General features: G+C 46.9%; 41 protein-coding genes. 31 read left to right on the top strand and 10 right to left on the bottom strand.

The annotated features are described in order from the left end of the window. The first annotated feature begins 266 nt into the window (after nucleotides 1-266). Nucleotides 267-1,820 (top strand): NAD(P)/FAD-dependent oxidoreductase, encoded by a 1,554-nt coding sequence (locus QT992_RS22410; protein WP_333338383.1) that lies wholly within the window; start codon nucleotides 267-269, stop codon nucleotides 1,818-1,820. 620 nt (nucleotides 1,821-2,440) lie between these two features. After that, on the top strand, nucleotides 2,441-4,204 hold the full coding sequence (locus QT992_RS22405) for an NFACT RNA binding domain-containing protein (protein WP_333338374.1): 1,764 nt from the start codon (nucleotides 2,441-2,443) through the stop codon (nucleotides 4,202-4,204). Between the two features lie 750 nt (nucleotides 4,205-4,954). Here the strand turns inward: QT992_RS22405 and QT992_RS22400 are convergent. Beyond that, nucleotides 4,955-7,048, bottom strand: a complete 2,094-nt coding sequence (locus tag QT992_RS22400; protein ID WP_333338380.1) for an iron uptake porin — start codon at nucleotides 7,046-7,048, stop codon at nucleotides 4,955-4,957. A 219-nt stretch (nucleotides 7,049-7,267) separates the two neighbouring features. Between QT992_RS22400 and QT992_RS22395 the strand changes: the two genes are divergently transcribed. The 7 genes from QT992_RS22395 (at nucleotide 7,268) to QT992_RS22365 (ending at nucleotide 13,751) form a co-directional block, all read left to right on the top strand. Further along, on the top strand, nucleotides 7,268-7,480 hold the full coding sequence (locus QT992_RS22395; protein WP_333315326.1) for a hypothetical protein: 213 nt from the start codon (nucleotides 7,268-7,270) through the stop codon (nucleotides 7,478-7,480). Continuing rightward, entirely contained in the window at nucleotides 7,477-8,643 is a 1,167-nt protein-coding gene (locus QT992_RS22390; RefSeq protein ID WP_333315324.1) for a glycosyltransferase, read from the top strand. The genes QT992_RS22395 and QT992_RS22390 overlap by 4 nt, the downstream gene beginning before the upstream one ends. A 243-nt stretch (nucleotides 8,644-8,886) precedes the next feature. Next, nucleotides 8,887-9,618 (top strand): sugar transferase, encoded by a 732-nt coding sequence (locus tag QT992_RS22385; RefSeq protein ID WP_333315322.1) that lies wholly within the window; start codon nucleotides 8,887-8,889, stop codon nucleotides 9,616-9,618. Between the two features lie 445 nt (nucleotides 9,619-10,063). Next, on the top strand, nucleotides 10,064-11,095 hold the full coding sequence (gmd, locus tag QT992_RS22380; protein ID WP_333315320.1) for a GDP-mannose 4,6-dehydratase: 1,032 nt from the start codon (nucleotides 10,064-10,066) through the stop codon (nucleotides 11,093-11,095). Between the two features lie 405 nt (nucleotides 11,096-11,500). Continuing rightward, a complete protein-coding gene (locus QT992_RS22375; protein WP_333315318.1) occupies nucleotides 11,501-12,445 on the top strand; it encodes a GDP-L-fucose synthase in 945 nt (314 codons plus the stop codon). A 402-nt stretch (nucleotides 12,446-12,847) separates the two neighbouring features. Next, entirely contained in the window at nucleotides 12,848-13,459 is a 612-nt protein-coding gene (locus QT992_RS22370; RefSeq protein WP_333338377.1) for a Uma2 family endonuclease, read from the top strand. 34 nt (nucleotides 13,460-13,493) lie between these two features. Beyond that, a complete protein-coding gene (locus tag QT992_RS22365) occupies nucleotides 13,494-13,751 on the top strand; it encodes a hypothetical protein (RefSeq protein ID WP_333315317.1) in 258 nt (85 codons plus the stop codon). A gap of 135 nt (nucleotides 13,752-13,886) precedes the next feature. Here the strand turns inward: QT992_RS22365 and QT992_RS22360 are convergent, their stop codons facing one another. Continuing rightward, nucleotides 13,887-14,339 carry a hypothetical protein gene (locus tag QT992_RS22360; RefSeq protein ID WP_333338369.1) on the bottom strand — a complete coding sequence of 151 codons (453 nt, stop codon included), beginning with the start codon at nucleotides 14,337-14,339 and terminating at the stop codon, nucleotides 13,887-13,889. Nucleotides 14,340-14,490: 151 nt separating this feature from the next. Next, on the bottom strand, nucleotides 14,491-14,976 hold the full coding sequence (locus QT992_RS22355; protein WP_333338366.1) for a hypothetical protein: 486 nt from the start codon (nucleotides 14,974-14,976) through the stop codon (nucleotides 14,491-14,493). Between the two features lie 244 nt (nucleotides 14,977-15,220). Between QT992_RS22355 and QT992_RS22350 the strand changes: the two genes are divergently transcribed. From QT992_RS22350 to QT992_RS22340, 3 genes are all read left to right on the top strand, one after another. Next, nucleotides 15,221-16,648 (top strand): NB-ARC domain-containing protein, encoded by a 1,428-nt coding sequence (locus QT992_RS22350; protein WP_333377760.1) that lies wholly within the window; start codon nucleotides 15,221-15,223, stop codon nucleotides 16,646-16,648. Between the two features lie 1,148 nt (nucleotides 16,649-17,796). Continuing rightward, nucleotides 17,797-18,453, top strand: coding sequence for a 5-formyltetrahydrofolate cyclo-ligase (locus QT992_RS22345; protein WP_333377756.1), 657 nt, complete (start codon nucleotides 17,797-17,799; stop codon nucleotides 18,451-18,453). A 95-nt stretch (nucleotides 18,454-18,548) separates the two neighbouring features. Beyond that, complete coding sequence (locus QT992_RS22340; protein WP_333377753.1) at nucleotides 18,549-19,325, top strand: fumarylacetoacetate hydrolase family protein; 777 nt, start codon at nucleotides 18,549-18,551, stop codon at nucleotides 19,323-19,325. A gap of 178 nt (nucleotides 19,326-19,503) precedes the next feature. Here QT992_RS22340 and QT992_RS22335 read toward each other — a convergent pair whose 3' ends face one another. Then, complete coding sequence (locus tag QT992_RS22335) at nucleotides 19,504-19,977, bottom strand: Tic20 family protein (RefSeq protein ID WP_333315311.1); 474 nt, start codon at nucleotides 19,975-19,977, stop codon at nucleotides 19,504-19,506. A 142-nt stretch (nucleotides 19,978-20,119) separates the two neighbouring features. Then, entirely contained in the window at nucleotides 20,120-20,317 is a 198-nt protein-coding gene (locus QT992_RS22330) for a hypothetical protein (RefSeq protein ID WP_190739976.1), read from the bottom strand. Nucleotides 20,318-20,485: 168 nt separating this feature from the next. On the opposite strand from QT992_RS22330, the gene glyA reads away from it, so the two are divergent. The 8 genes from glyA to QT992_RS22290 all read left to right on the top strand — a co-directional run bounded on the left by glyA (nucleotide 20,486) and on the right by QT992_RS22290 (nucleotide 30,500). Next, a complete protein-coding gene (glyA, locus tag QT992_RS22325) occupies nucleotides 20,486-21,769 on the top strand; it encodes a serine hydroxymethyltransferase (RefSeq protein ID WP_333377750.1) in 1,284 nt (427 codons plus the stop codon). Between the two features lie 454 nt (nucleotides 21,770-22,223). Continuing rightward, nucleotides 22,224-23,279 carry an MraY family glycosyltransferase gene (locus QT992_RS22320; protein WP_333308465.1) on the top strand — a complete coding sequence of 352 codons (1,056 nt, stop codon included), beginning with the start codon at nucleotides 22,224-22,226 and terminating at the stop codon, nucleotides 23,277-23,279. 236 nt (nucleotides 23,280-23,515) lie between these two features. Next, a complete protein-coding gene (locus QT992_RS22315; protein WP_333377747.1) occupies nucleotides 23,516-24,772 on the top strand; it encodes a competence/damage-inducible protein A in 1,257 nt (418 codons plus the stop codon). A gap of 299 nt (nucleotides 24,773-25,071) precedes the next feature. Next, nucleotides 25,072-25,209: a hypothetical protein gene (locus tag QT992_RS22310; protein WP_006631912.1), complete on the top strand. Its 138-nt coding sequence runs from the start codon at nucleotides 25,072-25,074 to the stop codon at nucleotides 25,207-25,209. 112 nt (nucleotides 25,210-25,321) lie between these two features. After that, nucleotides 25,322-25,762 (top strand): type II 3-dehydroquinate dehydratase, encoded by a 441-nt coding sequence (aroQ, locus tag QT992_RS22305; protein ID WP_333208377.1) that lies wholly within the window; start codon nucleotides 25,322-25,324, stop codon nucleotides 25,760-25,762. A gap of 309 nt (nucleotides 25,763-26,071) precedes the next feature. Continuing rightward, entirely contained in the window at nucleotides 26,072-27,220 is a 1,149-nt protein-coding gene (locus tag QT992_RS22300) for an ADP-ribosylglycohydrolase family protein (RefSeq protein ID WP_333315307.1), read from the top strand. Between the two features lie 417 nt (nucleotides 27,221-27,637). After that, nucleotides 27,638-30,193 (top strand): HDIG domain-containing metalloprotein, encoded by a 2,556-nt coding sequence (locus QT992_RS22295; RefSeq protein WP_333315305.1) that lies wholly within the window; start codon nucleotides 27,638-27,640, stop codon nucleotides 30,191-30,193. 46 nt (nucleotides 30,194-30,239) lie between these two features. Further along, on the top strand, nucleotides 30,240-30,500 hold the full coding sequence (locus QT992_RS22290) for a hypothetical protein (RefSeq protein WP_333315303.1): 261 nt from the start codon (nucleotides 30,240-30,242) through the stop codon (nucleotides 30,498-30,500). 65 nt (nucleotides 30,501-30,565) lie between these two features. On the opposite strand, the gene QT992_RS22285 is transcribed toward QT992_RS22290, so the two are convergent. After that, nucleotides 30,566-31,483, bottom strand: a complete 918-nt coding sequence (locus QT992_RS22285) for a carbohydrate ABC transporter permease (RefSeq protein WP_333315302.1) — start codon at nucleotides 31,481-31,483, stop codon at nucleotides 30,566-30,568. A 15-nt stretch (nucleotides 31,484-31,498) separates the two neighbouring features. Between QT992_RS22285 and rpsF the strand changes: the two genes are divergently transcribed. Beyond that, nucleotides 31,499-31,834, top strand: a complete 336-nt coding sequence (rpsF, locus tag QT992_RS22280) for a 30S ribosomal protein S6 (protein WP_015176119.1) — start codon at nucleotides 31,499-31,501, stop codon at nucleotides 31,832-31,834. Nucleotides 31,835-32,435: 601 nt separating this feature from the next. Here the strand turns inward: rpsF and QT992_RS22275 are convergent. The 3 genes from QT992_RS22275 to QT992_RS22265 all read right to left on the bottom strand — a co-directional run bounded on the left by QT992_RS22275 (nucleotide 32,436) and on the right by QT992_RS22265 (nucleotide 36,739). Continuing rightward, entirely contained in the window at nucleotides 32,436-35,447 is a 3,012-nt protein-coding gene (locus tag QT992_RS22275; RefSeq protein ID WP_333315300.1) for an EAL domain-containing protein, read from the bottom strand. 109 nt (nucleotides 35,448-35,556) lie between these two features. Beyond that, nucleotides 35,557-35,697 carry a hypothetical protein gene (locus QT992_RS22270; protein ID WP_333315298.1) on the bottom strand — a complete coding sequence of 47 codons (141 nt, stop codon included), beginning with the start codon at nucleotides 35,695-35,697 and terminating at the stop codon, nucleotides 35,557-35,559. Between the two features lie 208 nt (nucleotides 35,698-35,905). Beyond that, a complete protein-coding gene (locus tag QT992_RS22265; protein WP_333315296.1) occupies nucleotides 35,906-36,739 on the bottom strand; it encodes a prohibitin family protein in 834 nt (277 codons plus the stop codon). A gap of 630 nt (nucleotides 36,740-37,369) precedes the next feature. Here QT992_RS22265 and nfi point away from each other — a divergent pair. The 6 genes from nfi (at nucleotide 37,370) to QT992_RS22235 (ending at nucleotide 43,943) form a co-directional block, all read left to right on the top strand. Next, nucleotides 37,370-38,023: a deoxyribonuclease V gene (gene nfi / locus QT992_RS22260; RefSeq protein ID WP_333315294.1), complete on the top strand. Its 654-nt coding sequence runs from the start codon at nucleotides 37,370-37,372 to the stop codon at nucleotides 38,021-38,023. A 475-nt stretch (nucleotides 38,024-38,498) separates the two neighbouring features. Beyond that, the gene (locus QT992_RS22255; protein WP_006631632.1) at nucleotides 38,499-38,729 is read left to right on the top strand and encodes a KGG domain-containing protein; all 231 of its coding nucleotides are present in this window, start codon (nucleotides 38,499-38,501) and stop codon (nucleotides 38,727-38,729) included. 474 nt (nucleotides 38,730-39,203) lie between these two features. Further along, nucleotides 39,204-39,734 (top strand): FHA domain-containing protein, encoded by a 531-nt coding sequence (locus QT992_RS22250; protein ID WP_333315293.1) that lies wholly within the window; start codon nucleotides 39,204-39,206, stop codon nucleotides 39,732-39,734. A gap of 233 nt (nucleotides 39,735-39,967) precedes the next feature. Next, on the top strand, nucleotides 39,968-41,968 hold the full coding sequence (locus QT992_RS22245; protein WP_333377743.1) for an FHA domain-containing protein: 2,001 nt from the start codon (nucleotides 39,968-39,970) through the stop codon (nucleotides 41,966-41,968). A 149-nt stretch (nucleotides 41,969-42,117) separates the two neighbouring features. Next, nucleotides 42,118-42,546: a hypothetical protein gene (locus tag QT992_RS22240; protein ID WP_333377739.1), complete on the top strand. Its 429-nt coding sequence runs from the start codon at nucleotides 42,118-42,120 to the stop codon at nucleotides 42,544-42,546. A gap of 167 nt (nucleotides 42,547-42,713) precedes the next feature. Next, a complete protein-coding gene (locus tag QT992_RS22235; RefSeq protein ID WP_333377736.1) occupies nucleotides 42,714-43,943 on the top strand; it encodes a DNA cytosine methyltransferase in 1,230 nt (409 codons plus the stop codon). Here QT992_RS22235 and QT992_RS22230 read toward each other — a convergent pair whose 3' ends face one another. Then, a complete protein-coding gene (locus QT992_RS22230) occupies nucleotides 43,944-44,816 on the bottom strand; it encodes a Cfr10I/Bse634I family restriction endonuclease (protein ID WP_333377733.1) in 873 nt (290 codons plus the stop codon). Nucleotides 44,817-45,018: 202 nt separating this feature from the next. On the opposite strand from QT992_RS22230, the gene miaB reads away from it, so the two are divergent. The 4 genes from miaB to QT992_RS22210 all read left to right on the top strand — a co-directional run bounded on the left by miaB (nucleotide 45,019) and on the right by QT992_RS22210 (nucleotide 51,154). Continuing rightward, nucleotides 45,019-46,359, top strand: coding sequence for a tRNA (N6-isopentenyl adenosine(37)-C2)-methylthiotransferase MiaB (gene miaB, locus QT992_RS22225; RefSeq protein WP_333057608.1), 1,341 nt, complete (start codon nucleotides 45,019-45,021; stop codon nucleotides 46,357-46,359). Between the two features lie 197 nt (nucleotides 46,360-46,556). Beyond that, nucleotides 46,557-47,630 (top strand): D-alanine--D-alanine ligase family protein, encoded by a 1,074-nt coding sequence (locus QT992_RS22220; protein ID WP_333312532.1) that lies wholly within the window; start codon nucleotides 46,557-46,559, stop codon nucleotides 47,628-47,630. A gap of 260 nt (nucleotides 47,631-47,890) precedes the next feature. Then, nucleotides 47,891-48,973, top strand: coding sequence for an AI-2E family transporter (locus QT992_RS22215; protein ID WP_333057606.1), 1,083 nt, complete (start codon nucleotides 47,891-47,893; stop codon nucleotides 48,971-48,973). Nucleotides 48,974-49,915: 942 nt separating this feature from the next. Further along, complete coding sequence (locus tag QT992_RS22210; RefSeq protein ID WP_445305342.1) at nucleotides 49,916-51,154, top strand: HhoA/HhoB/HtrA family serine endopeptidase; 1,239 nt, start codon at nucleotides 49,916-49,918, stop codon at nucleotides 51,152-51,154. The last annotated feature ends 161 nt before the right edge of the window (nucleotides 51,155-51,315 follow it).

Here is a 51,315-nt window from a genome sequence, read left to right as displayed (position 1 = left end):
AACATATTTAATTATGGACTAATGAGGGACATAGTATTGGTGAGTATTTCTACTCATCGCATAAGTGTTATGCTCCCGACTTTGACTGCTTCTTGTCCCCCCCTTATTAAGGGGGGCTAGGGGGGATCGAGCCTACAGTCAACTGCTTGCTTCTTGTCCCCCCCCTTGTGTTTTGGGGGGCTAGGGGCGATCGAGCCTACAGTTAAATGCCTAAGTCCTAAAGCTGCAAGACATTGATAATATTAGCTGAAGTAGCGGAGAAAAACATGGTTGCGATCGCCCCCACAGACACAGAAATCATCGTCATCGGCAGCGGAATAGGCGGCTTGACTTGCGCTGCAATGCTTGCCCGCTATGGCTTTGAGGTTGTGGTTTGCGAAAGCCATTCGATCGCGGGCGGCGCCGCACACGGTTTTGAACGCGACGGATTTAGCTTCGACTCCGGGCCCTCCCTGTACTCAGGATTATCCTACAGCCCGTCTGCCAATCCGCTGCGGCAAGTTTTGGATGCGATCGGCGAAAAACTCCCCTGCATCACCTACGATACCTGGGGTTGCTGTTTGCCAGAAGGCGATTTCGACACCTCCGTTGGTGCGAGTCAATTTGGCGAAGTGCTCGCACGACTGCGCGGCGCGGCAGCAGTCGCCGAATGGCAGCAACTCCAGCGCATCATGGAACCCTACGCCAAAGCTGCCATAGCCTTGCCCTCCCTGGCTTTGCGCTTCGATTTAGGCGCTGTTTTTACCCTCGGCAAATTTGCGCCGGCTTTCCTGCAAAGTGCTGGCGACGCGATCGCACTTGCAGGCCCTTTCAGCAAAATTATGGACAAAAACGTCAAAGATCCGTTTGTCCGAAATTGGCTGAATTTGTTGTGTTTCCTGCTGTCTGGACTTCCCGCCGACGGAACGATCGCAGCCGAAGTCGCTTTCATGTTCGCCGACTGGTATCGCCCCAATGCAGTTTTGGACTATCCGATCGGCGGTAGTGCAGCTTTAGTAAATGCCCTGGTACGCGGTTTAGAGCGCCACGGAGGGCAGTTGCTGCTAAATTCCCACGTTGCAGAAGTTTTGGTGGAAAACAACCGGGCTGCGGGCGTGCGGCTGCGATCGGGCAAAATAATTCGATCGCACAAAGCCGTCGTCTCCAACGCATCCGTTTGGGATACCCTGAAACTGTTGCCTGAAACCTCTGTCCCGCAAAGATTTCGGCAAGAACGGCAGGCGACGCCAGAGTGCGACAGCTTCATGCACCTGCATTTGGGAATTGATGCTGCCGGAGTGCGATCGGACTTGGCTTGTCACTACATCTTCGTCAAAGATTGGGAAATGGGCGTTTCCGCCCCTCAGAACGTCGTTCTCGTCTCGATTCCCTCCCTCCTCGACCCCGACCTTGCGCCTCCGGGAAAGCACGTCATTCACGCATATACCCCCGGAAACGAGCCTTACGATTTGTGGCAAAAGCTCGATCGCACCAGCGAAGAGTACAAGCTGCAAAAACAAGCGCGCGCCGAGGTAATGTGGGAAGCCTTAGAGAGAATTATCCCCAATATTCGATCGCGCTGCGAAGTCACCTTAGTTGGGACACCCCTAACCCACGAACGGTTTTTGCGCCGCCATCGCGGTTCCTACGGGCCCGGAATTCGGGCGGGTAGCGACTTGTTTCCCGGGCCGACAACACCTTTAGCGGGGCTGTTTTGCTGCGGAGATTCGACGTTTCCGGGAATTGGTTTGCCCGCTGTTGCTGCTAGCGGGGCGATCGCCGCCAATACGATCGCACCTTTGTACAAACATTTGGAATTGATTCGGGAAGTTATTAGTTAGTTGTTATATCGATTCCGGTTGCACCGTCCGTGCTTGTTGACTGTTGACTAATGACTGAGGACTAATGACTAATGACTAATGACTGAGGACTAATGACTAATGACTAATGACTAATGACTAATGACTGATGACTAATGACTAATGACTAATGACTAATGATATCATTTCGCCGCAGCCGGAATTGATATTATTAGACATCTCCCATAATTATTGTCGAACAGGCATCGTGCCTATTCAAAACCTGCTTTTTAGGAGATATTTATTAGTTATTTGTTATATCAAATCCGCCCTTCATCGTCCTGTATTCATCTCTCTGTTCTCTGACTCTGCGTTCTCTGCGTTCTCTGCGGTTTAATCATTCCAATGCAACCGGAATTGAGATTATTTGTTAACGGGATTATGGAAGCGCTTTCCTAGCGTAGGACGCGAACCAAGAGCAAACAATAATTGTAAATACAGCAGTTCTAAATAAAGTGAGGTATGCCCTATGCCCTATGCCCTATGCCCTATGCCCGCTTATCAAGCCTGCACCTCATGTTACTGAGAAAGGCTATAGTTAGTAAAATGCGACCTAAATCTGTCAGCATAGAAATAGATAGTTCGATCGCAAAGAGGCCACCGTGCAACCCGTAGACTTTACAACTTTAACCGCAGCTTGCAGCGAACTGCGAGCCCAATGGCTGCCAGCGCGCTTAGAACAAGTCTACCAGCGCGATCGATTCACCGTGTCCCTAGCCCTCCGCACCATGAAAGGACGTGGCTGGATTGACCTTTCCTGGCATCCTGTCGCCGCCCGCATCTGCGTCGGCGACCCCCCGCCCCGCATTCCCGACACGTTCACCTTCAGCGAACAACTGCGGCACCAACTCAGCGGTTTAGCCTTAGTTTCCATCGCCCCTGTTTCATCCTGGGAAAGAGTCATCGACTTGCAATTCGCCAAACGCCCCGGAGAACCCGCCCTCTGGCACTTGTACGCCGAAATCATGGGGAAGTACAGCAACGTCATCCTCACCGCCCAAGACAACCTCGTTGTCACCTGCGCCCACCAAGTCAGCGCCAAACAGTCCACCGTCCGTCCCATCCAAACCGGGCAACCCTACGAAATGCCCCCGTCTTTGACCGATGCAGTGCCTAGTCTGAGCGAATCTCAAAACCGCTGGCAATCACGAATTAGCCTGGTTCCTGGGCAATTAAAGGGCAATCTGTTGAAGAATTACCGAGGGATGAGTAAAGCCTTAGTTTTGTCAATGATTCGATCGGCTTCTTTAGACCCCGAACAATCCACCGACAGCCTCAATCCCGACCAATGGCAGCAACTATTCCAGCGCTGGCTATACTGGCTGCAATGCCTAGAAAACTCCAAATTTCATCCGAGTTTTACCCCCGAAGGTTACACCGTCATCGATTGGCCGACACCAGAAAATCACAATGTAGGGGCGGTGTCCCCGTGCCCGCCCTCTGATTCTTCCATCTCTTCGGTTCAAGAAATACTTAACAGCTACTACACAGGCGAAATCAATCAAGAAGTATTCGCCCAACTGCGGCACCAGCTTACCCAAAAACTCAACAACGTCCTCGCAAAACTGCGCCTCAAAGCCAACACATTTAAAGAACGCTTGCAGCAATCCGCAGACGCCGACACCCACAAATCCCAAGCCGACTTGCTGATGGCAAATTTGCAGCATTGGGAACCGGGAATGAAATCAATTTCTCTCCCCGACTTTGAAACCGAAAAACCAGTTATCATTTCCCTAAACCCGGAAAAAAACGCAGTTCAAAACGCTCAAGCAATCTACAAAAAACACCAAAAACTTAAAAGAGCTCGCATTGCAGTAGAACCTTTGTTAGCCGCGGTACAGGAAGAAATCGACTATTTAGAACAAGTTGAAGTCGCACTTTCGGTATTGGAAACCTACCGCAACACGCAAGATTTGCAAACCCTCGCCGAAATCCGCGAAGAACTGATCCAGCAAAAATATCTAGACGTACCAGATTACCGCAGTACCGACAAAAATGCTGCGATCGAATTTCACCGCTACCAAACCCCCAGCGGCTTTGAATTATTAATCGGGCGCAACAATCGCCAAAACGACCAACTCACTTTTCGCACCGCCAACGACTACGACTTGTGGTTCCACACCCTAGAGATTCCCGGAAGCCACGCTTTGCTGCGTGTCACACCCGGTACTGTGGCTGAAGAAACCGATTTGCAATTTGCCGCCGACATGACTGCTTACTACAGTCGCGCCCGCCACAGCGAACAAGTCCCCGTGGTTTATACAGAACCGAAATATGTATACAAGCCGAAAGGTGCTAAACCTGGTATGGTTGTATACAAGCAGGAGCGAATTGTCTGGGGTAGACCGCAGCAAGCTCCGGCATGAGTTATACAAAGTGAGTAATAGGGTCGATCGGCAATCTCAACGTGGTTTTTACCCAAAATAAACGGTTTGGTAGCGATAAATCTACGCAGGAACCGGGTTTTTCAACCAAGGCTTGATTATACAAAGTGACGGAAAGTGCGATCGTCCTAAAAATAAAAATCCGTCTGTAATGTAAAGTTTTATTACAGAAAATTAAATTTTGTTGTTATAATACCCCTTAACTACCAGCCGGGAAGTCCCTCGGTATATTTAGAGGGGATTAATCTGAGCGCGGCGCGAAGTACCCCGTTGGGAATTACGCCCGCGTGATGGAAAGAAGCGTCGGGTGTAGGTATCCAAAGCGACAATTATTCTTTTATACCCCTTGATGATCGGGAAATACTCTGATACTGTATTAGCAAGTGGGGGTGGAACTACCTCACTATAAAAAGCCTTTGAAAAAAAGGAAAAAGAAGCCTGCGGTCTAACTGTACTCAGTTGACCGTCAGGTTTGTTCACGAGAGATGATATTTCTTTTAGAACCCTTTGCAAAGAAACGTGCAACTTGGGTTTCCTCACTGTGAGAAAAACACTGTGGGAACACAACGGATTTAACTATTTGTGCAGACCAGCTTTTGCTAAAGCTGGTCGTTTCTGTTTAAACATTAAACCCAAGCCCCCACCGATTTTAGATTAGCGATTTTAGATTTTAGATTAAAACTGCCAATCTAAAATCTAAAATCTAAAATCTAAAATCGGTGTGGGCTGCTCCTAGAAAGTAAACGTCGTTCTGACAACCCCAATCACCAAATCAGAATTATTCTTATTGTGGTCAGGAGCAGTCAGCCAAATCAGACCAGGAGTGATAGAAATATTATCGCTCAACTTAAACTGATAGAAACCTTCAACGTGCAGCGAAGTATCCTTATCTTCCGGCAAAGTCCGATTAGTAGAACTCGTCACCCGCGGCTCCATACCTACCACAATCCCCGCCACATTTCCTTCTTTCAACAAATCGGGAAAAGCCAAAGTAACTGCCCAGTTCCAGATTTTTTGATCCCCCCGCTGCACAGAACCCGTAGGAGTAGCCAAGTTGGATAAAATGCGCTGGTTGGTGTAACCCGCCCAACCGCCAATTGCAAATCTCCGGTTCAACTGCCACGAAGCTTGCGCGCCGTAGGAATTGCTAGAAACTGGCAGATTGCTATCGCTGTCGAGCCCGAAGGAACCGAGACGCACTGGAAAATTAGAAGCATTGCTGCCGGTACCAGTGACGACGTTGTAGGAATTAACGTAAGTTAAACCTAAAGCCATGTTCTCGTTGGGTTTGAAAGTCAACTGAGCCAAACCGCCGTAAGAACCGTTGAACAAACCGTTACCCCGCGTCGGGTCCGCGGCGTTGCCGGCCATATATCCCAAACTCAGCTCGAGTTTTTCCCCAAACTGATGCCGCAGAGCGATACCAGAACCACCAATCAAATAGTAAATTGGGTTGCGAGTACCGAAGTTAGAAAGAGCGCCGTAGCTGCCGTCTCCATCAAAGTAAGGGTTGACAGTGTTGGTAAAATCGTCAGCAGCGCCGGCATTGGCTTCGAGAATTACAGTAGTGTTTTTGCCGAGAGGGAATTGGTAAAGCAGCGCATCTAAACCTACAGTATTGCTAGCCTCGGCAAAAGGCCCAGCATTAAACCGCAATTCCCCTTCAGCGGTTTTGGTATTATTAGTAGAAAAAGAACCCAAATTTAAAACTTGCAATCGAGTTCTCAGCAAATCTTCTCCAGAGAAACTCGTGTCGAAATTGATCCGAACCCTGCTGCCAAAAGCCGTGGATTTATCAGCGTCGCGGCCCTCGGCATCCTCTCCCCTGGCGATACCCGCCAAACCAAATATCACTTCGCCGTTGAGTTTAGTCGTAGTTGAAAACTGATTTGCTTCTAATTCAGAGGCGCGCGCTTCCAAAGCATCGACGCGGCCGCGCAAAGTTGCCAATTCCGCCGCAAATTCTTCTTGCAACCTTTGCACAGAAGCCAAATCTTCTCGCGTCACCAGATTTCTAGAACCGCCTTGAATCAGCTCGCTAACTTTATCCAAACACGCATTTAAACCTGCAGCAAACTCGTAGCGAGTCATCGCCCGGTTGCCGCGAAAAGTGCCGTCAGGATAGCCAGCTATGCACCCGTAGCGCTCTACTAGAGACTGCAAAGCTTGGAACGCCCAATCTGTGGGCCGAACGTCGGAAAGTTGCGAAACAGATGTTACTTGGCCGGCCGCATTTTCGCTGCTACTGCCTTCTGTGCTGTATTCGTTGATTTGTTCTAAAACATTTGACTGTGCTGGAGGTTGGGCACTTGGATTTGGCGATTGGGAAATCTGCTCTTGGGCGCTTAAATTAGCAGGTGCAACGGCGGGTTGGGTTTCGCTTAAGTTTGCGGGCGCGACTGCGGGGATTTGCTCCGCGACAGGTTGTTCGGCACTTAAATTGGCGGGCGCGACTGCGGGTTTGGTTTCGCTTAAATCTGCTGCAACTGCGTTTTCGGGTGCTTTTGCTTGTTCGGCAACTGGGGCACTCAAATCGTTAGCGAAAGCGTTGCGATCCGAAGGAAAGCCCTCGTAGAGGTTCGCACTTTCTTTCTCAATAGTCTCAACAGTCAAGTTGCTAGCTAGTGACGCTGGTTCGGCTGTCACCGCTGCCGTCTCAGACTTTGCCACCTCGGTTGCAGCACCTGCTAGTTGCAATTGATTCGCTTGATCTGTGGCGGCAATTTCTACAGGTTGCTCTGCTGCTAGGGCTGTCGAAGATACGACTAAACTTGCTGCCAATACCGCCGGACTAACTAAAAGTCCCTTCCACAAAAATTTGGACATTTTTTCCTTACACCACATTGAGCCGATCGCCCGTTCCGAAGATTTAGCCGATCGCAAATCACCTTTAGTATTGAGCCTAATAGTATTAATTGTCAACAATCTGGGAAATCACTGCCGGAAAGTCCTGTTTTGCTGTGGCTGATTTGACAAAAACTCCGTTTATTCCCAAAATCCTTGGTTTGACTCACCGAAGAGCACCATTCTCGCTTAACAGGCAAGATGCCTGTTCCACAAGAAAATTCACTCTTTGTGGAACAGGCCGAAAAGCCTGTTCCTAAACAAGTAATTGAGAATGGTGCAACATCTCAGTTTGAAGATACCTACCTAGAAACCTGGTTGATGCCGCGATATTGCGTAAGTTATCCCTCAGTAAGATTAATATTGACAGAACTGGCGCTAACACATCGTTCGATCGGCTACAAATACAAGTGAAAAAACTCAAATACGCCCTAGTTCACGAATGGTTGACGCCCTTAGCTACTGGCGGTTCAGAACTCGTAGTACAGGAAATCCTCAAACACGTAGACGAGGCAGATGTCTATGCCCTCATCGACTTTGAATCAAGCAATCCCGAAAGCTATCTTTTCGGGCGACAGATTGGCACAACTTTTTTGCAGCACTTTCCCAAGGCCCGCAGCGGCGTCCAAAAATATTTGCCATTTCTGCCGATCGCGATCGAACAACTAGATCTGCGAGAATACGACATCATCCTCTCATCATCCCATGCCGTCGCCAAAGGCATCCTCAGCAGTCCCCAGCAAATGCACGTCTGCTACTGCCACACGCCCATGCGCTACGCTTGGGACTTAACTTTTGACTATTTGCGTAGCAGCAAAGCCGGACGGGGCATCCAAGGTCTGCTGACGCGATATTTGTTGCATCGACTGCGGCAGTGGGACGTAATTTCCGCCAATCGCGTTGATTATTTCATCGCTAACTCTCAACACACTGCGCGCCGAATTTGGCGGTGCTACCGGCGGCGGGCCGAGGTGATTTATCCGCCGGTAAATATCGAGCGATTTTCCTTGATGCGGCAAAAACAAGACTTTTACGTCACGGTTTGTCGGTTGGTAAGTTACAAAAACGTAAGTGCGATCGTCCAAGCATTCAATCAACTAGGGCATACTCTCATTGTCATCGGCACCGGGCCAGAATTAGAAATGATTCGGCTTCTCGCCAAACCCAACGTGCAAGTGCTCGGCTGGCAGCCCGCCTCCATAGTTGAGAAGTACATGGCAGAGGCGAAAGCCTTTGTCTATGCAGCTTGCGAAGATTTTGGCATAGCTTTGGTAGAGGCTCAAGCTTGCGGAACACCGGTAATTTCCTATGCAGCCGGGGGCGCTTTGGAGACAGTGCTCGACATTCGCCAACACCCAGAGACTGGGACTGGTTTATTTTTTTCCTCCCAAACCGCAGCAGCATTAGTCGAAGCTGTCGAGGAATTTGAGCAGTTGCAAGGCAAATTTGAGCCAGAAATCAGCAGGTTGCGCGCTCAACAGTTTGCCCCCGATGTCTTTGGGCAGCGCTATCTAGCTTTTGTGGAACGCTGCTATCAGGAATTTCAATCCCGTGATTTTACCGAGTCTGGGGCTTGAGGGTGCCAGAACCCGATAGCGGGACAATCTTCCTTCTGCCTTTGTATAAGTGCCTTCAGAAGACCTCTGCATCAGTGCCTTGTGCCTTCTTCCTGGTGCGTTGAGAAGCCATCTTCCTTCTTCCTTCTGCCTTTTGAAGCCTTCTGAAGGCAGAAAATTGAGTATTGGCAACATAATTGAGAGAACAAAGCGTCTTGAGGCTTTATGATCAGGACTGTGTGTGGTGTGAAGTGAAGGAGTAAGATGACTGCCGACAGCCAACTAATCTCCGGCAAGGTAATTCGAGCGATCGCAAGACGCGGTTTTGGGTCTGTCCTGCAAGGAGATAGACGCATAAGTCGTTCTCTACAGAGCCTCGACGGAGAACTTTTCAAGCGGTTATTTGACATCCTGTTTTCCTTATCGGTTCTGATCCTGTTTGCTCCGGTTTACCTGCTTTTGGCTTTCTTAATCGCCTTAAGCTCGCCCGGTCCTATTTTTTACGTACAGGAACGAGTAGGCAAAAACCGTCAAAGGTTTTATTGCCTGAAATTCAGAACGATGGTGGAAAATGCGGATGATATATTGCTGGAAATCATGGAAAATTCTCCGCATTTGCGTCAAGAGTTTGAGGACAATTTCAAGCTGAAACAAGACCCTCGAATTACCTGGATTGGAAGATTTTTACGAATGACCAGTTTAGACGAGTTTCCCCAGTTTTGGAATGTTTTAAAAGGAGATATGAGCGTCGTCGGGCCGAGACCTTTAGTTGAAGAAGAACTGCCGAGATACGGTCGTCACATCAACAAAATTCTCACCATAAGACCTGGAATTACAGGCTTGTGGCAAGTGTCCGGTCGCAACGACATTCCCTATCCCCGTCGCGTCCAAATCGACCTCTATTACGCAAATGACAAAAACCTTTGGATGGATATGTGGATTGTTTTCAAAACAATTGGAGTTGTGATTTTTCCCAAAAATAACGGCGCATACTAATTTTTGTCCGCAGTCAGCAATCGGTAGTTAGTTTTATTTGTTACTGACCACTGATGCTGACTACTGACCGTCAGCGACAAACTCTTTGTCAAAACTTAACAGTTCCTGGATGCCGATCGAATAATTGTGAGCTTAACTAAAGGGGCAAATAGTTAAATAAACCTACCTCTTCTTCATCTAGAAAGATCAGTTCTTCTAGATAGACTACTGTAGGTTTAGGTGTTAAGCTTAACTCTATAACCTTTGGCTTAAGGGGGATAGCCTACTTATCTTGGGATAGCCCACTACCCAACAGCGTAGGAAGTAAACTTCAACTGGCTTTAGGTAACTAAAGTTAAGTTTGAGTAAGTTTTATAAAGCAGTTTGAGAATACGGCCGGCAGGGAGCAACAGCCTCTGCCAAAAAATTTATTGTGAATTAACACAGCCTGTCAAAGGAAAATCAGATGACCCAACGTAAGCGAGCGCTAATAACAGGTATTACAGGTCAAGACGGCTCGTACTTGAGCGAATTACTGTTAGAGAAAGGATATGAAGTTCACGGCATTATCCGGCGCAGTTCTAGTTTCAATACCGATCGAATTGACCACATCTATGTCGATCCTCACAGCGAGGGTGCGCGCCTGTTTCTACACTACGGCGACTTGACGGACGGCACCACTCTCCGCCGGATATTGGAAGAAGTTCAGCCGGTAGAAATTTATAACTTAGGCGCTCAATCTCACGTTCGAGTCAGTTTTGACTCGCCGGAATATACGGTTGACACAGTAGGAATGGGAGTATTGCGCCTGCTAGAAGCAATTCGGGACTATCAGCACCGCACCGGCATAGAAGTGCGGTTCTATCAAGCAGGTTCTTCGGAAATGTTTGGTTTGGTACAGGAAGTTCCGCAGAAAGAAACAACTCCTTTTTATCCCAGAAGTCCTTACGCCTGCGCCAAAGTTTACGGTCACTGGCAAACAATAAATTATCGCGAATCTTACGGACTTTTTGCCTGCAACGGCATCTTGTTCAATCACGAATCTCCCCGTCGTGGCGAAACTTTTGTAACTCGCAAAATTACTCGCGCCGTGGCCAGAATAGTCGCCGGCAAGCAGAAAAAGATTTACTTGGGCAATCTCGATTCCAAGCGGGACTGGGGCTATGCTAAAGACTACGTGCGGGCGATGTGGCTGATGCTGCAACAAGACAAGCCTGACGATTATGTCATTGCTACCAACGAGACCCATTCCATTAAGGAATTTCTCGATTTAGCTTTTACTTACGTCAATTTAGATTGGCAAAAATATGTGGAGTTTGACGAACGCTACTTGCGGCCTGCAGAAGTCGAACTGTTGATAGGCGATTCGACTAAGGCGCGCCAGCAATTAAATTGGGAACCTTCTGTAACTTTTCAGGAGTTAGTACATTTAATGGTAGATGCTGATATCAAAGCTTTAGACGAGCAAGGTCGGGGTTCGGGCAACGGATTTGATTAAGTCGCTAAACCAAGCCGTCAGTGCGAACAATTTGTAGGGGTAGGGCCCCGTGTTTACCCATTTCACGGGGCGCACAGGAGGATAGCCCCTGCACAACACTTCACAACCGATGAGAGGGTTGTTACAGCTATTAGCGTAGCGCGATCGGCATTCAAAGAACCCGCTTAATTGCTCCCAAAATTTTCGGAGGTGCGGGCTAATAAAAACATTAAAATGATAGTTGAGGGCTCGCGGCTCATAAATCTAACTTTTGGGTGTGCAATGAGCAAATTGTCCCTATCTGCCGCAGCTAAAACAGATTTGTGGGCCACCTCATCCTGTAGCTGAAAGCTTTTTTTGCTAAAGCAACAATTTTAGAATTGAAATTGTCGATCGACCTTTATTCAAAATCCCGAGGCTAAAATTATGACCAGCTTGGATTTAAGCAACAAACGCATTCTAGTCACGGGCGGCGCCGGTTTCTTGGGCCGTCAGGTAATCGACCAGCTAGTAAAAGCAGGGGCCGATGCTGATAAAATTTCTGTAAGTCGATCGCGCGACTGCGACCTCCGCGTCATGGAAAACTGCAAGCGCGCCGCCGACCAACAAGATATGATCGTTCACCTCGCCGCCCACGTCGGCGGCATCGGCTTAAACCAACTCAAACCCGCTGAATTATTTTACGACAATTTGATGATGGGCGTGCAACTAATCCACGCCGCCTACGAAGCAGGAGTCGAAAAATTTGTCTGCGTCGGCACGATTTGCGCTTATCCCAACTTCACCCCAGTTCCTTTCAAAGAAGATGACCTGTGGAACGGCTATCCAGAGGTAACTAACGCACCTTACGGAATTGCCAAAAAAGCTTTATTAGTGCAACTGCAATCCTACCGCCAGCAGTACGGATTCAACGGTATCTACTTGCTACCAGTAAATCTGTACGGCCCGGAAGATAACTTTGATCCGAAAAGTTCCCACGTCATCCCCGCATTAATTCGCAAAGTCCACGAAGCGCAAGAAAGGGGAGACAAAACACTCCCAGTTTGGGGCGACGGCAGCCCTAGCCGCGAGTTTTTGTATTCCACAGATGCCGCCCGAGGAATTGTGATGGCGGCTCAATCTTACAGTGAATCTGACCCAGTTAATTTGGGAACGAATAGCGAAGTTAAAATTCGCGAGTTAGTGGAAACGATTTGCGAATTGATGGGATTTGAGGGAGAAATTGTTTGGGAAACAGACAAACCGAACGGTCAGCCTCGCCGCTGTTTGGACACGGAAAGGGCTAAGGAAAAGTTTGGTTTTGTTGCTGAGGTGAAGTTTAAGGATGGGTTGAAAAATACGATTGATTGGTATCGACAACACGCAGTTTGAGTGTGAAAAACCCGGTTTCTTGAAGAAACCGGGTTTTTTTAGGAATAATATTATTTCCGGTCGATTACCCCTAATACGGTAGGGGCGGGTTCACGAAAAATATCTGCCAATAATTGACAATCTCAAAAACCCGCCCTTTTAATCGCTCGATCGTACATGATATAATACTAAATGCGGGTTAGAAACCTCATTTATAATAGTCGCCGGTTGCCACCTATCCTACACAAACCAGTCCGCCTTCTGGCACTAAGAGATTATACAAATTTGGGTGATAATTCACTGACAATAGTCGGCAGCAGTGCCGTGTCCCTACTGCTGTGTCCTGTATTTCATCCGAGTGAAAACTGCTATAATACAAATACCTCGACTGAAATCATCGAAAACTGAATTTTGGGAAAGCCAATGATTGCCGATCGCACCCACAATTATATCTCACCGGAAGAGTATCTGAAGTTAGAAGAACTCAGTCCGCTCAAACATGAGTATATTCAGGGCGAAATTTATGCAAGGGCTGATGCAAATGATGCTCATGTGACGGTGGCGGGCAACTTATGTACACTTTTGAGAAATCATGTTCGGGGTAGTGGCTGTCGTGTTTATATGTCCGACATGAAAGCGAGGATTGAATCTAAGAATATTTACTACTATCCTGACGTGATGGTAACGTGCGACGAACGGGACAAATCATCTCAATCTTTTAAAAGATATCCTTGTTTAATTGTCGAGGTTTTGTCTAATGGTACGGAAGGATTCGATCGGGGCGATAAGTTTGCTGACTATCAAGAATTAGAAACCCTTCAAGAGTATGTGTTAATTAGCCAAAAACGGCAGCGGGTAGAGTGTTTTCGGCGGAATGCTGAAGGGTTGTGGGTTTTGTATTCCTATACTCAAGGCAGCGAAATTCACTTGGCTAGCGTAGATTTTCGCACAGGTATTGATGCTATTTATGAGGATGTAATTTTTACTAAGGAAGATTCAGAAGCAGATGTTGATGAACTGCGATCTAGGGGATAAATAATTAAAATTATCAAAGGAACTAATAATTACCATGTTATCCCCCGCACCAAACCTCGTCGAACAAATCAATGATTGGGAATTTATCGAGTTGTGGGTAGATCCGATTGTTTTCCCGCCTCGAATTCTGATGTTAGTGGGTGGCAAAAATGGTAAGTGTTGTATTTACGAGCCATCGGCGAATTATAAACCCCTGTTTTTAAGTTCAAGTTACGATGAGGCTCACTCGTGGCTAGTGGAAGATGAATATGAGCGAGTTGACGGTAGGCTTTTAGCCTCGGAAATAGTTTGAGACTGTGATATTATGAGGGCGATCGCACCTCAGTTAAGGAAGGGCGATCGCTCTAAAAAATGATGTAAACTGAAGGGCGTTAACAAAGCACCCTAAAAATCCAACTCACTCATCAGATAAATCCGCATTTGTTTGCTAAGGGAGACCATTACAAGGTAAAGCAGGAGTTGAGCCGCCGTTACTGCTAAGTGCGCTAAAATCGGCTTGAACCTTTGCTAATCCACACAAAGCGCGTGGACATTGATTGGCTAATGCTTGGGTACTATCGGAACCCGTGCATTTGGCATTTCGCACTCTCATAACTGATGTGCCCTGATTTGGACAAGGTGCCCAAAGTCCTGGGTTATAGTAGAAACAAAAAGTCTGCCCGGTATCGGGATTTCTGTATGTTTGTGCATCCCAAGGGCTACCCTGTGGTTGTCCATAACCCTGCGCTAAAATTGTTAAGTTGTTATTATCTGTAAAGTTTTGATGAGTGACTGTAGTGGTTTGCACTAGCTTAGCATTAGCCATTTGAGTGCTTTTAAGGATAGCCCCACTGAGAGTAAAAAGACCTGCGATCGCTAAAATTCCTAGTTTTTTGTTCATTGCTTTAGTAACCAAATGATGTGTGCAGAAATAATTTAAGCTTGTAATAACATAAGGGCGATCGCGCTTCAAAAAAGGAAAGAGCGATTACCCGCAGCGACGCTAAGCAGGAAGTTCGCTGACTTTTGAAATGTAGTGGCACCCTGATTTGTTAATTGTTTATAGTGCTTGTACGAGGAGATTGTTGTTCATCCTGTGTGTTTTCTATTCGTTTTATGATCCTTCCGGCTGACTCGCACTTATCTTTTACTGCTCCTAGAGCAAATATAGCCTTACTTTGGTCATCTTGATATGAGAGTGCCTCCACTACACCTTGTAGGCAGCCACTTACCGTCTGAGTCTCTGCTTTAGCTCGCTGAAGTTCCCCTTGTTTTTGAGCAATTTGACTTTCGTGATCGCCAGAAGTGTCGCGAAGTTCTTTAATCTCTTGATCTTTATTATCGATCTCTTTATCTTTTTCCTCGCTCTGCTTTTTGAGTTCGTCTCGCTCCTTTTGGGCTTGTTGTAGCTGAGTTTGAGTGCTAACTAGCTGATTATTCACATTCGAGTATGCAACAAAGCCACCGATTCCCATGATGGCAACAATACCGAGGCCAAGACTAACGATACCAATCGTATTATTACTGCTACTCATCATCCTCCCTCCTACAGGAAGTTTTTTTCTTTGTTATAGCTATACAATTGACTGTTAAGACTACAGTTGTGCTTGTAAATATAGAATATATTAGTGTCAATATTCAAGTTATGTCGAGTCATAAAAAGTCAGGAAATGTAATGAGTTTTACAAAGCCTTATTTCATTAAATGTCAGATTTAATCATTTCTGCTATAAAATGTCAGAAAAAGTATGATACAATAACTAAAATTCCCACAAGCCGACCAATGGACGTTCAAGAAGTCTTGAGATTTGCCGACGAAATGGTTTTCGCCAAAACAGGAGAACACTTGGACGATCTGCAAAAAGCTATCCTGCTGGGTGTATGGGAAGGTCAAAAATACTCTCATATCGCAGAAACATCATATTGTAGCGAAGGTCACGTCAGAAATATCGCCTCAAAATTATGGAAGCGTTTATCAAATGTATTAGATGAAGAAGTAACTCAATCGAATTTACGCTCAACACTTGAAAGGCGACAAGTATTTATTGTTTCACAAAATTTTGGTAAGGATTTTGTATTTTGTAACGTCAATGTCAGTACAGATAGCCAATCTCCCGAAGTTCCAAAAGATCGATCGCCCTCAACCTCCACCTCAGACACCTCCCAACCCCCAACCAGACTAGACTTAGCAGACGCACCTCATATTTCATTATTGTGCGATCGCACATCCGAACTCGCCACCCTCGAAACATCCATCGTCCAAGAAAAGTGCAACCTCGCAGCCATATCAGGACTCAGCGGTATCGGCAAAACCGCACTTTCCCTCCATCTCATCCAAAAAATTCAGCATAACTTTGAATACGTCATCTGGCGAAGTCTCCGCCACTCCCCACCCTTAGAAACAACCCTAAAAAATCTCATTCAATTTATCGGCAATCAATACCCCCCCAACCCCCCCTTGCCAAGGGGGGGCGAAGAGAGGTCTTTACCTACCAGCATCCCCGATCGACTTTCCCTGTTAATGGAATATCTGCGGAAAAACCGCTGTCTCATCATCCTCGACGACGTGCAAACCATTCTCTGCAGCGGACAATTAGCAGGAAATTACCGCCCCGAATGCGAAAATTACAGCATCCTCTTCAGACAAATCGGAGAAACAACCCACAACAGTTGTTTAATCCTCAACAGTTGGGAACCACCCAGAGAAATTACCGCATTAAAAGGAGAAAAATCACCAGTTCGCAGCTTACAACTCAAAGGCATAGGTGCAGCAGCAGCGGAAATTTTCCGACAAAAAAGTTTACTCAATCCCGAAACATGGGAAAACCTAATTAACGCCTACCGAGGCAATCCATTGTGGTTGAAAATAGTCGCCACCACCATTCAAGAAATATTCCGAGGTAGGGTTGCAGAATTTTTGAAATATGATATGCTATTCTTAGGCGATGAATTGGCAGCAACATTGCACCCGCAGATAAATCGTTTGTCAGAATTAGAGAAAAAACTAATCTGCCGCCTCAGCCGCGAAGCAAATTCAGTTTCAATAGAGCAATTGCTACAAAATGCCGATTTATCGCCCTCGGAGTTATTCAACGGGCTGCAATCTTTGGGGAGGCGATCGTTAGTTGAAATAGAAGAACAGGAGAATGAAACGCTATTCAGCGTTTGTCCTGTGGTGAGACAATATGTGCTCTCAAATCCAGTTGGTTGATACTTTCCCACAGTCCGGCAGTCCGGCAGGGGTTTAAACCCCTGCCTCAAAGCTAAAGTCGGTTAAAACCGACTAGAGAATGTGATGAAAATGCAATTAATTGTAGTCCTCTTTGAGAGGACTTTCGCTATGAGACAGGGGTTTTCAACCCCTGTCGGACTCCAAGTCAAACGAGAAATTCGATCGCAAATATGAATACTGCTGAACCTTCATTAACTAAAACCGAATGTTGATACTTTTCGACAGTCCGACAGTCCGGCAGGGGTTGAAACCCCTGCCTCAAAGCTAAAGTCGGTTAAAACCGACTAGAGAATGTAATGAAAACGCAATTAATTGTAGTCCTCTTTTAGAGGACTTTCGCTGTGAGACAGGGGTTTTCAACCCCTGTCGGACTCCAAGTCAAACGAGAAATTCGATCGCCAATATGAATACTCCTGAACCTTCATTAACTAAAACCGAATGTTGATACTTTCCGACAGTCCGGCAGTCCGGCAGGGGTTTAAACCCCTGCCTCAAAGCTAAAGTCGGTTAAAAATGATATGTTGCACCATTCTCAATTACTTGTTTAGGAACAGGCAAGATGCCTGTTCCACAAGAAAATTAACTCTTTGTGGAACGGGCATCTTGCCCGTTCTTAACAATGGTGCAAGATGTGAGTTAAAACCGACTACAGAGTGTAATGAAAATGCAATTAATTGTAGTCCTCTTTTAGAGGACTTTCGCTGTGAGACAGGGGTTTTCAACCCCTGTCGGAGTCGAAGTCAAACGAGAGATTCGATCGCAAATATGAATACTCCTCAACCTTCATTAACTAAAACCGAATGTTGATACTTTCCCACAGTCCGGCAGTCCGGCAGGGGTTTAAACCCCTGCCTCAAAGCTAAAGTCGGTTAAAAATGATATGTTGCACCATTCTCAATTACTTGTTTAGGAACAGGCAAGATGCCTGTTCCACAAGAAAATTAACTCTTTGTGGAACGGGCATCTTGCCCGTTCTTAACAATGGTGCAAGATGTGAGTTAAAACCGACTACAGAGTGTAATGAAAATGCAATTAATTGTAGTCCTCTTTTAGAGGACTTTCGCTGTGAGACAGGGGTCTTCAACCCCTGTCGGACTGGAAGTCAAACGAGAGATTCGATCGCAAATATGAATACTGCTGAACCTTCATTAACTAAAACCGAATTAAGAAAATCGCTCCTCAACACTCGCAAATCCTTATCAGCACAAGAATGGAGACAAAAGAGCACGAGCATCTGCAATCATCTGCAAAACTCGCCCCTATTCACCCAAGCAAAAACAATCCTCGCCTACTTCAGTTGCCGCCAAGAACCAGATTTAAGTCCCCTATTTACATCTTCTGTGGAGGAGGCATCTTCCCTGCTCAATTCTGGAGACAGGCAAGATGCCTGTCCCACAAATGCCATTCCCACCCCTAAAAAATGGGGATTTCCCCGCTGTGTCGGCAAAGAGCTATCCTGGCACATCTGGCAGCCCGGAGATGCTTTACATACTGGAGCTTATGGCATACTCGAACCCCTGCCGGATGCTCCTAAAATAGACTACTCAGAAGTAGATTTAATGCTCGTACCCGCAGTAGGCTGCGATGTTCGCGGCTATCGCTTGGGCTACGGCGGTGGCTATTACGATCGAATGCTCAGTTTAGCTGAGTGGGAATCAAAAGTTACGATCGGCATTATCTTTGAATTTGCCTTGCTCGCCCAGCTACCAGTTGACCCCTGGGATCTACCGCTGCACGGCATTTGTACAGAAAGCGCTTGCAAAATTGCACAGCGAAAATCTTAAACGGGCATAAACAAATTAATTTTCCGCAATTATGCCTATATCCTCTTAATCTAGAATCTAGAATCTAAAATCTAAAATCTAAAATCTAAAATAGTATGGCCCAGCGCTACGTTCGAGTCAAAACAACACAAGGACACATCCATTACGGTTTACTGCAACTAAGCCACAGCGTTCAAGTATTTGATGCACCGCCCTGGTTAAAAGGACAACCAACCGATTTGGAACTTTCACCAGATACTTACCAAATTCTCGCCCCGTGCTCTCCCTCAAAAATTGTAGCCGTAGGCAAAAATTATGTAGATCACGCCGCCGAGATGGGAACCCCAGTACCGGAAGAACCCCTGCTGTTTTTCAAGCCTCCGAGTGCCGTCATCCCTGCTGGTGCAGCGATTCGCTATCCGCAGCAGTCGGAAAGGGTAGACTACGAAGGAGAATTGGCCCTGATAATTGGCGAACATTGTACCAACTGCACTCCCGAACAAGCACACAGCAAAATTTGGGGCTATACGATCGCCAATGACGTAACAGCTAGAGATTTGCAAAAGCGGGACAACCAGTGGGCGAGGGCCAAAGGGTTCGATACTTTTTGTCCCTTGGGGCCTTGGATTGTCCGCGAATTGAGTCCCGCTGCACAGTTGCAGACTTTTGTCAATGAGAGCGAGCAACCCGTACAGTCATCCCAGATCGATCGCATGGTATTTTCCCCAGACTTTCTCGTCTCCTACATCAGTCAAGTAATGACCCTAATTCCAGGCGATGTGATACTGACTGGAACGCCGCAAGGAGTAGGGCCGCTACAAATAGGCGATCGAGTCCGCATCGAAATTGAAGGCATCGGCAGTCTTGAAAATACAGTAGTTATTGGTTATTAGTCATCACTCATCAGTCATTAGTTATTAATTAGGTAAGTGCAAAAACAACAATGTCTTTTAGGAGCTTGTAGGGCCGTGTTTAGCGATGATTTGCGCCCTGGAAAGAGTTAACCATTTCACGCACGCGCCCTCTCCCGACTAATGACCAATGACCAATGACCAATGACCAATGACTGATTTATCGTACCTGCATATAAACAGCATCCGAAAGCGGAGGAATCTCTGCATAGCGTCCCAAAAGTGACTGCACGACGGCATAGGCAAATGCAGCAAAAGCGCCCAAAAACACCATGTTATACAGAGTTTCCGCAATAAAGGCGACTTGGAGGCCGTTAGAAAAAATCGGCAAAACCAGACCGCACAGCATCAAAACAATGTCTAAAAGAATCGCCTGCATCGCATTAAAACGAATGAAGTGACTGATGTTTTCGTTTCTAACTACTCCTAAATACAGAGCAAAGAAGATAATCAAGCTAGCAAAGGGCAAACTATAAATTTGCATCAAAGGAGCTAGCGGTATCAACAACAGTTGCAGGACAGGAAACTGTGTAAACAGAAACCTGCCAAAGGCAAGCCCGTCAACCAACGGGAGCAAATAAGGCAAAGAAGCAAAAATCCGGTCTGGAACAGTTGTAGATCCGCGCCAAGTCATAATGAACTCTCCTGAGTCTATCGATTAACTATGAATTCCATTAAACTCAGGATAACGCAGCAGCAGGGTTTGTGTTTCGACTCTGCCGGAATTTGCTTTTCACTCAGCGGGGAGTAGCCTCAACTACCAGATGCAGGCTTTTTTATTTAATATTAGCGATCGTGAAGCCCATTTGACACTCGTACCGATCGGGCAAATTTTCCGTAGGTTTAGCAACTGGATGTCCGCAGCGAAGCTCTCCACCGCTCCAGCGCGGTTGGCCCGTGCGATCGGCCAGCAAACAACTTTGGCAAACACACTGAGGGGCAAGCATCTGATTTTCCATTAAAATGACTAACATTTGATACCTCCGGCAGGTTTCACACCAGTAATTTCATTGTATGTCAGGAGTTGGGGACAAACGGCTTAACCTGAACACAACGTAATATTTATATCAATGGGGCGAAATCCGTAGTACGGTATAAGATCCCCAATTCCCAATCCCAAAACAGTTAAGAGGTTGATTATTGTGACGGACTGTAACTTAGAATTCCTTTCCAAAACCGATCCGCTCATTGCCGATTTAATCGGGCAAGAGCTGCAGCGCCAACGAGACCACCTAGAACTCATCGCCAGCGAAAACTTTACCTCCGCAGCGGTAATGGCAGCTCAAGGCTCAGTGCTGACCAATAAATACGCCGAAGGCCTGCCAGCGAAACGGTACTACGGCGGCTGCGAATTTATTGACGGCATCGAGCAAATTGCGATCGATCGCGCCAAACAGCTATTTGGAGCCGCTCACGCCAACGTCCAGCCCCACTCCGGCGCTCAAGCCAACTTTGCAGTATTTTTGAGCTTGCTGGAACCCGGAGACGGAATAATGGGCATGGATTTGTCCCACGGCGGACACTTGACCCACGGTTCGCCCGTCAACGTATCCGGCAAGTGGTTCAAAGCTTTTCACTACGGCGTCAGCCAAGAAACAGAACAGCTCGACTATGACGAAATTTTGGCACTGGCCAAAGAAAACCGACCGAAATTGCTAATTTGTGGCTATTCAGCATATTCGCGAATTATCGACTTTGAGAAGTTTAGAGCGATCGCCGACGAAATCGGAGCCTACCTGCTCGCCGACATCGCCCACATCGCCGGGTTAGTCGCCACAGGGCACCACCCCAACCCCCTCCCCCACTGTCACGCAGTCACCACCACCACTCACAAAACCCTGCGCGGCCCCCGTGGTGGCTTGATTATGACCAATGACCCGGAATTAGGTAAAAAGTTTGACAAAGCAGTTTTCCCCGGCACTCAAGGTGGGCCCTTAGAACACGTCATTGCGGGCAAAGCAGTAGCTTTCGGCGAAGCATTAAAGCCTGAATTTAAAACTTATTCCGGTCAAGTAATTGAAAATGCGCGCGCTTTAGCGGCACAGTTGCAGCAGCGGGGTTTAAAACTCGTTTCCGGTGGCACGGACAATCACTTAATGCTAGTTGATTTGCGATCGGTAAACATGACAGGCAAACAAGCGGACCAATTAGTCAGCGGTGTGAATATTACTGCTAATAAAAATACCGTGCCTTTCGATCCGGCATCTCCCTTTGTCACCAGCGGTTTGAGACTCGGTTCGCCGGCGATGACCACCAGGGGAATGGGAACAGCAGAATTTACCGAGATTGGCAATATTATCGCCGATCGCCTGCTAAATCCAGATGATGAAAGCGTCGCAGCAGACTGCCTGCGTCGAGTAGCAGCACTGTGCGATCGCTTCCCGTTATATCCCCACTTGTACTCGAAAGTGCCGGCATTAGCTTAATTTTCCTGATCGGCAATGGGAAATTGGTAGTTGGAAGTGTACGGGTAAAAGGGTAAAAGAGCAGGAAAAGATTGAGAGTTGCCGGTAGCGATATTGACAAGCGGTTTTCACCAAAAATATCGATCGCCAATACGGTTTTTAGTAAAGATATTTGTCGGGCGGGGCTGGTTTGACTAACGGTATTTGTCGGTTGCGAAAGATACCGCTCAACTGGGCCCGCTCGCCAAATATCGACTTTTTTGCTCGCGAAAGAGTCGATATTTCAAATCGTTAATTCGAGAGTTATGAATGAACAACCTGACAATTCGCCCCAGGGCAACTGCCATTGCGGCAAATCTCCGACTCCCAAACCCCCAGTCGCTCTTCAAGATGTTTCCTTGTTATAAGCCATCTGAAATGTAGTAGACTCTGCCTGACAGCCTAATTGCCCCGCACTATTTAAAATTGATTTCAGATGCCGTACCAGTATCTGTACCACATACTCGCTTTTCTGGTTTCTGCGATCGTCGTCCTCTGGAGTACGCCAATAGTCAAAAAAATTGGTCTCAAAAGCGGGCGAGTCGATCGGCCAGGCGAGCGAAAAGTCCACAAGCGCCCTATGGTGCGCTTGGGAGGAGTTTCCATCTTTCTCGGCACTATCACTGCCCTCTTATTTGTCTGGCTCTCAGGAGGCTTCATCGATGCTAACGGACAAGTTCTCAATCCCAAAGACGAATACGAAATTTGGGGAGTCACCCTCGGCGGCATCGGATTTTTCCTCATCGGTTTAGCAGACGACTTATTTTCGCTCTCGGCCTTAAAACGCTTGCTCATGCAAATTGGCGTATCCAGCATCGTTTGGTACGCGGGCGTACAGATTGAGTTTCTGACAGTTCCCTCCTTGGGACTGACTAATATTGGCTGGCTGAGCTTGCCAATTACCGTAATTTGGCTCGTCGGCATGGCGAATGCCATCAACTGGATTGATGGTTTAGACGGTTTAGCGGCGGGAGTTTCAGGGATTGCAGCAGTTGTGATGCTGATTGTCAGTCTGGCGATGCACCAACCAGCGGCGGCCCTGATTGCAGCGGCTTTGGCTGGCGGGACATTGGGATTTCTGCGCTACAACTTCAATCCGGCTCAAATCTTTATGGGAGATGGCGGGGCTTATTTTATCGGGTTTACTCTCGCTGGAGTGGGAGTAATTGGGTTAGTTAAAACTACGGCTGTTACTTCTGTGTTGCTGCCATATTTAATTTTAGCTGTACCGATTTTAGATATGTCGGCGGTGATTCTCGATCGACTTCGCAACGGCAAGTCACCGTTTATTGCTGACAAGCGCCACCTCCACCACCGACTTCTAGAAGCCGGACTATCCCATCGATTTGCGGTTTTATTTATTTACTCACTGACACTGTGGGTGGGAAGTTTAGCCCTAGCTTTTTCGCTTCCCAGCGGCGTAATTTACGCTATGGGTGCAACAAGTTTGCTGGGATATGCTAGCTGGAAAGTTTGGAGACACGCTAGGTGAAGGAAGAAGGAAGTTCGGCAACGGATTGTGTAACGGATGTAACGGATGTAACGGATGTCAGTCCGATGTCCGTCGGAAGAAGGAAGAAGGAAGAAAAATAATTTCTAATGCCCAATTCCCCAATGCCCAATGCCCAATGCCCAATGCCCAATGCCCAATGCCCAATGCCCAATGCCCAATGCCCTATGCCCAATTCCCCAATCCAAAATCCAAAATCTAAAATCTAAAATCGAATAATGGTTGCTGAAATTATTTGTGTTGGCACTGAATTGCTGTTAGGCGATATTCTTAATAGCAATGCCCAGTTTTTAGCCAAAGAATTAGCGAGTCTGGGAATCCCTCACTACTATCAAACAGTGGTGGGGGATAATCCAGAACGTATCAAACAAGTGTTAGAAATCGCCGTCAGTCGATCGCAGCTTTTGCTGTTCACCGGAGGCCTGGGCCCCACACCAGACGACCTCACAGTCGAAACGATAGCCGATTTTTTTGGGGTTCCCCTCATCGAAAAGCCGGAAATTATTGCAGATATCGAATACAAATATGCCCAGCGGGGACGCACCATGAGTCCCAGCAACCGCAAACAAGCTTTAATTCCAGAAACTGCGGACATTCTGCCAAACCGCAGCGGTTCTGCACCGGGCATTATTTGGCAGCCGGTTTCTAACGTGACAGTAATGACATTTCCCGGCGTACCGGCGGAAATGCACTTAATGTGGCAAGAAACCGCCGTTCCTTTCCTGAAAAATGGCGGCTGGTGCAGCGAAACTATTTACAGCCGCACATTGAAATTTTGGGGGATTGCTGAGTCGGCATTGGCGGAAAAAGTAGATAGTTTTCTGAATTTAACAAATCCTACTGTTGCTCCCTACGCCAATCACGGCGAAGTCAAACTGCGGATTTCGGCCCGCGCGGAGTCCTCCGTGGCGGCGAAAAACTTGATTGAGCCGATCGAACAACAATTGCGGCAAATTGCCGGCTTAGACTGTTACGGTGCTGATAGCGATACCCTCGCTTCGACTGTCGGCCAATTGTTGCTGGATGCGGGGCAAACTCTTAGCGTGGCTGAATCCTGCACGGGAGGTGGATTGGGGGCGATGCTGACTGGTGTTCCCGGCAGTTCTTGCTACTTTTTAGGCGGGATTATTTCTTACGACAATCGGGTTAAGGAAGGATTATTAGGTGTTAATCCGCAAGATTTAGCCGAATTTGGGGCAGTCAGCCACCAAGTGGCAAAACAAATGGCTGCGGGAGTTCGCGCCAGCCTCAATACCGATTGGGGGTTGAGCATTACAGGCGTCGCCGGGCCCGGAGGCGGCACAGATGCTAAACCTGTCGGACTGGTTTATGTCGGTTTAGCGGGCCCCGACTGCGACGCAGAAAGTTTTGAATACCGTTTTGGCGATGCCAGAGGCCGCGATTGGATTCGGAATCTGAGTAGCTGTACGGCGATCGATCGACTCCGGCGTAAATTATTGTTGGCAAAAGCGTAGAAAAAATCCTACGATTGGTCAATTGTCAATAGTCAACCGTAAGCTTAAGCTTTATTTAACACTGTCTACTCCGAGATAATTCGGCAATTTTCCTTTTGCCTCTTGATTATCTGTAAAGATTCGTTATGATAATAAGATAGGACTGATTGGCCAAGATACTGACTCTCTCCATTGCTCAAAATAACCAGCAAGCGAGAAAGCAAGTTTGACCTTTGGTTTCAAGGTCGTGCTTGCTTGTTTTCAGATATTTAGCCGTCGGTTTAGCAATCTAGACTATAAAAAAAGGAGCTATCCGTTCAATGGAAGACATTGAAAAGGTGCTGGAACAAATTAAAGAATGGGTTCGCAAGCTGATAGAAGGACTGCTGAGTCCAGAACCTGAACCGGAACTCGAACCGATTCGTATTCCTGTCAACCAACCGAGGAATCGCAGGTAGTCGGGACTGCATTAGAAGTTTGAGGTTTAAGGTTTGACGTTTGAGGTGGCAGACTGATTCTAAATCCCCTGTCAAAACTCTCATAATTTTTGTTGCGCTGGAAATTTTAAAATTGTTAAATATCCTGGTACTTCACGGCCCTAATCTGAATCTATTGGGTCAGCGAGAACCTGGAGTTTATGGTTCTGCGACTTTAAATGATATCAACAAGTTGCTAGAACGAGAAGCGCAAGCCCTCCAGGTGCAAGTCTCAATTCAGCAGTCGAATCATGAAGGGGTGTTGGTGGATGCAATTCACTCGATGTTAGGGCAGCACCAAGGCTTATTGATTAATGCTGGAGCTTATACTCATACGAGTGTGGCAATTAGAGACGCGATCGCCGCGGTGAATATCCCTGCGGTAGAAGTTCATCTGAGCAATATTTACCGGCGGGAAGCTTTTCGGCATCACTCGTTTATAGCAGCGGTGGCGATCGGGCAAATCAGCGGTTTTGGCCCAGAAAGTTATCGGCTGGGGCTGCAAGCTCTAGTTAGTTACCTGATTAAAAATTAAAAATTTACCGATTGTAGCGATCGGATGAGGGCAGGTTTTAGATGGAAAACCAGCCCTTATATGTTTGGGTTGAATTCAAATTAATCACAAGAATTAGGCAAAGAAGGAAACCAGGAAGAATTCTAAATTACCAATTACCAATTATATCAAATCCGTTAGCATCGGAATAGTAAATCCGAGTTCACGGCGTTGACAGTTCACGGCGTTGACAGTTCACGGCGTTGACAGTTCACGGCGTCAACAGTCAACCGTCAACATCATTCCGGTGTAACCGGAAATGATATTACTAACAAATTGAGTTAAATTCAAATGCGGCATTCCCTGTTGAGCAAGTTTCAAGGAACCATCCTGGGGGCAGTTTTAGGAGACTCTCTAGGTTTGCAATACCAGAGGCAACTCGTGGGTATTCCCCCCCAAACAGAAGACTTGCAGCCGATTTTACAACTGACGAAACACCAACAATTGACCCTAAGAGGGGCAACATTGGCGTTGAATTCTGTCAACAGTAAAATCCCAAGTGGCAAAGACTCATCCGAATCCGGGAGACTTGCGGTAGCGTGCGCTCAAAGTTTAATTCGGTGTAGGGGTTTAGATTTAAAAGATTGGCGCGATACTTGGGAAGCATTTGCCAAGTCGGAAATCTACCATCCCCGCAACAGTGAGTTTCAAACCTTACTTAATCCTGGTGAAGCTGCCCTTGCTGCGCTGCCATCCGCGATGTTTTTTCACGAAAATAAAGCCAAGCTGCGAGAAAAAATCATGCTGGCGATAGAGGTTTGGCACAACGAAAACCAGCCAGAATGGGAAACAGCAATTTTAGCAGTAGCATATACGATCGCCCGATCTCTCAAAGAAAGACTTGACCCCGCGACAGCGATCGAGCAAACACTTGCCTACCTGAAAACCGATAATGCCATAACAGAGCTGCTGCTGCAAGTGCAAATACTACTAGAAAAGGGAGCCGATTTAGAAACAGCCGCCACTCATCTGTGCAAAAGCGCCACAGCTTTGCGAGAAAGACAGGGCGAAGGTGAAAAAAAATTACAAACCCAGTCAATTGTCAACCCAGGAAATTTCATTCCCATTGCCTTAGCTTTCTACTGCTTTTTGAACACCCCAGAAGACTTGCGCTTGTCAGTGGTGCGGGCTGCCCGCTGTGGTATAGCCGGACAAATAACCTGCGCTTTGACAGGAGCTTTGTCTGGAGCCTATAACGGCGTTGCTGGGATTCCTGTAGAATGGCGACAGGTATCTTCGGCTGAGGTTAATTCGCAGCAGCTAGCCGAGGGCCGAGAACCCTCGCTCTGGGGAACGGGCAGCGAGGCAAAAATTGTAGAGTTAGCAAATAACCTGTTTGCTGTTTGGGCAGGAGTTTACAGCCCAGATGCCGCACTGGATTCCGCAGCGCTAGCCCGATCGGTGGCTGCACCTTATGTCATTAGACCTCGTAAAATATAAAGGTTGGAGCTTTTACTGGTAAGGGGAAACCAGAAATTAGCAATTAGCAATTAACAAGTCAAAAGCGAAAGTGGAAGGAGAGCGCCAATTAAAGATTAAAAAGTGAAAAATTAAATCGCACGCGCCTGCCCCAACAAGCCAGATTTAAACGAGAAGATGGGGTTGGGAAACGAAGAATATACGCAGAAACGGGTTTTTAGCCCTCGCGCGCCAGTTCTGTTCAAGATAGACAAGGGAAGGAAAGAAGGTGATTGCGTGGTTGGCCACCGTCAGGAAAGCCAACTGCTGGCGATAGTCAGGCAAAGTAGCCTGGAGGTTTGAATATTCAGTCAGGGTAGTTCGGATAAAATCAATCAAGATGCACAGTCAGAAATTCTGACAAAGCTGCTGGATAACAGTGATATATCTTCGACACAAATGAATACGATCTCCTCATTGATGCGGCAGATTGAGCAGCTAGGGGCTGCGCGCTCACTGCGCCAACACATTGCTAAAGTGCAAAATGGCGACAGCAAAGCAGATACCGAGCGCGCTGGCGGGCCTCTCCCGAGCCGTTTGTCGCGCCCGAAATGGCTTCTTCCCGAGACTTTTACTACTAGATTTACAAGTAAAACCTCCAAATCCAGCCTCAAAAATCAAGCTCGTTCCCCTATGTTGGCGCTGGTTGCGGTAGTTTCTCTAAGCAGCACTCTGGGCCACCGCTTCTACAACCAGCCGAAACTCGATGTGGGGACGAAAGCTCCTCAGACGATTAAGGCCCCTGATACTGCTAGCGTCCCGGATTACAAAACTACTGAAGAACAGCGGAAAGCAGCGCGGATCGGGGCTGTAGCCATATTAATGCTAGATCCTGCGGTCGATCGACAAATTTATCAAGAATTGCAACAATTTTTGCAGCAGGGAAGCGAGCTGCGGGAGTCGGTAGGCCCGTTTCCGTTTGCCAAGTCCTCGGCGCTCTCACTTGCTGCTCAGGTTTACTTGCGGAGCTGTCCCGAGTGGGAGTGGCGCTCGATTTTGGCGCAAGCGGGGGACAAAAGTGCAACTTCCGAGCGATTGAGTTTGGGTTCCCCCGCAGTTGCAGGGCAGACGGAGAACAAGTCTCGGCAGGATGCTATAGCTCAACTGCAAGCTTACAGCCGATCGCTCCCGGCTGCCGACTTTCAAAGCCTGACAGACAGTATTTCCTCTGCTCGCCTGCGCTATCTCAATGCTGTGGAGGCGCTGGAAAAACCGTCGGTTTTGGGACTCCCACAGATTTACGATACTTCGCTGTTTGATTTGTCGGATGCAGCTTGGCAGAAAACCCAAACCGGTATGAGTCGGGCGGCAAAAAGGATGGTGGCTCAAGGTATCCCCCAGGGCTTGCCAAAAGAGATTTTGAAAGAAGCTGTGAAGCTGCAAGTGGCTGATGAAGTGCCGTTAGAGTCCCAAGCTTGGGCGGTGGAGGGTTTAACAGCGATTTTGCAGCCAAATCTGGTGAGAGATCCCGAGGAAACCAAACAGCTAGCTGAATTAGCGGCCCAAAAGGTGAAACCGGTGATGATCGCAGTAGATCGGGGCGAAATAATTGTTGCACAAGGAAAAGAAATCTCGCAGCAAGATTTCGTGTTGCTCGACTATTTTGGTTTGAGCCGGCGGGGGGTGAATTGGCTGGGGCTGGCGGGTTTTGTTTGTTTAGTCGCGGGGGCAATTGCGATCGTACTGCTGGTGGAAAGGCACTACCGCTTGCGCCGCAGAGATCATTTGCTATTGCTGCTGCTGACTTTGAGCGCGCCGGTGCTGGTGAGTTTGGGCCTGCCTTGGACGAGTTTGCCCGCGATCGGGATTTTAGCGGGCGGCTTCTACGGTTCGGCAGTTGGAGTGACTGTGGTGGGGCTGCTGTCGGCGCTGCTGCCCATTGGCTTAAATGTGGACTTGATTCATTTGGTGGCTAGCGGGGCGGGGGGATTGCTGGGCGCTTTTATGGCCGGGCGGCTGCGATCGCGCGAGGAATTGGCTCTTTTGGGCGTGGCTGTCGGTTTGACTCAGGGCACCGTTTATCTGGTGGGGACTTTGATTGCCAGCGCGGCTGCCGGTGCTATTTGGTACGTCGTACTCGGTACGGTGGGCGCGCAAAGTTTGGCCGGTTTGGCTTGGAGCGTTGTGGCGATCGGCATCAGCCCTTATTTGGAACACCTTTTTGACTTGATTACGCCTACCAGGCTGGCGGAACTTGCCAATCCCAACCGCCCGCTGTTGAAGAAATTGGCTGCCGAGGCTCCGGGGACTTTTCAGCACACGCTGTTTGTAGCGAGTTTGGCGGAGGCTGCGGCCCGGGAACTCGGCTGCAATGTTGAGCTGGTCAGGACTGGGACATTATACCACGATATTGGAAAAATGCACGACCCGCTCGGATTTTGTGAAAATCAAATGGGCGGGACCAACAAACACGATGAAATTAATGACCCTTGGGCGAGCGCGGACATTATTAAAAAGCACGTTACCGAGGGGTTGGTGATGGCGCGGAAGCATCGATTGCCGAAGGCAATTCAGGCGTTTATTCCCGAACACCAAGGTACAATGTTGATTGCTTATTTCTACCACCAAGCGCAGCAAATTGCTGCCAAAGAAATAGAAGATTTAAAGATTGCTTTGCCAGATGCGGATAATTCAAAGTTAACAATCGCAAGTCGCCAAGTGAGGGAGGAGGATTTTCGCTACGATGGGCCGATTCCGCAGTCGCGGGAAACGGGGATTCTGATGCTGGCGGATTCTTGCGAGGCTGCTTTGCGATCGCTCAAGGATGCTACTCATGAAGAGGCTTTGAATATGGTTAATCGGATTTTGAGGGCTCGCTGGCAGGATAATCAGTTGATTGATTCGGATTTAACGCGGGAGGATATGTCTCTAATTGCGGAGATTTTTGTGCGAGTTTGGGAACAGTTCAATCACAAGCGGATTGCTTATCCTAGCGCAGTTTTTACTCCCAGGTAGGAGGAAATTTTGAGTTAGGAAAAATCAGTTCGCATTTCAGTTTTGAATGAGATTTCATGGCGATTGGGGCCGCAAAGCGCCATGCACTTCAGGATTGTCGCTGACAATTACCATAGTTTGTTTGATTCCTCAAAATTCCGAAGAGTCGATATCTCTTTCGCCAGCTAGGTGCGATCGCAATTTTTGCCAGTCTTGGGCATCGATCGCATTTGCAAAAGCGATGATAGTATCTACAGCCCCAGCGCGGTCTACAATCCAGCGGATTTCTGGCCGTTCCTACATCACAAATAAATTTTGTGAGTTGTGAATTCAAAAGATTTTAATTTTTAACCGCAGATGAACGCGGATAAACGCCAATTTTTTATCTTGATTCTATCCTTTGACTCCCGCAGCAGTTTCTGTTGGCACAATGTATTTTTGCAAGAGCAAAAATAGTCCTAAAACTGGAACAATAGAAATAATAGAACCCGCCGCAACTAAACGCCAATCTAAAGAAAATGTCCCGGCTAAATTGGCTACCCCTAAAGGTAAAGTGTAATATTCCGGCCTGTCTAAAACTAGCAGCGGCCACAGAAAGTCGCTCCAAGAACCGATAAATACGAAAATTCCTAGGGTGACTAAAGCTGGCTTAATTGCCGGAATCATGACGTGCCACCAAATGCCTAATTCGCTGCAGCCGTCGATGCGGGCTGCTTCTTCTAGTTCTTTGGGAACTGCTAGAAATGCTTGTCGCAATAAAAATATGCCGAAGGCTGAGGCTAGTCCGGGAAAGATTACGCCTAAATAACTATTTTTTAGTCCGAGTTGTACAGTCAATATGTATAGGGGAATCATGACTATTTGGAAGGGAATCATGATTGTGGAAATGATTGTAATTAAGATGGCTTCGCGGCCGCGAAATTTGAGTCGGGCTAAGGGATAAGCGGCGAGGGCGCAAAAGAGGATGTTGATGCTAACTGTGAGGCCGGCTATTAGGGTGCTGTTGAACAGGTAGCGGCCGAAGGGGTTGGTTTGCCAAACTTTGATGAAGTTTTCGAGGGTTGGCTGTTGTGGCCACAGTTGCGGGGGAAATTGAAAGATGTTTTCGTTGGGGGATTTGAGGGAGGTACTGAGCAGCCACAGCAAGGGAAACAGCATTAAAAGTGCGATCGCGCTCATGATGCTGTACGTCCACAGGGTGCTCCACGGCGAGGGAGTGTGGTTTGGGGAATTTGGTTTTTTAGTTTTGAGATTGTTCATTGTTGGGATATGATAATAAGTCCTTGCTTCGTGAGAAGCCTTGTTGTCCATAAGGGGATTATTGCCATGAAACCGTTTATTTACGAAACTATGTACATTCTGCGCCCTGATTTGGGTGAGGAAATGACAGACCAGGCGATCGCTAAATATCAAACTATTTTGCGCGATCAAGGTGCTGAAAACATCGAAACTCAGCACCGCGGCAAGCGCCGTTTGGCTTACGAAATCGGCAAGCACCGCGACGGAGTATACGTTCAAATGAACTATACAGCTCCGGGCGCTGCAATTTTTACCCTAGAGCGCGCGATGCGTCTGAGCGAAGAAGTGATTCGCTATTTGACAATCAAGCAAGATGTGCCAGACGCACCTGAAGCGGAAGCGGAAGCTGAAGTCGCCGAGTAGCACTCGTGTCAACTTAACGTCTTATACCAATTTAATGTGAAGTTGCATATATTTCGAGCCCCCTAAATCCCCCTTAATAAGGCAGGGCTGTTTCATTCTCTTGTAGGGGCAGCAAAGAGTGGCTGCTCCCATTTCCCAAACGCCTGTGAAGTCGTCTGCGGAGGGGGTAGGCACGGGGGCACTACCCCTACAAAAGCCTGATTTTCTTGAGAATGAAACCGCCCTGCCTTAATAAGGGGAGTAGGGGTTGATTTTGACCAAGCTCTTGTCCCACCCCCTACTCCCCTTATTAAGGGGAGCTCAGATTCTACGGGGCCTCATATAAAATTGGTATCTCCGAGAGATAAACAGTTTTAACCCAAGCGTATTGCCTTATTGACAATCAAGAAATTTGATCCGGGGCCCCCGGATTCATTCGTGGAGCGAGAAAAAAGCTCCTCGCTCCCGATCGCAACCCCCCGGATTTATCAGTGGAGTCGCTTTCTTCAATCTAAAATCTAAAATCTAACATCTAACATCTAACATCGTGTGACTCTCCAATAAGCACACCGCGCAATAGTTTTAATATTTTTTAATATACAAATTAAATATTTGGTTAAGTTCACCATTTCGGCGATCGCCTCAACAAGGCTGTAGCTGCCTCACTGTCGAGAGGTTTAGAGAAAAAGTATCCCTGACCGTACTCGCAGCCGAGCGACCGCATTTGAGCCAATTGGACGGCGGTTTCGACACCTTCTGCCACTACCTCCATCCCCAAACTGCGGGCCAGCATGACAATCGCCCGCACAATTTCCAAATTTTCACCCGTTTCTCCGATGCGACTGACAAAAGAGCGATCGACCTTCAAAATATTAATCGGGAACTTGTGCAAATAACTCAGAGACGAATAACCAGTGCCAAAATCATCAATGCACAGATCGATCCCCAACTCTCTCAACTGCGAAAGCATCGCCGCCGCCGCTTCCCCATCTTCCATCACCACACTCTCAGTAATCTCCAACTTCAAACAGCGAGCGTCAACACCCGTTTCCTGCAAAACTTGCTTAATTTGCTCGATCGATTCCGGTTCCGCAAACTGCCTCCCGGAAAGATTTACTGCTACAGTCAGCCGTGAATTTCCCAAAGGTAAATTCAAACTCTGCCACTTAATAATTTGGCGGCAGCTTTCGTTCAAAACCCACAAACCCAAAGGCATAATTAACCCAGTTTCCTCCGCCATCGCAATAAATTCCATCGGGGAAACTAAACCCCGTTCCGGGTGCAGCCAGCGCACCAGCGCCTCAAATCCGATAACTGAACCCGTTTTTAAACTAACGATCGGCTGATAATAAACAGTAAAAGGACATTCCAATTTTAAAGCGGTCACTTGCGACTTCGGACGCTCCAATCTCCGATCTATTTCACTCATCGGCGAGTTTTCCGCCGCCGTCCCACAGGCGAAATCCACGATCGAATATTTCAAATTTAGTTCTTCAACCGACTCCCGCAAATCGTTTTCCAAGTGCATCAAAGCCACAGCGCGAGCGTGCATCGCACTGGTAAAAACTTCGTAGCGAGCTTTACCGAGAGCTTTTGCCCGGTACATCGCAATATCAGCATCGCGCAAAATATCTCCCGGCCACTGATATTTGTCGGTACTCAAAGCAATGCCGATGCTAGCAGTAATTAAAACTTTATTACCTTCCAAATTCAGCGGTCGTTCGATCGTTTTGAGAATTTCCTTTGCTTGGGCGATCGCCTCATCAACACCGTGAATTTCTTCCAGCAAAATCACAAACTCATCTCCCCCCAGACGAGCCACCGTATCCCCTGGCCGCAAACAAGTCAAGAGACGGCGAGCCACCGCCACCAACAGCCGATCGCCCGTGCGGTGTCCCTGACTGTCATTAATCACCTTAAACCTGTCCAAATCCAGAAACAGCACCGCAAACTGATAGGTTGGATGCCGTTGTGCGCGGGCAAAAGCTTGCCCCAACCGGTCAGTCAACAAAGCACGGTTCGGCAACTCCGTCAGCGCATCGTGCAAAGCATCGTGCAACAATTGTTCTTCAGCCAGCTTGCGCTCAGTCACGTCGTGACAGTTGACCACAATTCCCCGCACCGAAGGTTCGTCGAGCAAATTCGTCGCCACCGCTTCCAACACGCACCAGGAACCATCCTTGTGCTGCACTCGGTATTCCGCCATTCCCAGGCTAACTTTCGGCATTTGCATGACACCTTTGAACACTTGATCCACTATCAGCAATTCGTCAGGGTGAATCAAGTCAAATATAGACCGGCCGAGGACTTCCGCCGTCGGGTAGCCCAAAATCCGCTCTAGGGAAGGAGAGACATAGCGGCAAAAGCCTTTCTCGTCGAGAATTACAATAATGTCTCTAGCATTTTCAATCAACGATCGAAAGCGCTTCTCGCTTTGCCGCAGCTCTTGTTCCGTGCGCTTTCGGTCGGTAATATCGGTATTCATGTAAATCAGACCGACAATTTTCCCTGTAGCGTCTTTAATAGCATCGGCCCGCAGCAACACTTGCAAAGTTTCACCGCTTTTAGTGCGGTTGGTAATTTCACCAAACCAAGAATAACCTTGGGCGATCGTATCGAGTACCTCCCTGGCGACTGCGGGGTCAGCAAAAACTGCCGATATACCTCCGGCTAGTTTAAATTCCTCTGCGGTGTCCCATTCAAATAGCTGAGAAAACGCTTGATTTTGATAGATGTGAGTGCCGTTCGCATCGCTGATGCCGATCGCGTCACTCGAACTTTCCACCGCCTTGCGAGTCAGCACCAGAGCTTCTTCTGCCCGCTTGCGCTCGGTAATGTCAATCCCTACCAGACAAGCTGCTGTGCCCTGAGCGTACTTTTGAGCCACAATCAAATAGTATCCCTCCGACTCTCCCCCGGCGGTTTGTATTTTAACGTTGAGTTCTTTAACCGCTTCCGTAGCGTCGCCGGCAAAAAACTCCACCACAAAAGAGTTAAAATCCGAGCTCGCGCCTAGAAAACCAATATCTTGACCGACAAAAGCCGACGGCGGCAAACCATGCAGTTTGGCTAAGTGCTGGTTAACCCCCAAATAGCGCAAATCCGAGCTAATCCACGATACTGTGCCCGGAACAGCTTCCAAAATCGTTTGCAGTTGGTCGTTAGCTTGCTGCAATGCTTCGTATACTTCACATATGCGTTCCGACAAGTCCGACTGAATCCCCACGAAGTGAGTCAAATTAGCCTTGTCGTCTCGCACGGGAGATAGCGACAATTTGCTCCAAAAAGGATTGCCGTCTTTGCGGTAATTTTTGATTGTTGTCTGGATTTCTCGACCTTGGCGCAAGGCGTCGCGGATCTTAGCTACAGTAGTTCGATCGGTATCAGGGCCTTGCAAAAATCGGCAATTACGCCCCAAGATTTCACTGGCACAGTAACCCGTCATCCGTTCAAAGGCCGGATTGCAATAAATTATGGGGCAATCGGGTGCATTGGCGTCAGCAATGACAATGCCGCAGCTACTAGCTGCCAAGGCTCGATCGCGCAGCCACAGGGCTGCTGACGCAGTATGGCGATCGTCGGCACTCCCCACTTCACCTAAATTAGAAATTGACTGGTTCTCCCGATCTCCCATCAGCCGAACTTTCAAGCAAACCTTTACAATTTCCGAGTTGTTTCTTACTTTAACGTTTTTCAGGACTCGCGCAACGTAAATTGTATCTTGGTATTTAAGTAAGCGGGATTTAACTCAGATGTTGCACCATTGTCAAGAACGGGCAAGATGCCCGTTCCACAAAGAATAAGTTTTCTTCTTGTGGAACAGGCATCTTGCCTGTTCCTAAACGTTCCACAAAGAATAAGTTTTCTTCTTGTGGAACAGGCATCTTGCCTGTTCCTAAACAAGTAATTGACAATGGTGCAACATCTGAGATTCAACCTTAGTTGTTAGTTGTATTGTCTACCCTTGCTGTTCGGCATTTAAAAAAGCACATCTTCACATCCGCAGTGAAAAACCCTCTATTCTTCCCCCCCTCAGACTCTCTCCCCCTCCCCCCTTCTCCCCGCGCCCTGGCCATCACGATCCGCAGCAGCTTATTTAGCAGGAGTTGCAGCTTGAGAACTCGGCGGCGCAATATTAATTAATGGCAAAGTTCCGCCTCCTCCCATTACTGTCGGAAACTGACCGTTCCATTTTTCAATTGCTTGCTGCTGCAAAATTTCGGCTGTTAATGTTTGCCGCTGCAAGCGTTGAGCTTCAGCTTTACCTTTAGCACGGTTAATTTCAGCTTGAGCATCTTGGGTTGCTTTTTGAACAGTAAATTCTGCTTGTTTAGCTTCTTGTTCTGCTATTTGTTTGGATTCGATCGCTTTGCTAAATTCTGGAGAAAAGCCAAAATTTATTAAAGAAACATCTCTGACGATGACGCCGTAAGGTTCCAAACGCTTTTTAAGGCTGTTGTCGATTTCTGTTTTGAGTTCGGTGCGCTTAGTGATAATTTCTTCTGCGGTCTTTTTAGAAGTTGCTGCTTTGAGCACTTCCGAAATTGCCGGACTCAGAATGCTGGTGACAATTTGTTCTTCGTCTCCCACTTGTTGAAAAACTTGATTAACTTTGGCAGGATCAACATTCCAGTTGACTGCCAAATCTGTAGTAATGCTTTGCAAATCTTTGGATGCTGCATCTGCTTTCAAATCTGTTTTTTGTACCCGCACGCTGAGAGTTTTTACCGAGGTGAATATCGGTAAAATCGGGTGGATGCCTTCATCTAAAATCGCGTCTTGAACTTTCCCGAAGCGCATCATGACGCCGCGTTCCCCTGGGCCGACGAGGGCAAAAGGTCTTAAAATTAAGGCGGCGATGATGAAGACGATGCCACCGACGATGTAGAGAGCTAGGTTGTACTGAACACTTTGCATGGTTTTCATAGGTTAATTCCGCTATGTTGTGTTACTTGATGTTAGTTTTCTCTTCGATATTATCTAAGATTATAACTTCATGTTAAGGGTGCAACAACTCATAAATTCATTGATTTTTTTTCATAAAAGTCATATAGTTGCGAGGGTCGGGGAACCTCTTAGCTCGATGAGCGGGGATGAACAATGGCACTTGTAGCTGGGTGAGATTAGTGATGAATAAATGTTTCAATTATCTTGACAAACAGGAGTTTTTTAGATAAAGCAGAAGTAAATAGATAGCTCGATCGCTCTGGGACAATGGATAAAATGGCGATCGGAAAAAGAAAGCTTTCTAGAAAGCTAAAAAAATTAGCATCAAATAGGTATTTTTTGTAAATTTTGAGTAAAAAATAGTAGGTGCGTGCCGATAAAACCTTTGGGGGTTGGTTCAAGCACAAGCGAAAGATAGAATTTCAATCTCCGACTTACAGACTCTATTTGTAGAATTGGCATCGGCCCGCCTTGCTCAACCCTCCTGAGTAGAAAAAAAGACTCAGGAGGGCAAGTTAGGAATTTATGACTACAAACGATAAAAATCCGAGTTTCAAAATGCCCGAAAATAAGTTAAGCTTAGATGAGAACGGTTGAAGAGAAATCAAAATGTTGCAGCGACACCCTTGGCCGCAGACAGTTGAAGAGGCGATCGCCATTCAAGAAGAGCTTCGGTCAGAGGTAATTACCGAAAATCAACTGGACACAGTTCGGTACGTCGCAGGCGTAGATGTCGGCTACGACAGTGCAAACGATGTATCGCGGGCCGCTGTAACAGTTCTGAGCTTTCCCGACTTGCAATTGCAGCAGCAAGCTGTAGTTCGCAGTCCTACAACTTTTCCTTATATTCCGGGTTTCCTGTCTTTTCGAGAAGTGCCTGCCGTTCTCGAAGCTTTGGAAAATATCAGTTTGAGGCCAGACTTGATATTGTGCGACGGTCAAGGACTAGCCCATCCCCGCAGGTTCGGTCTTGCCTGCCATTTGGGGGTTTTGACAGGGATTCCCACGATCGGAGTTGCCAAAAATCGATTTATTGGAGAACATTCAGAAGTCGGACTCGATCGGGGCAGTTGGCAACCCTTGCTGCGGTCGGGCTCAACGGTAGGAGCAGCGCTGAGGACGCAAACAGGGATAAAGCCGATTTATGTTTCCATAGGTCATAAGGTAAACTTGATCGGTGCGATCGAGTACGTCCTGCGCTGCGCCCCAAAATATCGCTTACCAGAAACAACTCGATCGGCAGACCAACTCACATCGGGATAACTGGCAAGCGCCGAAGGCATCAAAAAAAAAGTAAAAAGACCACAAAAGCATCCCTCTTTGGACTTTTAATTTTTGAGGTGTCGCCGCCCGAGTCGAAAAATCCTCTGAGTCTACTGCCAATCAGCTTTCGGTTCCATCCTTCCTGCGAACTAAAGCATCCTTCCAGCGAACTAAAGAATGACTATACCTGAGAAAGAGGTATAAAAGTTGGGGGGGTTTATAGAATGATTGAAAGACAGTAACCAGCTTAAAACATTGGCGGCTCTAACTATAGTGCCCGGGCGTGAACTATTTTTAGTTCACATTTGTAAATGATGAAAGATTCATTCTGCGAGTTAAACCAAAAGCTTAGATTCGTGTGATGAGGTTTCATAATTTACCGTCGGATATCTCACCACTGACTGGGAGTAACCATGACAGTGGGAGGCGAAGGCGCGATCGAGCTAAAAAATCAGAAACAAACAAGGAGACAGTCATGGCTGAGAAAAGCAAACGCGGATTCGCTTCTATGGATGCAGAAAAACAGCGCGCAATTGCTAGCAAAGGCGGAAAAGCTGCACACGAGAAAGGAACTGCACACGAATTCACCCCTGAAGAAGCCAGACAAGCTGGTCAAAAAGGCGGCGAAGCTGTCAGCAGAAATCGCGAACACATGGCTCAAATTGGTCGCGAAGGCGGTCGGAAAAGCCGCAAGAGCGAAGCTTAAGTCTCTGAAGGCTGGCCCTGTAATGAAAGATTGCACAGTTGCAGCGTGAGAGATAGCACTAGGACAGTGAACGTTTGAGGAGGTGGGGCGATCGAAGTTACCGAGGTAGTTCGATCGCCCAACCTCCAAAATTCGTGACTAGCGCACCAAAGCTTCGCAAAGGTGAAAACCCCACAGGAATTAGTTTTTAGCAATCGCTGCTCAATCTTTAACAGCAATTTTTTTACCAAGCTGCGCTAAATAATTTTGCGGGAAACAAAAGCTGACAAGCGCGAGTCAGTCTCTCAAAAAAAGCCAATACGAGCACTAAAAGCCCCGAACTCAGGGCTTTTTTGTTTAGCTGCACATAATAATATTTTTAGAAGTTCGATCGAGTCGGCGTCAATAATTATAATTAAGTTTTTTGGTGAGGAACTCCGTCCTCAAAATAAATCAGTTAATATTTTTTTATATTTTTGAGTTAACTATAAAATCATGACAAACCAGCTCACTTTAGCATGGACAGAAGCTGGGGTGCGCCAAACTCAGACAATTGAAAACGGACAGCCGAGCAAAAATCCGGGAACCGTCAGGCTAGGGCGCGATCCGGCGAAGTGCGATATAGTATTTTCGCATCCCAGCGTATCGGGGCTGCACGTTGAAATATTTTTTAATCAGGAATTGCAGGAGTATGCAGTGCGGAATTTGCGCGAAAGCAATCCGCCGCTGGTAGACGGAAAAATTCTCGCCCAAGGCGAAGCAAAATTGAAATCGGGAAGTCACATCCATTTAGGCCAAGTGCAAATCGAGGTGGTGAATGTGACGGAGGTGCAAGTAGCCGCGCCCCAGACAGTTTTGCTGTCTGGGCCTCCCGCACCTGGTAACTTTCAGCCGACGGGGCCTTCAAAATATGGTTTGCAGTGTCCCAAATGCAGCCGAATTTCGCCTTACGCGCAGTTGAATGCGGGGTGTCCGTGGTGCGGTACTTCTTTGGCGGCGGCGGCGAGTGTGATGCTGTCTCCGTGAAAGTTTGAAAAACTGAGATGTTGCACCATTCTCAATTACTTGTTTAGGAACAGGCAAGATGCCTGTTCCACAAGAAAATTCATCTATTGTGGAATGGGCATCTTGCCCGTTCTTGACAATGGTGCAAGATTTAAGAAAAACGGAAAATCAGGGTATCCGCTAAACACTTTCAAATTCACAAATCTTTTTTTGCAGAAAGCTCAAAGCCGACGGCTGATGTTTAAAAAATAATCATGAATTCTCAACCCTTGCGCCTGCGACTGACTTGGACAGATACAGCTACGGGGGATTGTCGATCCCCCATACTCGACTTACCCATCGCTTTGGGACGAATTTTTGAAGCTATGCCCGCCACAATCAACGGGAAACGAGTTTCTCGAATTGCCCTCAGCAGCAGTCAAGTTTCTCGCTTTCATGCAGTGATTGGCACCGAAGGCAACAGTATTTTACTTACTGACACGGGTAGCCGCAACGGTACTTTTGTCAACGGCGTTCGCCAAACCCGGTGCGTGCTGGCAAACGGGGATATGCTGCAAGTTGGGCCCTACGCGATCGGCATTTCTTTTGCTGTTAATTCCCCAGAAACGCCGTCGGTCAATTCTCACATTTTCTTTAACCCGCAGACCAATGGGCCAGACCCACGGGGGCAGCAAATGATGTTGCAGCTTCCTCAAACAGGTAGTAGGGGAGAATTTCCGCCGATCGCATTTTTGCACGCTTCTCAAGTGTCAATGCGATCGCTCCAATCTATGGGACTCCCTGTGACAGAAGTTGATTGGGCTGCCGTTGGCGGCGGTTTGGGCAGCTTTATTTGGGTGGATTTGCTGAGAATTTGCGGCGTGAAAATCGATCGAATTGCGGTTTTGGGCATGGAAAACCAGCCTTACGCCCGCTATCTGCGTCTATGCCTGAATTCCCAAATTCCGCTGCGGGAACGCCTACGATCGAATTCTGACTCTTGTCCAGACAACATTTGGGGGTGGCCTCCCTATGCTTTGCGGGAAGCTTGGCGGGAATTGCTCAAAGGGCGTTTGGGAGTATCACTGAAGTTGATGTGGCAGGTGTTTGCTGAACCGACTTTTGCCGAAACTTATACGCCTCGCGCGGGGAATGTGTTTGATTCTATTGACAGGGAAGTCGATCGAATTGGGTGGAATCAGATGTTTCGCTACGGTAGAGTGCGGGGAATTCGCAAAACAGATGACGGCAGGTACGCGATCGCTTATTCTCGATCGAATGCGGATCACCGCGACCACGCTTTTTTAATCGCCAAATACGTACACTTAGCCACCGGCTATCCCGCCATTCAATTTCTGCCAGACTTGCAAGCTTACCGCGAAAAAACCCAGGATTTTGAGTCAGTTGTCAACGCTTACGAAAGCCACGACGGCGTTTACGAAAAATTGGAGGCCAGCGGCGGCAGCGTGTTAATTAGAGGCCGGGGAATTGTGGCTTCGCGGGTGGTGCAGCGGATTTACGAAGCGCGACAGCGGAACAGTAATATTCAAGTATTGCATTTGATGCGATCGCCCAAACCTCAAGGTAACAAATTTAAACTCGCTGAGCGCAGCGTCGAAAATCACTACGAATTTCAACCTTTCAACTGGCCCAAAGCTTGCTGGGGCGGGGAACTCCGCGTACTGTTGGAACAAGCCGCCCCTGAATTGCGGCCGCAGTTGCTCACCGACTGGGGCGGCACTACCACAGCCCAGCGCAGCGACTGGCGGCGGATTGTCAAAGAAGGTTTAAGTCAAGGATGGTATCAAATTACCTTCGGGGAAGTCGAGCGAGTCGAGCGCGACAGTCAAAACCGCACGGTGACGTACATTCAGGAGAAGGAACTCAAGGGGCAAATTAAGTTAGAAGCTGATTTTATTATTGATGCTACGGGTTTGGACGCTAAGGTAAAAACCAGTCCCTTGTTAAACGATTTGGTAGCTCAATATAATCTTCCCCTCAACGGTTTGGGCCGGCTGAGTGTTAACAACGATTTTGAAGTGCCCGAATTGCGGAATTCTTCTGCTAGCAATACAGAAGGCCGTGTATACGCAGCCGGCGCGATTACTTTAGGAGGGCCTTACGCGCCCGTAGATAGTTTTTTGGGCTTGCAATACGCTGCCTTGCGATCGGTTGAAAGTCTGGCAGCCGACCGAGTTGCTGGTGTGCGGAAATTGAGCGTTTGGCGATCGTTTGTGCAGTGGTTGAAGTGGATTTTAAATAAATCTCCCGGCTAACTGAGAAGAGGAAATTCGGCAACAAGAAATGTAGGGGATTTAATAGACTTAAACAAGCTTTGCTTTCAGTCTAAAATCTAAAATATCAATTCAAAATCGAACAATTTGACCATGTAATCTAAAATCTAAAATCTAAAATCTAAAATCGCATGACTCCCACCTTATTCGGCCGCTGGCAAACTCGGTTACTGTTATTTGCCACCGTAGGCGTTTTAGTAACGCTGCCCTTTTTTCTGGGTTTAATTATCTCCCAATCAGGCTCAATCTTTTTCTGGATTTTAGGGTATGTAGCGATTTTGGGTCTCGGCTGGGATGCTTTATATATCTACATCCAAAAGTTCCGCTGGGATCGAGATTGGCCCGGTGCATTTCAATTACTCGCTGGAATTTTGGAAGCACTTTTTGTGTTATTTTTAATCAAAGTTATCGGTTTACCGGGGATACCTGCACAAGATTTTGACTTGGGAGCTTTTGCTTTGCATTATAGTTTAGTGTGGCTAGCTATTTATCTGGCATCGCAAACACTGATGCGGATTTTCTTTCCCCACTGGCGTTTCCGAGGCGGTCAATGGTTGTAATAATATCTGTAAGGGCAGTTTTTACCAACAATAATCGCCTCAAACACGCCCGGTCATTCTATAATATATGAGCAGGTTTAGCCAAAAATATCCGAAACTCACAGAGTAGTTTTCGCTCAAAACCCACCCCGGCCATTCTACCGATTACCAATTACCAATTACTTCCCGTGCACCTAATTCAACACAAAACCGCTATATTCTCATTTTTTTCAGGTTCAGGCTTCCTTGATTTGGGTTTTGAATCGCTCGGCTTTAATATAGTTTATGTAAATGAAATTTTCTTGCCATTCCTCCAAGCATACCGCCACTCTCGCCAGTGTCTAAATTTACCACAGCCAGAATACGGACACTGCGAAGGAGAGGAAGCAGATGTGACTCGACTTGTAGAGGGAAAACCAGCACTTCATTTGCGGGAATTGATGCAAGATGCTCGCAAGAAACACGATATTATTGGATTTATTGCGGGACCGCCTTGTCCTGACTTTTCTATTGGTGGCAAAAACCGAGGTGGGGAAGGAGATAAAGGCAAACTTTCAGCTTCCTACATTGAATTGATTTGCCAACAGCAGCCGGATTTCTTTTTGTTTGAAAACGTCAAAGGTTTGTGGAGAACGAAACAACATAAAATTTTTTATGACGCACTCAAAAATAAGTTGTCTGAGTCTGGGTACGTATTTGTGGAACGTTTAATTAATGCGATCGAATACGGTGTGCCACAAGATAGAGACAGGATTATCTTAATCGGTTTCCGAAAAAATCTTGTCAAAGATATGGGCATTTCTTTAGATGAAAACAGCGAAATGTTACCTGAAGATATATTTCCTTGGTCAAGTGAAATTTTATATCCCAAGTCAGAAGTTTTTTCTAATCCTTGGCCCGATACTGATGCGTTTGCCTGCGATGGTTTATTGCCTTGTCCTGATGGCATTCCCAAAGAGTTAACAGTACAGTTTTGGTTCCAAAAAAATGATGTTGCAAACCATCCTAATGCGGAACATTATTTTCAACCCAGAGCGGGGATTAAAAGGTTTGCTGCTGTTGATGAGGGAGATGATTCTAAAAAATCTTACAAGCGTTTGCACAGGTGGCGTTATTCCCCGACTGCTTGTTACGGCAATAACGAAGTTCACTTGCACCCTTACAAAGTTCGCAGGCTTTCTGTTGCAGAAACACTGGCCGTTCAGTCACTGCCAAAAGAATTTGCGCTGCCAGAAAATATGACATTAAGCAATATGTTTAAAACGGTGGGAAATGGGGTTCCTTACTTAGCATCGAAAGGTATTGCTCAAACAATTATTAAATTTTTAGAAACAACAGAATGGCATTCTGAACTGTCGCCACCCATCAATAAACAGTTAGAGTTACCTTTGAAGTTTCTTGAGAAAACTTACACTTAGCTATTGTCTAATAGCAGATTTAACTAAAGGTATTAAATCGGTTTTTCTGGTGTACAGGTATGTACCATCTACAAGTTTGAAGTTTTGTTCGATTGCTATACTATGAGGAGCAACTGCTGTTGTAAATATAGTCGTATCCGCAGGGGTTAACTCACTGGCAACCATATAATATTGCCAATTTTGATGCAATACATACCCCATTGCTTTAATCATCGCCGCCTCGAATAAAGGTTGATATCGGCGATCCGAACGGTTTGAAGTTTTAAGAGATGCTGCCGCTTTTACTTGTTCTAATTGTAATTTTCCTTTTAAAAAGTGGTACAAGGCTAAACTATCTGGATTTTTTACTTGTTGTTTTAACAAATGGTTAATAGATGTTGCAACATCACTCTTACCAATTACAACGATAATATAATCAGGACTTGGCATAAAAATATAGTCTTTAAAAGGAGCAAGTTTAGCTAGAGGTTGTCCAGATGCAAACTCACTACTTTTGAATAAACTTATAAATTTTGAAGAAGCTTCCTGGGCTCCTTCTTTTTGTGACTGTGAGTTGGGCAAAGAAAATACCGCGCTACAAGCATCATTATCTTGATTTATTTCCAATACAATTTCTGATAACAAGCTAGTTGCTATAAATTCATTCCATCTTCCCGTAGCGTTGTTAAGAGCACCCCCTTCAGGATTTTTTCCATAGATACTGTTAAAGGCTTCTCGTGTCTGAGTTCTAATCCAGCCAATAATTTCCTTAACCGATAAATTACTATCTAACCTCTCGACTACTTCGAGAGATAAATGCCTGTATATTGCTGTACTATTAATCTGAATTTTACTATTGGTGCCTTCCGTGAACCATTCAGTATAATTAACCATTTTTTGTTCCCTGCTATAAAATGTAATTTGTTACCCAGGTGTTAGGAAAACAACCAATGTATCTCCCCGTACTCAAAAATGCAGCAGTTTCTTAAGCAAGAACGATCGTATAATGTAAAAACGGGTTGAGAATATCTCTGCTGTTGAAAACTTTACCACAACGGCAAAACCAGCCTGCACTGAAAAATTATCTTTACTGTCCATGACCGTTAAACCCCGCCGCTATCACATCACTACTTTCGGATGCCAGATGAATAAAGCCGACTCGGAACGGATGGCCGGCATTCTGGAAAATATGGGCTTTGAGTTCTCGGAAGACCCGAACGAAGCTAGCTTGATTCTCTACAATACTTGCACGATTCGCGATAATGCCGAACAAAGAGTTTATTCTAACCTCGGAAGGCAAGCTCATCGCAAGCGCCAAGAACCGGGTTTAACTTTAATTGTAGCTGGATGCGTCGCGCAGCAGGAAGGTGAAGCGCTGCTGCGGAGAGTGCCGGAATTAGACTTAGTAATGGGGCCACAACACGCTAACCGACTTGAAGATTTGCTGGAACAAGTTTTTGAGGGCAATCAAGTCGTGGCGACTGAAGCTGTTGAAATTATGGAGGATATTACTAAGCCGCGCCGCGATAGCAAGGTGACTGCTTGGGTGAATGTAATTTACGGCTGCAATGAACGCTGCACTTATTGTGTTGTCCCGAATGTTCGCGGGGTTGAACAGTCGCGAATGCCGGAGGCAATTCGCGCGGAAATGGAGGATTTGGGCCGTCAAGGTTACAAGGAAGTAACTTTGTTGGGGCAAAATATTGATGCTTACGGGCGCGATTTGCCGGGGACAAAACCGGACGGCAGCAACCAGCATACTTTGACGGATTTGCTTTATTTTTTGCAGGATGTGCCTGGTGTCGATCGCCTCAGATTTGCTACTAGCCACCCGCGCTATTTTACAGAAAGATTGATTAAGGCTTGTGCTGAATTACCGCAGGTTTGCGAACATTTTCACATTCCTTTTCAGTCGGGAGATAATGATATTTTGAAAGCGATGTCGCGGGGTTATACTCAGGAAAAATACCGCCGGATTATTGATACAATTCGCCGTTATATGCCGGATGCTTCGATTACTGCGGATGCGATTGTCGGCTTTCCTGGGGAGACGGAAGCGCAGTTTGAAAAGACTTTGAAGTTGATCGAAGATGTTGGTTTCGATTTGGTGAATACTGCGGCTTATTCGCCTCGCCCTGGGACGCCGGCGGCTTTGTGGGAAAATCAGTTGAGTGAGGAGGTGAAAGCCGATCGCCTGCAACGGATCAATCATGTGGTGACAACAACGGCGATGGAACGATCGCAGCGCTATTTCGGACGTACTGAAGAGGTTTTGGTGGAAGTCCAGAATCTCAAAGATCCAACTCAGGTGATGGGGCGCACTCGCGGCAATCGTCTCACATTTTTTAAGGGCGATATTGCTGAATTGGCGGGTAAAATTGTGCGGGTTAAAATTACAGATATTCGCGCTTTTAGCTTGACAGGGGAAATGCTTTAAATAGCACCGGAATGAGATAGGGGACGGCTTACTTGTGAACTTTTCTAAGAAGATGTGATTTTTTTTACCGCAGAGAGCGCAGAGGACACAGAGGAAGAGTGGAAGGGAGGAGATAAGTAGTCTTAAAGCGGTTCGTATGTGCCTTAGTTGCGCTCTCTGCGTGTATATTTGTCGAAAAGTCCTAGGAGTAGTGAAAAATGACAATGATGCGGATCGGGCTATTGTTCGGGGGGCGATCGGGCGAACACGAAGTCTCTATTAGTTCGGCGCGGGCGATCGCCCGTGCCCTCGCTGCTGAGGAAAATGCCTCTAAATACGAAGTTCTGCCCTTTTATATCCAAAAAAACGGCCGCTGGCTGTCGGGAACATTACCTCAAGAAGTCTTAGCCACCGGAAAACCTCTGGAAATAGAGGAACAAACAGCAGAAGATGATTCTCCCGCCTCTGGACAGTTTCCTAATTTTAATGCTGTAGATGTTTGGTTCCCTGTTTTGCACGGGCCAAACGGTGAAGACGGTACGGTGCAAGGATTGCTGAAATTATTGCAAGTTCCTTTTGTCGGTTCCGGCGTTTTAGGTTCGGCGCTGGGAATGGATAAAATTGCGATGAAAATGGCTTTTGCTCAGGCTGGTTTGCCGCAGGTAAAATACGTCGCTGTCAACCGTTCCGAAATCTGGTCTAATCCTTGCGTTTTCCCCAAATTGTGCGATAAAATTGAAGCAGAGTTGGGCTATCCTTGCTTTGTTAAACCAGCCAATTTGGGTTCGTCTGTGGGAATTTCTAAAGCTCGATCGCGCGCTGAATTAGAAGCAGCCCTCGACAGCGCCGCCAGCTACGATAGGCGGATAATTGTCGAAGCGGGTGTGGTTGCTAGAGAATTAGAATGTGCAGTTTTAGGTAACGATAATCCCCAAGCTTCAACGGTGGGAGAAATTACTTTTCAAAGCGATTTCTACGATTACGAAACTAAATATACCCAGGGACAAGCCGACTGCTCAATCCCGGCAAAAGTCAGCGGTGCGATCGTCTCGCAAATCCAAGAAATGGCAGTGCAAGCATTTTTGGCTGTAGACGCTGCAGGTTTAGCGCGAGTAGACTTTTTCTACATTGAATCAACCGGAGAAGTTTTGATTAACGAAATCAACACTTTTCCCGGCTTTACAGCTACCAGTATGTATCCGCAAATGTGGGCAGCGGACGGCATTTCTTTCCCTGAATTAGTAGACCGTTTAATTCAATTAGCTCTCGAAAGGCACGGGGAAAAAGGTTGAATTGCGATTTGCAAACCGCTGCCCGGTCAACTGAAAATAAATTATTTTCGCAGGTAATATATCCATACTAGCGGAAACGATATAACATAGTTGTGGCAGGCTCTGCCTGCCAGCAACCCAATTTCCGCTGCGGGTCGAGCAACTGGAAATTTTCAGCAGTCGGGTATAAATAAATACACTATAAAGTGGTTAAGAAAGAAGGGCGAATAGCAGCGCCAATCTCACATCTTGCATCTCAAATTTTAACTCGCTTAACTTAGATGAGACGTTTCACTCAACTGCAGCAGTGGTGGACTTACGGACTGGTATTTCCCCTAGCGGTACTCAACTGCTGGTTAGCCCTCCTAGTCTTTGAATATTTTCGCGCCCTGATTACAGTTTTGGTAGTGGCTACAGTGCTGTCTTTTTTGCTAGATTATCCCGTGCGCTTTCTGCACAGATACGGCTTAAAGCGCGATCGAGCAGTTTTATCGGTATTGTTTTTGACTTTACTGGTATTGGTGGTTTTAGCTATCACTCTGGCTCCCATTCTGCTAAACCAAATCACTGAGCTCGCCACCCGACTGCCGACTTGGATAGTTTCTGGCACAGAACAAATTGAAGCATTCCACAATTGGGCGGAAAATCGCAATCTCCGCATTGATGTTAGCGGTTTGACTACCCAATTGAGCGATCGACTTTCATTTCAATTGCAGTCTCTCACTGGCGAAATTCTCAGATTTGGTTTGGGTGCTGCAGACAGTCTGTTGAATTTCCTCCTCACCATAGTCGTGACATTCTACTTGCTCTTGCACGGCGATCGCGTATGGGAAGGATTATTTAAATGGTTTCCCTCCAAGCTGAGCCTTCAATTGCGAGAGTTGCTGGCGCGAAGCTTCCACAACTACTTCGTCGGGCAAGCAACTTTGGCGGGTTTGATGGGACTGTCTATCACTGTTGCTTTTTTAATTATGCGAGTTCCCTTCGGACTTCTGTTCGGTTTGGGTGTGGGTGTAATGACTATGATTCCCTTCGGGGCACCTTTCAGTATTTGCATTGTCAGTTTGCTAATCACATTAAACAACTTTTGGCTCGGAGTCACAGTTTTAGCTGTCGCTACAGTAATTCAGCAAATAATTGAAAGTGGCGTTGCTCCTCGGTTATTAGGCGGTTTTATCGGTCTCAATCCTGTGTGGATTTTAGTGGCGCTGCTGGTGGGGGTTAAGGTGGCGGGAATAGCAGGTTTGTTAGTTGCTGTGCCGATGGCTGGTTTTATTAAGAATACTGTTGATGTTTTGGAAAGTTCGAGGAAAAAGTCGAGGGAAATCGATTCGGTTAGTTCCATTGAACCGATGGAGCAATAAAATTCCTCCCTAGGTTCAAATTTTAGATTTGAAGAGAGTTTTTGCAGGCTATTTTGACTTAAGGTTTAGTTGGTACTTTAGCTTGAGGCTTTACAGGTTTTTTACTTCCTGCTTTAGGGTGAGGCTTTCCGGTGCTTTAACTGCTGTCCTTCATGGATGCAGGCGGGGTCAAAAACTCCGTTTCTACGTTAACCTCGATCGCTCACAACGAATATTTTGCGTAGAAACCTGGTTTTTTTGAGTGCACGATTGTTGTTGACTTCGGATATCAATCCTGTCAGAAACCTCAGCCTAAAGGCGTGAGGCTTGAAAGAGAAATCTAACAGGCCATTCTGACCAGACTAAGCTTTAAATAGCTACGTTATTTAGGTCACGACACCCGCTTGATGCGAAGCTAGTCCCTTGCTCTGTCGCTAGTGGTTAAACAGTCTTAAGGTCACGCTCGACAGTGCTGCTAGCCGGCGCAAGCCTTTATAACCTTGTCGAAGCTAACTTTACCCCAGAAATGGGAGTTTGGGGCAACCATTCCCCAAAAATCGGAGAGGTTGCATAAAATTCCCTCTCCGACCCCGAAAGGGGATTTAATTCAATGTAAAGCCGTCCTATAAGGACGGGGCTTCAGACCCAGTTTTTTGGTGAAAAGTTCGCGAGAAATGCGGAATATGCGAGCTGGCTACCGTAGTTTGTATTATCGCACTCACACAGCAATTCGCCAGTGCCGACCCAGTTCGATCGCACTCAAAAGCTCGAATCCACAAACAATTTGCCGGCGACTGTCCGGTTTCTACCCCAGCTTGTAGGGTAAACCCCACCAGTCAAGCAGAACTCATAAATGCTTGAATTAAAATTAAAGAACCTTTAGTTGTAATTTAATTACAGTAGGTGCTAAAAATGCAAAATCCTAATTATAACTCTCCCTCTAACTCCCACCAAATCAATACTATGTCAACTAAAAATATGCCTGCTACAACTGTGCGTTCTCGCCGTTCTTCTTTGCCGAAAAAACTGGCTTTTTTATCCCTCATTTTGCTCGGCTCCACCGCAACAGTTGGGTGCAACGCCCTAACTTCTGGAGTTCCGGGAAGTTCTAACGCCATTCAAGCTGCACCTTCAACTCCAGCGCCAATCTCAGCATTGCCTGCGAATATACTGCCCTCTCAAGACTCTAATTTTGTTACTAAAGTTGTGCAGGAAGTCGGGCCGGCAGTGGTGCGGATCAATTCGTCTCGCACGGTGACGAACCAAGTTCCAGATGAGATACCCCAGCAATTCCGCCGCTTCTTCGGTTCAGAATCTCCCATTCAACCGGGAAATCGGGTAGAAAGGGGTTCCGGTTCGGGCTTTATTTTTGGTTCTGATGGTCGCATTTTGACTAACGCTCACGTCGTTAACGGGGCGGATACGGTGACGGTAAAACTGAAGGATGGCCGCGAATTTGTCGGTAAAGTTTTAGGGGTAGATACAGTTACTGATGTGGCTGTTGTTAAAATAGAAGCTAACAATTTGCCTGTGGTGAGTTTGGGCAAATCTGAAGAGTTACAGCCGGGAGAATGGGCGATCGCGATCGGCAATCCCCTCGGTTTGGACAATACTGTGACTGTGGGAATTATTAGCGCTACAGGCCGTTCTAGCGCCGATGTCGGCGTTCCCGACAAGCGCGTCAGCTTTATTCAAACCGACGCTGCGATCAATCCCGGCAATTCAGGCGGCCCGCTGCTGAACCAGCGCGGTCAAGTTATCGGCATGAATACGGCGATTATTCAAGGCGCTCAAGGATTGGGTTTTGCTATTCCGATCGATCGAGCACAACAAATTGCCGACCAATTAGTAACAGTAGGAAAAGCCGAACATCCTTATCTCGGCGTTCGGATGTTGAGCATTACTCCCGAAATCAAGAGAGAATTTAATCAAAATCCCAACACCAAATTGAGGCTGACTGAAGATAAAGGCGTGTTAGTTTTGGGAGTTGCGAAAAATTCTCCGGCGGCACAAGCGGGAGTTCGCCTTGCCGATGTGATCAAGAAAATCAACGGTAAAGAAGTAACTGATGCTGGCAGCGTACAGCAAATTGTCGAGAAAAGTACAGTGGGCAGCGATCTGCAGCTTGAATTGAGCCGTGGCGGACAACCTGTTACTGTGGCGGTGAAAGCAGGTGCTTTTCCAGCAGATCAGCAGCAGTAGAATTGTTGATTGCAACTTAGATATTGCACCATTGTCAATAATCCTTTTAGGAACAGGCAAGATGCCTGTTCCACAAGAAAATTAATCGGGAGCATCCCGGTTTTGTAAATGGTTAAAAGTATGATAAGAGCCAAAATTCTTCGCCCTCTGCTATATGATAG

The sequence above is a fragment of the Microcoleus sp. T3_D1 genome (assembly GCF_036700405.1).
In the GTDB taxonomy this organism is placed as follows: Bacteria; Cyanobacteriota; Cyanobacteriia; order Cyanobacteriales; family Microcoleaceae; genus Microcoleus.
Note: the sequence above shows the minus strand (reverse complement) of the source record. Positions and strands in the feature narration are given on the sequence as shown.

Coding starts and splice junctions, on each gene's coding strand:
- QT992_RS22210 (WP_445305342.1), top strand. CDS start 49,916: ATGTCAACTAAAAATATGCCTGCTACAACTGTGCGTTCTCGCCGTTCT.
- nfi (WP_333315294.1), top strand. CDS start 37,370: ATGTTGCAGCGACACCCTTGGCCGCAGACAGTTGAAGAGGCGATCGCC.
- QT992_RS22250 (WP_333315293.1), top strand. CDS start 39,204: ATGACAAACCAGCTCACTTTAGCATGGACAGAAGCTGGGGTGCGCCAA.
- rpsF (WP_015176119.1), top strand. CDS start 31,499: ATGAAACCGTTTATTTACGAAACTATGTACATTCTGCGCCCTGATTTG.
- QT992_RS22230 (WP_333377733.1), bottom strand. CDS start 44,816: ATGGTTAATTATACTGAATGGTTCACGGAAGGCACCAATAGTAAAATT.
- QT992_RS22375 (WP_333315318.1), top strand. CDS start 11,501: ATGACCAGCTTGGATTTAAGCAACAAACGCATTCTAGTCACGGGCGGC.
- QT992_RS22340 (WP_333377753.1), top strand. CDS start 18,549: ATGGCCCAGCGCTACGTTCGAGTCAAAACAACACAAGGACACATCCAT.
- QT992_RS22345 (WP_333377756.1), top strand. CDS start 17,797: ATGAATACTGCTGAACCTTCATTAACTAAAACCGAATTAAGAAAATCG.
- QT992_RS22330 (WP_190739976.1), bottom strand. CDS start 20,317: ATGTTAGTCATTTTAATGGAAAATCAGATGCTTGCCCCTCAGTGTGTT.
- QT992_RS22365 (WP_333315317.1), top strand. CDS start 13,494: ATGTTATCCCCCGCACCAAACCTCGTCGAACAAATCAATGATTGGGAA.
- QT992_RS22240 (WP_333377739.1), top strand. CDS start 42,118: ATGACTCCCACCTTATTCGGCCGCTGGCAAACTCGGTTACTGTTATTT.
- QT992_RS22300 (WP_333315307.1), top strand. CDS start 26,072: ATGCGGCATTCCCTGTTGAGCAAGTTTCAAGGAACCATCCTGGGGGCA.
- gmd (WP_333315320.1), top strand. CDS start 10,064: ATGACCCAACGTAAGCGAGCGCTAATAACAGGTATTACAGGTCAAGAC.
- QT992_RS22265 (WP_333315296.1), bottom strand. CDS start 36,739: ATGAAAACCATGCAAAGTGTTCAGTACAACCTAGCTCTCTACATCGTC.
- QT992_RS22360 (WP_333338369.1), bottom strand. CDS start 14,339: ATGAACAAAAAACTAGGAATTTTAGCGATCGCAGGTCTTTTTACTCTC.
- QT992_RS22220 (WP_333312532.1), top strand. CDS start 46,557: ATGACAATGATGCGGATCGGGCTATTGTTCGGGGGGCGATCGGGCGAA.
- QT992_RS22385 (WP_333315322.1), top strand. CDS start 8,887: ATGACTGCCGACAGCCAACTAATCTCCGGCAAGGTAATTCGAGCGATC.
- QT992_RS22215 (WP_333057606.1), top strand. CDS start 47,891: ATGAGACGTTTCACTCAACTGCAGCAGTGGTGGACTTACGGACTGGTA.
- QT992_RS22335 (WP_333315311.1), bottom strand. CDS start 19,977: ATGACTTGGCGCGGATCTACAACTGTTCCAGACCGGATTTTTGCTTCT.
- QT992_RS22400 (WP_333338380.1), bottom strand. CDS start 7,048: ATGTCCAAATTTTTGTGGAAGGGACTTTTAGTTAGTCCGGCGGTATTG.
- QT992_RS22350 (WP_333377760.1), top strand. CDS start 15,221: ATGGACGTTCAAGAAGTCTTGAGATTTGCCGACGAAATGGTTTTCGCC.
- QT992_RS22255 (WP_006631632.1), top strand. CDS start 38,499: ATGGCTGAGAAAAGCAAACGCGGATTCGCTTCTATGGATGCAGAAAAA.
- QT992_RS22310 (WP_006631912.1), top strand. CDS start 25,072: ATGGAAGACATTGAAAAGGTGCTGGAACAAATTAAAGAATGGGTTCGC.
- QT992_RS22410 (WP_333338383.1), top strand. CDS start 267: ATGGTTGCGATCGCCCCCACAGACACAGAAATCATCGTCATCGGCAGC.
- miaB (WP_333057608.1), top strand. CDS start 45,019: ATGACCGTTAAACCCCGCCGCTATCACATCACTACTTTCGGATGCCAG.
- QT992_RS22245 (WP_333377743.1), top strand. CDS start 39,968: ATGAATTCTCAACCCTTGCGCCTGCGACTGACTTGGACAGATACAGCT.
- QT992_RS22295 (WP_333315305.1), top strand. CDS start 27,638: ATGAATACGATCTCCTCATTGATGCGGCAGATTGAGCAGCTAGGGGCT.
- QT992_RS22270 (WP_333315298.1), bottom strand. CDS start 35,697: ATGCCTGTTCCACAAGAAGAAAACTTATTCTTTGTGGAACGTTTAGGA.
- QT992_RS22355 (WP_333338366.1), bottom strand. CDS start 14,976: ATGATGAGTAGCAGTAATAATACGATTGGTATCGTTAGTCTTGGCCTC.
- QT992_RS22285 (WP_333315302.1), bottom strand. CDS start 31,483: ATGGACAACAAGGCTTCTCACGAAGCAAGGACTTATTATCATATCCCA.
- QT992_RS22320 (WP_333308465.1), top strand. CDS start 22,224: ATGCCGTACCAGTATCTGTACCACATACTCGCTTTTCTGGTTTCTGCG.
- QT992_RS22275 (WP_333315300.1), bottom strand. CDS start 35,447: ATGGGAGATCGGGAGAACCAGTCAATTTCTAATTTAGGTGAAGTGGGG.
- QT992_RS22370 (WP_333338377.1), top strand. CDS start 12,848: ATGATTGCCGATCGCACCCACAATTATATCTCACCGGAAGAGTATCTG.
- QT992_RS22290 (WP_333315303.1), top strand. CDS start 30,240: ATGAGATTTCATGGCGATTGGGGCCGCAAAGCGCCATGCACTTCAGGA.
- QT992_RS22315 (WP_333377747.1), top strand. CDS start 23,516: ATGGTTGCTGAAATTATTTGTGTTGGCACTGAATTGCTGTTAGGCGAT.
- QT992_RS22395 (WP_333315326.1), top strand. CDS start 7,268: ATGCCTGTTCCACAAGAAAATTCACTCTTTGTGGAACAGGCCGAAAAG.